The following is a 57,671-nucleotide window of genomic DNA, read 5'->3' as shown; positions in this document are numbered from 1 at the left end:
AGGTTTTGCTTTGCTTTTTGATTGTTCTTTTGACTTACCGCTTACCTCTCCCCATTTAGCTGCTTCATCAGCATGAGTGTCCCCTTGAAACATCACTTTTCCTGATTCATATGCTGTGATTTTACAACCATTAATAGTTGCGACCATAACCGAATAGGGAGGTTTCTTTGATGAACGGTAAGGTGTATAATAATTAACAAGTTTCTTCATTTTTTGTTTATCTAATTTAATAACACTTTGTCCCATATTTGTTTCTCCTTTAACCTTATTATTATCAGTATACATTGTGTTAAAACTATGAATCCACCATAATCTACTTTCCTAATCATGTAAAAACGTGTTACTATATGGATTAGAAATGTATTTGAGGAGGACTCGTGATGTCAGAGTCGGGAAAAAATAGAATCACAGTCGAAATAAGTAATCGAAAATTTACTGTAGTAGGAGAAGAATCCGCTGAACACATAAAAATGGTTGCAAGCTTAGTGGATCAAAAAATGGATGAAATCCGCTATGCTAAACCTTCTTTAGATACATCACAACTAGCTGTACTCACTGCACTTAATACCATGAGCGACTACCTAAAACTAAAAGAAGAATACAACGCAATGGTACAGAAAGAAAGGAAGAATAACAGAAGATAAAATGGTTAGCTTAATATTACTTATACTACTCATATTAGGATTTTTAATAGGATTAAAAAGAGGTTTTATATTACAGTTTTTACACCTTACTGGATTTATTACCGCTTTTATTATTGCGTTACTTTATTTTAAAGAATTAGCTTCAAGATTAGAACTATGGATTCCTTACCCTGACATGACAGACGTTTACTTTTGGGGAGCTGTTTTTAATTCGGATGCATTAGAAGGTGCTTTTTATCACGGGATTGCCTTTTTTGCAATCTTCTTTGTGGTGAAAATCATTATGCAAATAATTGCTAACTTACTAGATTTCGTTGCTCACCTGCCAATATTACATAGTGTCAATAATTTATTAGGTGCAATATTTGGTGTAGTTGAAATGTATGTAATTTTATTTGTATTATTATTCTTTGCTTCATTAATTCCAGTAGACATCGTACAAGAATCACTGAATCAGTCCGTACTTGCTAGTTTTATTATTGAAAAAACACCAATATTTTCTGAGCAATTAAAAGAAAAATGGTTTACAAACTTAGAATAAGTAACAAGGGGTTAACTCAGTTAGAGTTCAACCTCTTTTCTTTGTAATTTAATAAGATTTTAACTCATGGATTAAGTTATAAAAGAGGTGGGTATTTATGGATAAAAACCAAGTAATTAGACATTTAGAGAATATCGCAACTTATTTAGAGTTAAAAGGTGAAAATGCATTTAAAACTTCTGCTTATCGGAAGGCAGCTCAAGCTCTCGAGAGGGACGATCGTTCTCTTAATGAAATAGATGATTTTGGTGCGCTTAATGGGATTGGTAAAGGTACCAAAGCGGTTATTGAAGAATTTATTAATCATGGCGAGACTGAAACATTAAATACTCTAGCAGAAGAAGTGCCTAAGGGGTTAATTCCTCTATTAAAGATACAAGGTCTAGGCGGTAAAAAGTTATCTCGATTATATCAAGAATTAGGGGTAATTGATGAAGCTACTCTTCGAAAAGCATGTGAAAATGGTGAAGTAGAAGCCATGAGTGGATTTGGTAAAAAATCTGTTGAAAAGATTGTAAAGGCTCTGGACGATGCTAATACTAGACCAGAAAGGTTACCAGTATCTTATGTCATCCCAATAAAAGAAGCAATAGAAGCTCAGCTAAAATCACTTGAAGGTGTGTTAGACTTCTCTGTTGCTGGGAGTTTAAGACGCCTTAAGGAAACCGTGAAAGATATAGATTTTATTGTAGCCACAACAACGCCAGAAAAAGTTGCAGACCAGTTAGTTGAGTTACCTTCTGTAAAAGAAGTAGTCTCTAAAGGTTCAACTAAAGTAACAGTTGTTGTAAGCGATGATTGGGATATTTCTGTTGATTTCAGGTTAATTGAGCCTGAGCATTTTGTAACAACATTACACCATTTTACAGGTTCAAAAGACCACAACGTTGAAATGCGTCGTTTAGCAAAAGAAAAAGGTTATAAAATTAGTGAATATGGCATTCAACATAGTGAAACAGAAGAAAATCATACATTTAAAACTGAAGAAGAATTCTTTAATTTCTTAGATTTACCCTATCTGCCTCCTGAAATTCGTGAATCTGGTGAAGAAGTCTCCATAAATGAATTACCAGAGTTAGTTGAACTATCACAAATTCGTGGTGATGTTCACATGCACACGACTTGGAGTGATGGGGCACAATCAATTGATGAAATGATTGAAAAAGCTGTTGAAAAAGGCTATGAATTTATTGCCATTACCGATCACTCTAAATTCTTAAGAGTCGCAAACGGATTAAATGAAAAAAGGTTACGGGAGCAAAAAGAAAAGATACGTGAATGGAATGAGAAGTACTCTGAAATTACAGTTTTATCAGGGATAGAAATGGATATTTTACCAGATGGCAACCTGGATTATGAAGAGGACTTTCTCAAAGAATTAGATTTCGTTATTGCGTCGATTCATTCAAGTTTCAATCAAAGTGAAGAAAAAATTATGAGTCGCCTTAAACGAGCACTTGAATGTCCATATGTAGATATGATTGCTCACCCAACAGGGCGCTTAATTGGAAAACGTAATGGATATCCAGTAAACTATGAGCAATTCATCGATTTAGCAGTAGAAACTAAAACTATTATTGAACTTAATGCTAATCCTAATCGATTGGATTTAGAGTGGGACTGGCTAAGAGTAGCTCAAGATAAAGGTGCTTATATTGCTATTAATACAGATGCTCACAATTATAAAATGTTAGACGATATGAAAATTGGAGTTCAAGCTGCAAAAAAAGGTTTTATAAAAAAGGACTCTGTAATTAACACATGGAGTATTGATAAATTACTTCATTTTTTAAAACAAAAAAAAGGTGATTAACGTGAACGATAAAATACTGAATCAATTAGAATTTATGAAAGTTAAAGAATGGCTAAAAGATCATGCTGCTACTAGTTTAGGTAAAGAAAAAGCTATGAAACTTTTTCCATCTACCAATTTGGATGAAGTCACCCATTGGCAGGATGAAACTGACGAGGCAGTGTCTATTCTTAGATTAAAAGGTAACATTCCTTTAGGCGGTATTTCTGATATTCGCCCAGCCATCAAACGTGCCAGCATCGGTGGGATTTTGTCTGCTACTGAGTTATTAGACATTTCCAATACGTTATATGGTGCTAAACAATTAAGACGTTTTATAGAAGGTTTAGAGGATATTGAGTTGCCTCATTTTTATGATTATATGGAACAACTTATGCCTTTAAATCAACTTGAACAATCCATTAAAAGTTGCATTGATGAATATGGACATGTCATGGATGGTGCTTCAAGTAAATTAAGAACAATTCGTAGCCAAATTCGCTCTTATGAGGGCAGTGTCCGGGATAAATTAGATCAATACACTAAATCAAAAAGTAATATGTTATCAGATGCGATTGTAACGATTCGAAATGAGCGTTATGTTTTACCTGTTAAACACGAATATCGTTCGGCTTTTGGGGGTATTGTGCATGATCAATCTTCATCTGGACAAACACTCTTTATAGAGCCTCAATCAGTAGTGGATATAAATAATAAGCTATTAGAAGCTCGTGTCGAAGAAGAACAAGAAGTAGAAAAGATATTACGTGAATTATCCAGTTTAGTACAAATTGATGCCGAGGTATTAAGACATAATGTCGATGTTTTACAACAGGTTGACTTTATTGTTGCAAAAGGTAAGCTGTCTCATCAGATTAAAGCGGCCAAGCCTAAGATGAACCAGGATGGTTATATCAATATGCGACAAGCACGTCATCCTTTAATTTCAGATGATGAAGTCGTTAGTAATGATGTTGAGATTGGAAAAGAATATACGGCTATAGTAATCACTGGACCAAACACAGGTGGTAAAACTGTTACTTTAAAAATGGTTGGTTTATGCACGCTTATGGCTCAATCAGGCTTACAAGTTCCTGCACAAGATGGTTGTGAACTTGCTGTATTTGATTTTGTGTTTGCGGATATCGGAGATGAACAGTCGATTGAACAAAGCCTGAGTACATTTTCATCTCATATGAGTAATATTGTAAATATCTTAAACGACGTTAATGAAAATTCTTTAGTGCTTTTTGATGAACTAGGAGCAGGGACAGATCCTCAAGAAGGTGCGGGTCTTGCAATGGCTATTTTAGACTATGTTGTTGAAAAGCAATCACGAGTTATTGCAACCACTCACTATCCAGAACTAAAAGCATATGGCTATAACCGTGAGGAAGTCATTAATGCTTCAGTTGAGTTTGATGTTACAACTTTACAGCCAACTTACCGTTTATTATTAGGAGTGCCAGGACGCAGTAATGCTTTTGATATTTCAAAAAGGTTAGGATTAAACCAGGATGTAATTGATCAAGCAAAATCAATGGTTAATGAAGATTCACGTTCCGTTGAAAATATGATTGCTTCACTTGAACAATCAAGAAAAAGTGCAGAAGAACGATTTGAAGAAGCGGATGAATTATTAGAGGAATCCAAGGCTATTTATGATTCTTTAAGTAATGAATATGAAAAATATTTGGCTAATAAAGAAAAACATATGGAAAAAGCTCGAGAAAAAGCTTCTAAGGTTCTGGAAAAGGCGGAATCAGAAGCAGAAGAAATTTTAAAAGAAATTAGAGAACTAAGAGATCATACAAGTGTAAAAGAACACCACTTTATCGATGCTAAAAAGAAGCTGTCAGACCAAAAAGAAACCTTAGGTACTAAAGTAAAAGACAAACAAAAGCCGAATAAAGCCATAAAACAACAAGATTTCTTACCTGGGGATGAAGTGCATGTTTTATCCTTTAATCAAAATGGTCACATCGTTGAAAAAATTAGTGATAAAGAATATGAAGTTCAATTAGGAATATTAAAGATGAAAGTACCTGTCAATCAGTTAGAATTTATTAAACGCCCTGATCAATTAAAGACTAAACCTATGGCAATGGTTAAAGGTAGCCAGCATCACGTAAAACCAGAACTTGACCTACGTGGTGAACGCTATGAAGATGCCATCCAGAAACTTGAGAAATATTTAGATGAAGCTTTATTAGCGAATTATCATCAAGTGTCGATTATTCATGGAAAGGGAACTGGTGCTTTAATGAAAGGTGTTCAAGAGTTTGCAAAAGGACATAGAGCAGTTAAGAATTATAAATTTGGTCATGCCAATGAAGGTGGAACTGGGGTCACTATTTTAGAGTTAAAATAGTCTAATTCATCGTGTAGATGAATAAATATTAGAGAGGGTAATAAAATAATGGAAACCTTAGCAAAAGTATTAATAGTCGTGGCTATAATATTTGTGGTTGTAGGTATATTCTTCTTACTTAATAGTTAATTTGAAGCAGCTCATATAGCATTCATCAGCCCACGGAATGTTATGTTGAGCTGCTTTTTTAACTTTGGCACTATTAAATCATGAAAATGATAAGAAGTGTGTTCTTCTAAGAAAAACGAAAGGCGGCAACTCCTGGTCGACTAAAAAGCGGCCACGTCCTGTGGCCAACGTCGACACTTGACCGTCCAGGTCTTCGCGGGAACAGTACGAGCCGAAAATCACGGTAGGTGTACCTGCGTCTACTAGTAATGCTTCGCAGTAAGCTTCCTCGGTACAAAGGTGCAATGAAGCGAATTCATTGATGTACCTTAGTTGAGGCCGTGCCCGCGGAAAGCGTCCGCCTGTAGCGATTCGCAGAATCAACAACAAATTTTAATATAGCATAAATGTTTTGAAAACCTCGCTTTTTAGGATAAAAGTATGTGAAGAAATAAGGCTTTTTGACAGGTTGTTTTTGTCTGATAATTAAAATAATTATTTTAATTTTGTCAGAATGTTGTTTATAATAAAAAGTAATACAAATTAAAGGAGGCTGTTATTTAATGGGGGTAGAATTATCAAAACCATGGTTTAAGCACTATCCAGAGGAAGTGCCAAAAACGATTGAGTATGACAACAGACCTTTACACGATGTCCTTGAAGACACTGCAACTAATTACCCAGATAAAGTCGCTATTCACTTTTTAGGAAAAGAGCTGACTTATCAAGAGGTTTATGATTCGGCTAAAAAATTTGCAAGTTATCTTCAAGATTTAGGACTAGAAAAAGGTGATCGTGTTGCAATTATGTTGCCAAACACACCACAATCCGTTATTGCGTACTATGGTGCTTTATTAGGTGGAGGAATCGTTGTTCAAACCAATCCACTATACACCGAAAGGGAATTAGAATATCAATTAAAAGACTCAGGTGCCAAATTCTTAGTCTGTTTAGATATTTTATTACCACGCGCTACAAATGTTAAAGACCAGACAGATGTCAAAGACATTATTGTAACCGGTATCAAAGATTATCTCCCGTTTCCCAAGAACTTAATTTATCCATTTATTCAAAAACGTGAATATAACATCGTTGTAAAACCAGAGCATGGTGGAGGCACACATCTATGGACGAAGATGTTAGATGAAGCAAGTGGACAATATGAGAAGCATGATATTGACCCGCTCGAAGACTTAGCATTATTACAATATACTGGAGGTACAACAGGTTATCCAAAAGGGGTTATGTTAACTCACCGTAACTTAGTTGCAAACACTCAGATGTCATCTAAATGGATATTTAGAGCTGAATACGGTAAAGAAACAGTATTAGGCATTTTACCATTCTTCCATGTTTATGGTATGACTGCCGTGATGAACTTATCAGTTATGATGGCTCAAAAAATGATCCTTGTACCAAAGTTTGATGTGGATACTGTATTAAAATTAATCGATAAACAGAAACCGACACTATTTCCAGGGGCACCAACAATTTATATTGGATTATTAAATCACCCTAAAATCTCAAACTATGACCTATCATCAATCGAAGCCTGCTTAAGTGGTTCAGCTCCATTACCAGTAGAAGTTCAGCAACAATTCGAGAAAGTTACTGGTGGTAAGTTAGTTGAAGGTTATGGGTTAACTGAATCTTCTCCGGTTACACACTCTAACTTAATTTATGAAAACCGACGTGCCGGCACAATTGGGTTACCTTGGCCAGATACAGATTCTAAAGTATTTAAACCAGAAACATTAGAAGAAATGCCTGTTGGTGAAGTTGGGGAAATTGCAGTAAAAGGACCTCAAATTATGAAAGGCTATTGGAATCGTCCAGAAGAAACAGCCAATACCATTAAAGACGGCTGGCTGCTAACTGGTGATATGGGATATATGGATGAAGATGGTTATTTCTATGTCGTTGACCGTAAGAAAGACATGATCATTGCAGGTGGCTTTAATATCTATCCTCGTGAAGTAGAAGAAGTACTTTATGAACATGAGGCTATTTCTGAAGCAGTTGTTGCTGGTATTCCAGACCCATACAGAGGAGAGACTGTTAAAGCGTATATTGTATTAAAAGATGGTAAAAGTTTAACAGAAGAAGAGTTAGATCAATATTGTCGTGAGAATTTAGCTGCTTTTAAGGTTCCAAAATTATATGAATTTAGAAAAGAATTACCTAAAACAGCAGTTGGAAAAATTCTTCGTCGTAAGTTAGTTGATGAAGAGAAAGAAAAAATGAAATCTGAAGAGGCTAATCAGTCTTAGTGAGTTGACAGGATAACGTTTAACTTATATTATGATATATGAATGACCATTCATTCAGTCAGGGAGTCAATTGCTATGAAGAACAATAAACCAAAGTATAAAAAAATAATCGACGCAGCAGTAGAAGTTATTGCTGAAAATGGTTATCATTCTTCACAAGTTTCAAAGATTGCTAAACGAGCTGGTGTTGCTGATGGTACGATCTATTTATACTTCAAAAACAAAGAAGACATTTTAGTCTCTGTTTTTCAGGAAAAAATGGGTCAGTTCATTGAACGGATAGAAAATGTTATAATGGAAAATGATTCAGCTGACGAGAAGCTTTATGCTTTAATTAAAATGCATTTTCGTCAACTATCAGAAGATCCTCATTTAGCCATTGTAACCCAGCTCGAATTAAGGCAGTCTAAAAAGCAACTAAGAATGGAAATTAATGAAGTATTAAAGCGATACTTAGCTGTCGTCGATCAAATTTTAAAAGATGGAATGGAAGATGGAACTTTTCATTCACATTTAAATGTTAAGCTGGTTCGACAAGTTATATTCGGAACACTAGATGAAATCGTCACGAACTGGGTTATGAAAGAACAACGTTATGATCTAGTTGATCAAGCTAAAGAAGTACACTTTGTTATTTCTAATGGTCTAAAAAAACACCAAACCTAAGGAGTTGTCTTGATGGAACATCTTTCGTGGAAAAAAGAAGGTAACATCGCCACAATCACTATTGATAGTCCACCAGCTAATGCATTATCATCTGGTATTTTGAAAGATTTATCATCTGTACTAGATGACTTGGATCGTGATTCATCTGTAAAAACCATTGTGCTTAAGGGGCAAGGTAAATTCTTCTCTGCTGGTGCAGACATAAAAGAATTTACTTCATTCCAACTTGAAAGCGATTTCGCAGGATTAGCAAAAAAGGGACAAGATTTATTTAATCGTATTGAAAACTATCATGTCCCAGTCATTGCTTCTATTCATGGAGCCGCATTAGGTGGAGGCTTAGAGCTTGCTATGGCCTGCCATGTTCGTATTGTAACGAAATCAAGTAAACTAGGTTTGCCTGAGCTGAACTTAGGTATTGTTCCTGGTTTTGCTGGTTCTCAGCGCTTACCTCGCTATGTAGGTATGCCAAAAGCCTATGAAATGCTTTTAACAGGTGAACCGATTAGTGGTGAAGAAGCGAAGCAATACGGCTTAGCCAATCATGCTGTTGAAGATGATCAATTAGAAAGTTTCACTATGAATCTAGCAAACAAATTTGCTAGTAAAAGTGGTCCTTCAATTCATGCCATTATGAAGCTTTTACCATATGCACAAACATCTCAATTTGATGCAGGTTCAAAACAGGAAAACATAGCATTTGGTAAAGTATTTGGTAACGATGATGCCAAAGAAGGTATTCAGGCATTTATTGAAAAACGTAAGCCTAATTTTAATGATCAATAGATATTAATAAGGAGGTAATCCTAATGAACATTTATGTTCTAATGAAGAAAACATTTGATACAGAAGAGAAGATTCAAATTAATGGGGGAGTTATTGAGGAAGATGGTGCTGAATTCATCATTAATCCTTATGATGAATATGCCATTGAAGAAGCAATTAAATTACGTGATGAGCACGACGGTGAAGTTACAGTTGTGACTGTTGGTGATGAAGAATCTGAAAAACAGCTTCGTACAGCATTAGCAATGGGGGCTGACAAAGCCGTTCTTATTAATACTGAAGATGATTTAGAAGAAGGAGACCAGTATACTACGGTTCGAATTCTAGAAGCTTATTTTGAAGATAAAGATGTTGACATTATTTTAGCCGGTAACGTTGCAATCGATGAAGCTAGTGGTCAAGTAGGTCCTAGACTTGCAGACAAATTGGATATGCCATATGTGACAACAATTACAGAATTAAACATTGACGGTGACACAGTAAATATTACACGTGATGTTGAGGGTGATGAAGAGAAAATTGAAACTTCTTTACCGCTACTAGTGACTTGTCAGCAAGGTTTAAACGAACCACGTTATCCTTCTTTACCAGGTATCATGAAAGCGAAAAAGAAACCGCTTGAAGAATTAGAAATTGATGATCTTGATTTAGATGAAGATGATGTAGAAGCGAAAACAGAAACAGTTGAAGTTTTCCTTCCACCTGAAAAAGAAGCTGGTAAAGTGTTAGAAGGCGAAACAGATGAACAAGTGAAAGAACTTGTATCGTTATTAAAAACAGAAGCAAAAGTACTTTAATCTGATACTTTATAAGATTATTTAAGACCAAAAAGTTTTTTTACACTTTAAGAAAGTTTAACTTTGTTAAAGGATTAAAGTATGTGAAAAACTAAGGCTTTCGCCATTAGGACTTGGCGATAAGCCAAGTTTTTCTCACAGGTGTAGAAAGGAGAATTTTACAATGACAAAATTATTAGCATTTGCAGAAATAAAAGACGGAGACATTCGTAATGTTTCGTTCGAAACAATAGCAGCTGCGCGCCAGATTGATGAAGGTGCAGAAGTAGTTGCTGTTGTATTTGGAAATAAGAACGTTGAAGAAGCAGCTAACCAAATGATTCAATATGGTGCTGATCGTGCAGTAACAGTTACACATGATAATTTAGAAAATTATACTTCTGATGGATATACTCAAGCAGCAATGGCTGTTATTGAGCAGGAAAATCCTGATGGAATGGTGATGGGTCACACTTCTGCTGGTAAGGATTTATCACCACGTATTGCGAGCAAATTAGACAGTGGTCTTGTGTCAGATATCACAGCAATTGATGGTGAAGACTTCGTAAGACCAATCTATTCAGGTAAAGCTTTTGAGAAGAAATCTATTAAAGATGGTAAGAAATTCATCACTATTCGCCCGAATAACATTGCTCCGCTAGATCAAGACGAGAGCCGTTCTGGCGATGTAGCTTCTCTAGATGTTGAAATTAAAGATATTCGTACAATAATTAAAGAAGTAGTACGCAAAGCATCTGATGGTGTAGATTTATCAGAAGCAAATATAATTGTAGCTGGTGGTCGTGGAGTTAAGAGTGAAGAAGGTTTCGAACCACTTCATGAACTAGCTGATGTATTAGGCGCTGCTGTTGGTGCTTCACGCGGTGCATGTGATGCAGGTTATTGTGACTATTCACTTCAGATTGGTCAAACTGGTAAAGTTGTAACACCTGATTTATATATAGCATGTGGTATTTCTGGTGCTATTCAACACTTAGCTGGTATGTCGAACTCAAAAGTAATTGTTGCGATTAATAAAGACCCAGAAGCGAACATTTTTAATGTTGCTGACTACGGTATTGTTGGTGATTTATTCGATGTGGTACCTAAGCTAACTGAAGAACTTAAGGCTATTCAAGTTAAATAATCAATTAAATGAGTTCTTTATCTAAAATGGGTAAAGAGCTCATTATTTTTTATACAACCCATTCCCATAAGAACAAGAAAATGCAATTAAGAATAATGATAAGCAAAGTATTGGAAAAGATAAGATTTAGCATGATATATTAATGATACACTTGAAATTGAGGAGGATCATAATTTATGGCTATTGTAAATGCAAGTGACCAAACTTTTAATGAAGAAGTATCTGATGGTCTAGTATTAGTAGATTTCTGGGCAGCATGGTGTGGCCCATGTAAGATGATTGCACCTGTATTAGAAGAACTTGATGGTGAAATGAACGATCAGGTTAAAATCGTTAAATTAGATGTTGATGAAAACCAAGAAACAGCACAAAAATATGGTGTTATGAGTATTCCTACGTTAATCTTATTTAAAGATGGGGAGAAAGTTGACCAGGCTATGGGCTTCCAACCAAAAGATGCCCTACAACAATTCGTACAAAAACATGCATAAATAACTGAAGAGCTAACTGTGGGTTAGCTCTTCTTTTTATGTGGTAACAGGATCATGGTAAACTATAGGTATAATGCAACTCGAGGTGTAAATTATGGGAGATCAAATTAGAGAAAAATTAGCAATTTTACCTGATAAACCTGGTTGTTACTTAATGAAGAGTAAAAAGGGCGAGGTCATATATGTAGGTAAATCTAAAAAGCTTAAAAATCGTGTTCGTTCTTACTTTACAGGTGCCAATGATTTGAAGACACAAAGGCTTGTAAACGAAATTGAAGATTTTGAGTATATTGTCACTTCCTCTGAAATGGAAGCATTAATTTTAGAGATGAATCTCATTAAAAAATATGACCCTAAATACAATGTCATGTTAAAAGATGATAAAAGCTATCCTTTTCTTAAAATAACTAATGAGGAACATCCAAGATTAATTGTGACTAGAAAAGTAAAAAAAGATAAAGGTAAATATTTCGGTCCATACACCAATGTATATTCTGCCAGGGAGACGAAAAAATTACTCGATCGCCTATATCCATTACGAAAATGTAATGTCATGCCAAAAAGAGTGTGTTTATACTATCATATTAATCAATGTTTAGGACCATGCGAATATCCAGTAAGTCGTGAAACGAACAATCAACTTGTACAAAAAATTACATCATTTTTAAGTGGTGGGCACCGAGAGATTAAAGAAGAGTTAAATGAAAAAATGCATCAATTTGCTGAGAATTTGGATTTTGAAAAGGCTAAAGAATACCGAGATATGATTGAGCATATTGAGAGTGTAATGGAAAAGCAGAAGATGGACCTTCAGGATTTAACAGATCGTGATGTGTTTGGTTTTGCCTTTGATAAAGGGTGGATGTGTGTTCAGGTATTCTTTATTCGCCAAGGTAAATTAATCGAACGAGATATATCTTTATTTCCCTTTTATAATGATGCCAATGAGTCCTTTATAAGCTTTATAGCACGGTTCTATCAACATTCTAATCATATTAAGCCGAAAGAACTTTATTTACCTGTAGGTACAGATAAGGAATTAATATCTAAAGCCCTGGATTTAAAAGCTAAAACGCCATTGAGAGGTAAGAAGAAAGATTTAGTAGAGTTAGCAATGGAGAATGCACAAATAGCCCTTCAAGAAAAGTTCTCATTAATTGAACAAGATGAAGAGCGGACCATTAAAGCGGTCGAACGATTAGGTGAAATCCTTAATATTGAAACTCCTCACCGCATAGAAGCATTTGATAACTCTAATATACAAGGTACTAATCCAGTTTCAGCAATGGTGACTTTTATAGATGGGAAACCAAAGAAAAATGACTATAGAAAATACAAAATTAAAACAGTTGAATCACCAGATGACTATGAAACGATGCGAGAGGTCGTAAGAAGACGTTATACTCGTTTGTTAAAAGAAGCTCAGCCTTTACCTGATTTAATTATGGTTGATGGTTCTAAGGGGCAAATGTCTGCTGCAAAAGAGGTATTAGAGGATGAACTTGGATTAGATATTCCTATTTGTGGATTAGCTAAAGATGATAAGCATAAAACGAGTGAGCTACTCTATGGAGATCCACCAGAAACAGTTCTTTTGAAAAGAAATGAACAATCGTTTTATTTAATTCAGCGAATACAAGATGAGGTTCACCGATTTGCTATTTCGTTCCATCGACAATTAAGAGGTAAAAGTGCCATTCAATCTAGCCTTGATGAAATTGAAGGTATTGGCCCAAAAAGAAAACGACTTCTTATTCAACATTTTGGTTCGATTGATCAGATCAAACAAGCCAGTACAGAAGATATGGCGAAGTTAGGTATTCCTACACATATAGCGGAAAACATTCAAAACTATTTTTTGAATGAAAATGATGAAGGTGAGGAAACTAATTCCTAGTATCACTTATTGTTGAATATTGTTGAAAAAGGCATGATTATTGGTAAGGTTTTCTTGACGCTTTAATTGGTTAGAAGTACAATATTACATGTCATGTTTACTTTTTTATGATGTTAAATCGAAAGTACACTTTACACAAAACGAGGGGGGTAACACATGGCGGAAAACCGTGAGTTTTTTAATCGTAGGTTACATTCTTTACTAGGTGTCATACCTGTAGGGCTTTTCTTAATGCAGCATTTAGTTGTCAACCACTTTTCTACATATGGTCCAGAGACATTCAACGCTGCTGCACACTTCATGGAAAGTCTTCCGCTGCGTTTGTTTTTAGAGATTTTTGTGATTTATATACCTCTAATATTCCACGCGGTTTATGGCGTATATATTGCGTTTACGGCATCGCCTAACAGCTTTAAGTTCGGATATTTCCGTAACTGGATGTTTGTTTTACAACGTATCACAGGCGTCATTACATTAATTTTCGTTGTATGGCACGTATGGGAAACACGTTTAGCAGCTTTAATTTATGATACTGAAATTACCTTTGATTTAATGGCTACAATTTTATCTAGTCCTTTCATGTTCTGGTTCTATGTTGTAGGTGTTATTTCAACAGTATTCCACTTTGCTAACGGCTTATGGTCATTTGCTGTGACTTGGGGTATTACAGTTACACCAAGATCTCAAGTGATTATGACTTACGTAACAATTGCTATTTTTGCTATTTTCACTTACATGGGAATCGCATCACTAATCGCATTTACATCTTAATATGATGAATTCGGAATGATAAGGGAGTGAAACAACATAATGAGTAGTAACAAAAATGTCGTAATAGTTGGCGGTGGATTAGCTGGTCTTATGGCAGCGATTGAAGTTGCTCAAGCTGGCGTTCACGTCGATTTAATCTCACTTGTTCCGGTTAAACGTTCTCACTCCGTTTGCGCTCAGGGTGGTATTAACGGTGCCGTTAATACAAAAGGTGAAGGGGATTCACCTTGGGAACACTTTGACGATACGGTATATGGAGGAGACTTCTTAGCGAACCAACCTCCAGTCAAAGATATGTGTGAAAAAGCTCCTGGTATTATTCACATGTTAGAACGTATGGGAGTTATGTTTAACCGTACACCTGAGGGTCTATTGGATTTCCGTCGTTTTGGTGGTACACAACACCACCGTACAGCGTTTGCTGGTGCAACGACAGGACAGCAATTACTTTATGCTTTAGACGAACAAGTACGTCGTCAAGAAGCAAACGGTTTAGTTACTAAATATGAAGGTTGGGAGTTTATCTCAGCTATTCTTGATGATGACGGTCGCTCACGCGGTATTATTGCCCAAGATCTAAGTTCTCATGAAATGAGAGCATTTAAAGCTGATGCAGTAATCATTGCTACTGGTGGTCCAGGTATTATCTTTGGTAAATCAACAAACTCTGTTATTAATACAGGGTCTGCTGCATCAAGACTTTATCAACAGGGTGCGGCATATGCGAATGGTGAGTTTATTCAAATTCACCCGACTGCCATCCCTGGTGATGACAAGCTTCGCTTAATGAGTGAATCTGCTCGTGGTGAAGGTGGACGTGTTTGGACTTATAAAGATGGTAAGCCTTGGTACTTCTTAGAAGAGAAATATCCAGCTTACGGTAACTTAGTTCCACGTGACATAGCAACACGAGAAATCTTTGATGTATGTGTAAATCAGAAACTAGGTATTAATGGTGAAAACATGGTGTACCTAGATTTATCACACAAAGATCCTAAAGAGTTAGATGTTAAATTAGGTGGAATTATCGAAATTTATGAGAAATTCGTAGGTGAAGATCCACGTAAAGTACCAATGAAAATTTTCCCTGCTGTTCACTACTCTATGGGTGGACTTTGGGTAGATTATGATCAAATGACTAATATTCCGGGTGTATTTGCAGCCGGTGAAGTGGATTACACCATTCATGGTGGTAACCGCTTAGGGGCCAACTCATTACTATCATGTATTTATGGTGGTATGGTTGCTGGACCGAATGCAGTTAAGTATGCTGACGGATTAGACGAATTAGCAGAAGATCAGTCGGATTCTCTATTTGAAGGTAAACTTAAAGAAGAACAAGAGAAGTTTGAAAATCTTATGAATATGACTTCTGGCAGTGAAAATCCATTTAAACTTCACCGCGAATTAGGTGAATGGATGACTGATAACGTTACAGTTGTACGTGAAAACGAAAAACTTAAGAAAACAGATGAGAAGATTGTTGAGTTAATGGAACGTTGGAAAGACATTAACCTAGCTGATACATCAAGATGGAGTAACCAGAGTGTCATGTTCACTCGTCAGTTACAAGATATGTTACAACTTGCACGTGTAGTGACAATCGGAGCATACAACCGTAATGAGAGTCGTGGAGCTCACTATAAACCTGAGTTTCCAGACCGTAATGATGAAGAGTGGTTGAAAACAACGAAAGCAGTATTCAACCCTGAAAAGAACGGTCCAGATATTACTTATGAGGAAGTCGATACATCATTGATCGAGCCTCGTAAACGTGATTACTCTAAAACAAAGTAAAAGGGGGTAAAACTGATGGCGGAAGGAAACCAAACAATTAAACTTATTGTTCAGCGTCAAGATAGCCCTGATTCTCAACCTTATAATGAGGAGTTTGAAATCCCTCATCGTAAAAATATGAACGTAATTTCAGCTTTAATGGAAATTAGACGTAACCCTGTTAACGCAAAGGGTGAAGAAACAACTCCAGTTCATTGGGAGATGGGTTGTTTAGAAGAAGTTTGTGGCGCTTGTTCAATGAACATTAATGGAAAACCTAGACAGTCTTGTACGGCACTTGTTGATCAATTAGAACAGCCTATTCGTTTAGAACCTATGGATACATTTCCTGTAATCCGTGACTTAGCTGTCGATCGTAGCCGTATGTTTGACTCGTTGAAGAAGGTTAAAGCGTGGACACCAATTGATGGTACACACGATTTAGGTCCTGGGGAAAGAATGCCTGAAAGTAAGCGTCAATGGGCATACGAATTATCTAAATGTATGACATGTGGTGTGTGTTTAGAAGCTTGTCCAAATGTTAATAGTAAATCTAACTTTATTGGGCCTGCAGCACTATCACAAGTACGTTTACACAACTCTACTCCAAACGGCTCAATGCACAAAGCTGAGCGTATGGATGCAGTATCAGGCGACGGTGGACTACAAAATTGTGGTAACTCACAAAACTGTGTTCAAGCTTGTCCGAAAGGGATTCCTCTTACGACTTCAATTGCTGCACTTAACCGTGAAGCTACAGTTCAATCATTTAAGAGCTTTTTCGGTAGTGATTATAACTACTAATTTTAATGACCATACCAAGGGACTGACTGACATGTCGGTCCCTTATTTTAAAAACAAAAATGAATGAATATTCAGTATAAATTGGAGGACTAGCATATGAGATTACCAAATTATATAAAAGATTTAGAACAGTGGAAGTCGGAGTTTTCGTTTTATACACCTATAGAGATTCGATTTTCAGAGACAGATATGTTTGGACATATGAATAACGTATCACCGTTTATTTATTTTGAAGAAGCAAGAATTAAATTCTTAAGTCATTTACAATTGTTCGGTTCGTTAAAAACTGATACAGACAAAGTACCTGTAGTTGGAGACTTACAATGTGACTTTTTCAAACAATTATATTTCGGAGATACAATTAAACTACATGTAAAAGCTGCAGACATCGGTAAAAGTTCTTTAGATATTCACTATATGGGAATAGATCAGAAAGATGATATTTGTATAAGTGGTCGTGGGAAAATTGTTCAAATTAACCCTAAAACAGGTAAGTCAGTGCCTTTTAGTGATGAACAATTAACTAAATTAAATAAGTAATGCAAACTTCTAATAAGTAGACGAATGTTTGAACCAAATTAGGGTTAATTACATAAACTATCATGACTAAGTAATTCCTCATATAGAACAAGTAGCTCACTCTTTAACAGAGGAGGGGTTACCGTTTGGATAGCAAAAAATATCGTCCTACCAATATATTGACAAAAAGAGAAAGAGAAGTTTTTGAATTGCTTGTGCAAGATAAAACAACAAAGGAAATAGCAGAACAGTTATTTATTTCTGAAAAGACTGTGCGTAATCATATCTCAAACACCATTCAAAAATTACAAGTGAAGGGGCGTTCTCAAGCCGTAGTCGAACTCATACGTCTTGGGGAAATTCAATTGTAAGATGAGCCGGCTGTGCAAATAGCCGGTTCTTTTTAAACATTTATCGACTGAATATGTCACAATATACTTGAATTTTTCTGATAAAAGATTGAAAATGGTTACATAGGACTTTTTTGAGGAGGAAATGCTGTGCAATCGACGACTGATGCAAAAACAATTGCCGAACTTGAAAAAAGTATTCGATACATATCACATATTATAAAACAACGTGGACGCGAAATTTTAGATCATTATCCAATTACACCACCCCAATTTGTAGCTTTACAATGGCTAAGAGATTCTGGAGATTTAACAATTGGCGAGCTCTCTAAAAAAATGTATTTAGCATTTAGTACGACAACTGATTTAGTTGATCGAATGGAGAAAAATGAACTAATTGAACGAGTAAGAGACCCAAAAGATCGACGGGTTGTACGAATACATTTATTAGAAAAGGGTAAAGAAATAATACATGAAGTTGTTGAAAAACGACAGCTTTATTTACGTGAAGTTTTAGAGTCATTCTCTTCTGATCAGATTCATTCATTGCATATACTCATGTCTAAGCTATTTGATGAAATGAAGTCCCATGAAGAAATGGCTAAACATCAAACAAAAGAAGGAGAATAAATCTTGGAGCGTCCAATTGGGGTTATTGATTCAGGTGTAGGTGGTTTAACTGTATTACATGAGCTAAAACGACAATTACCTAAAGAACAATTCATTTATTTAGGTGATACACTAAGGTGTCCGTATGGTTCAAAAGGAGAAGAAGAAGTAATTCAATATACTTGGGAAATGGTTAATTACTTAATGAAGTTTGACATTAAAATGTTGGTTATTGCATGTAATACTGCAACAGCATTAGTCCTCGAACAACTCAAACAAAATTTACCAATCCCTGTCATTGGAGTTATTGAACCGGGTGCCAGAGCAGCAATTAAAGCGACTCAATCTAATCATGTAGCTATTATTGGAACGGAAAACACGATTCATAGTCAAGCCTATGAGCATGCACTGATTCGCATCAAACCTAATATTGATACCACAGCAGTTGCGTGCCCAAAGTTTGTCCCGCTAATTGAAAGTGGTAACTTTGTTCTGGAAGAGGCTAAAGAGATTGTTGAAGAAAGCTTGGAGTTCATCAATCATTACCCTACAATTGACACATTAATTCTAGGGTGTACTCATTATCCAATTATTCAATCATTAATTGAAGAGGTAGTTGGTCCGAGAGTAACTGTATTATCTTCAGCGGTTGAAACAGGATTTGAAGTTAGTACGTTATTAACGTTTTATAATCTTTATCATGCTAATACAGAAGAAATCCATGAACCCGCAATATTTACAACGGGTAAATTGCATGTTTTTCAAAGACTAAAAGAAGACATTTTCCAGTTGAAAAATGCTTCTTTAAAACATATTACATTATCTTAAAGCCAATAACTTATACCTGGAACGTTATGAGGTATAAGTTTTTTTATGATATACTTTTGGTTGTGATTAGAATAGGATTAAAAGTATAGACTATTTATGCACTTATATCTTTTATTATTCAGGAGGGCATTTTATGCGTATTGACGGCCGCACAGCCGAACAATTAAGGAACATATCAATTACAACTAATTTCACTAAACATCCGGAAGGTTCTGTTTTAATTACTGTAGGGGATACGAAGGTCATCTGTAATGCAAGTGTGGAAGATCGTGTTCCTCCATTCATGCGTGGGCAAGGCAAAGGCTGGATCACTGCTGAATATGCCATGTTACCACGTGCAACTGAACAAAGAAACATTCGTGAATCCTCAAAAGGTAAAGTAGCAGGCCGTACAATGGAAATTCAACGATTAATTGGTAGAGCTTTAAGAGCTGTTATTGATTTAGACTTAATAGGTGAACGTACAATCTGGGTTGACTGTGACGTTATTCAAGCTGACGGAGGTACGAGAACCGCATCTATTACGGGAGCTTTTGTAGCTGTTAGTTTAGCATGTATTAAATTACTAGATGAAGAAAAGATTAATGAAATGCCAATTAAGCAGTTCCTAGCTGCTACTTCAGTGGGGATTTCTGAAGATGGAGAGGCAATTCTTGACTTATGTTATGAAGAGGATTCCACTGCAGCAGTTGATATGAATATTGTTATGACTGATCAAAATGAATTTGTAGAACTACAAGGTACAGGTGAAGAAGCAACTTTTTCACCTACTCAATTGAATGAACTTATTCAACTAGCGCAAAAAGGGTGTAATGATTTATTTGAGTATCAAAAACAAGCGATTGGTGAAAAAGCTGAGTTAATTGGTCAAGCTAAGGGAGAGTAAATAAATGAAACAAATCTATTTAGCGACAACAAACCAGGGGAAACTGAAAGAGTTTCAGGAAATGTTCCAATCACTTGATATAGAGATGGTTAGTTTAATGGGTGCATTTGATGACGTAGAAGATGTTGAAGAAACGGGAAGTACGTTTGAAGCAAATGCGCGACTAAAAGCAGAAACATATTGCAATCGATATAATGTGCCTGTAATGGCAGATGATTCAGGTCTAGCCGTTAATGTTTTAAATGGCGAACCAGGCATTTATTCTGCGAGATATGCAGGGTTAGACAAAAATGATGATGCAAACATAGAAAAGTTATTAAAAAATTTAGAAGGTGTAACTGAAAGGTCTGCTGCGTTTATTTCTGTAATAGCCTACGCTAAACCAGAAGAGGAAACGATCATAGCTGAAGGTCAATGTAAGGGTGAAATTACACAAGAGCGACGGGGAATTAATGGTTTTGGGTATGATCCAGTATTTATTCCTGAAGGTTATAACCAGACTATGGCTGAACTTGGACCTGATGTTAAAAACCAAATTAGTCATCGTAAGCTAGCATTAGATGCAATGATTAAGAAATTAGATTAATTTTTAGGGAGCTGGCGAAATTTTCCCCAGCTCTCTAAATAAATTGCTAAACATGTGTTGACATGTACGGGGTTACTTTTATATAATAATTCTTGTCCGCAACAGAAGTGAGAACATCATACATATCAGATTAGAATTGCGAATGAAAATATGTTAATATAGAATTTATCGGTTTAAACTGTTCACAACATAAGAAGCGTGTTATCATAAAAATCTATAAAATAATTAACATGCGGGTGTAGTGACGAGCAGAACTTCTACCGAAAAAGCTGCGAGTTGCCCCGAGCATTAACATCACTGAACCTGCTAGAAGATGCAGGGGCATAGTGGAAACAACATAAGAAGCGTGTTATCATTCAAAAATATAAGTAATTTAACATGCGGGTGTAGTTTAGTGGTAAAACCTCAGCCTTCCAAGCTGATGTCGTGGGTTCGATTCCCATCACCCGCTCCATTTTATGTCTTTTTATCATTTTTATATAATGTCCCAGTAGCTCAGCAGGATAGAGCAACAGCCTTCTAAGCTGTGGGTCGCAGGTTCGAATCCTGCCTGGGACGCCATTTTATTAATATTTTCAATTCCTTTAACCATAAGGAGTTGAACTTTTTATTTGAAAAACTAATTAAATAAAAATATGCCTCATTCCTTCAGTTTTAAGGAATGAGGCTTTTTATATGTTCAATTTCTATCCGATCATTAATTTAATTGTGTTTGGATCAATACCTCTTAGTCGAACTTCAGATTCTAATAGTACGATAAATGGCTGGTCTAGATTCAAATCAAGAGCTTTGACGTAAGTATCAATTAATTGGTCATTGCTTAAACGGTGCACTTGAATCAGCTCCTCTTCAATTAATTTGCCCTTACTTGTTTGAATTCCACCTTATTAAGGATATCAATGAGTTTGTGAAAGTAAGGTTTTACAATAAAATCTCGAGCGCCGTAGTTCAGAGCTTCAATAATTATGCTCTGAGCTCCCATTGAAGAACACATGATGACATTCGCGTATGGATCCGAACTTATTATCTCTTTTAACGCGAGTAAACCATCTTTCTTCTCCATGGTGATATCTAACAACACAATGTCGGGTTGATAGTTAACATAGCTTTCTACGGCTTCCTGACCGTTTGATGCTTCAGCCACTACAAGATATCCGTTTTGTTCGACTAGGTTTTTTAACCAGCATCTCATAAAACGTGAATCATCAGCGATAAGTACTTTTCTCATAACTATCAACCTTCTTTGTTGTATAGATTCCCAAAAATTTATTTATATAAACAAAAAAGGTCAGTCTCACCGAATTTTTTGAGACTAACCCACTTGTCTCATCTACTTCGGCGGCCCGGCGATCATAGTTTATACCTTAGACCCGTAGCTTTGCGTCCTTACTTTTCAGTAAGTTTGCCGTTATCGGAGATGAACCGACCTATTTGATTACGCCTATTGTACTATAGAATTCAATTAATGTGAAGTGCTTTAACTTTGTTATAATTATTCATAATTAATTCTGAACAGAAGGATGATTTAATTATGAAAGAACTTATCTCAAAAGCGTTAAGCAATGCTCGAGATTATTCAGAAATAAGAGACTTCCATTCTGTAAGTGGTGGCTCGATCAATCAAAGCTATTTTGTAAAGAGCGAAGAAAATCAATACTTTTTAAAGTATCACCCAAATCCACCACAAAATTTCTTTGAAATAGAAAAGCAAGGGTTAGAGCTTATTAGAAAAACAAAGACTATACGCGTCCCTGAAATTCATGCTTACTCAGACCATCAAGAAGAAGCTTATCTTTTACTTGAGTGGATTGACGGTGAATCTAATTCACAAACAGGGGCATTATTAGGTCAACAGATTGCCAAATTACATGAAAACTTGGGAGAAGGCCATGGGTATAGTTCACAAACCTTTATAGGTACACTACCTCAAAAAAACAAGCTATTTAATAGCTGGAAAAATTATTACTGTGATTATAGATTAAAAAGTCAATTAGAGTTAGGAATTGAAAAAGGAAGGATTCAAGGAAAACGACTAAAGAACTTGAACAAACTTATGAATCGTGTCGATGAATTTATTCCTAATAACATCAAACCATCTTACCTCCATGGTGATTTATGGGGAGGTAATTGGTTAGCGGGACAAAAAGGTTACCCATATGTTATTGATCCATCGTTTTTATTTGGAGACCGTCATTTTGATGTTGCATTTACAGAATTGTTTGGGGGATTTCCATCAACATTTTATGAAGCATATCAAGAAGTTTCTCCATTAGAGCACTATTATGAAGATGTGAAGGAGCTATACCAATTATTCTACCTTTTAGTTCATTTAAATATATTTGGTGAATCTTATGGTGGTTCGGTTGATCGAGTTTTAGATTATTATGTTGGGTGAAAATCACCTTGCAGAATGAGTATAAAATTGGTTAAATAAAATCGTGGATGTCCCAGTAGCTCAGGTGGATAGAGCAACGGCCTCCTAAGCCGTAGGTCGGGAGTTCGAATCTCTCCTGGGACGTATGTAAAAGCCCAGTCTATTATAGACCGGGCTTATTTTTTCTGGGGATATACTTGTATCATGCTAGTCATGATAAATATAAATACAATGAATAGCCCCAAAAAAATATATAAAGAATCAAAATTCAATATTTTAGATGCTAAATAAAAGAAAATCGGAAGCGTTAGAGCGTAAGAAGACATTTTCCATAATTGGTGATATGCCAATTTCCTTTTTAAGAGTTCCTTAATTAAATAAGCAAAACCTGCCAGTAATGTAATGGCTAATGTTGTAATAAAAATAGTCAAAGCCGGATACAAAAATACAACTTGAATAATCACAACATCTGGAATACTGCCTCGAGCACTTTTAACATCTAATACAAACTGAACTGCATCAGGCAAAAATAAAAGTAAAAATAAGATAATGATATAGACAAATGTATCGCGCATATTTATTCGATTTAATTTAAAGAGTGCGTCTTTTTTAGGTAATTGCAAACTGTATTTTAAGATATTTATTAGATTCACGGATCGATCCTCCGATTAGAAAAATAAAGCTAATTCATCTTCAATAGCTTTTTTAATTTTTTCTACAGCTTCTTCAGGTGTCTGACCAAATATACGCTTGCCATTAACAAGAGCATACGGCCTAACTGCGCAGAGTCCACAGAAGGAAAGGCAGCTATTTTCGATGACTGCTACCTCTGGATATTCCTCTTCAAGGATTTCTTCTAAATTGACCCGAGCGATTAAATTTCCATCACAAATCTCAACAACAACAAGTCCCATAGCTGCTTCCCTCCTTATAAATTTCTTTTCAAAATTATAATTTTAAAGCAAAAGGCTGTATATATCAATGATTTTATTGATTCCTCATACTTTTTGACTATGATTTTTTATTAATTGAGTGTGTAAATTAAATAATTTATGATGTATGATAAGGATACATAAGGCAAGTAATTTATACCAAGGGAGAGAGTAAAACAAATTACATATTAATGTTTTTAATTAGTTATAAATGGGTAAATTAAGTTAACGGAACAATTTTTAAACAGACGGGAAGGTTTTATTATGGATTATGAGCAACATGATGTGGTTATGTTCCCGGGATGGAGAAAAGAGTTAGAGGAAAAAAGCTTCGAAGCCGTCAAACATAAGAATTACGATGAAGCATTATTACATATTGAGAAATTAGAATCATTTAAAGAAGCTTCAAATGACATACTTACAGCAAAAGTTATTTGTATGATTGAACTTAGTCGTTATGATGAAGCGATTAGTCTTTGTCGCAAACTAATGCGTGAAGATGATGACAATTACTACAAATACTTACATATTTATTTGACGATTTTATTTCAAACAAGCCAATACACAGAAGTGGTTGACTTGTTGAACGAGATTAATGAAACTTCCTCTATCCCAAGGGATTATAAAGAACCATTTAAACAACTTTACGATATGAGTATTCAATTTCAAGATCAGGCCACTGAACAAGAATCTGAAAACCATATGAACCATTTTATGGATTCTTTAGAAAACGGTAATTTCCAAGAACAATGGAAGTTGTTGTCCTTTCATAGGAACCACCCTATTGGTCCTTATTTGAGTCAGTTGGTTCCATATTTAAGTGATGCTCAATTAAATCCTGTTATAAAGACTGGAATTTTACAATGGTGCATGGATGATCAAATTAGCGAGCCTATTGAAATCGAGAAATTTGGAGATATGGCTTGGTTTAAACCAACGGAGTTACCTGATGTATTGGATACTGAATTTTCTGTTGAGGTATTAAAGGTTCTTGAGGATGTAGAGCAATCAGATCCTACTCTTTATCAATTTACAAAACAAATACTTTATCGATACTTGTACATCAAGTTTCCATTTACCCCGAATCTGGAACTAAAAGAGGATGTTGCTGAGGCTGTACACTCATTAGCAAAAAGTTACATACAATTAGAAAGTGCGGATGAACAAACATACATATCAGATGAGATTATGAAGTGGATGAAGGAAATTGAACATTTAGAGAAGATCTATTTTTCTCAAATTGATGATTGACAATTTCCTAGTATTACATTATTGAATGGCGTCATTTCTATGTTATAATATAGTGGTTGCTTTATGCATGAACAGTGATGAACTGTGTTCGCTATCTATTAATATTGGAATAAAAAGAGTTTTTTGGAGGGAAGATTTATATGTCAGCAAAATGGGAAAAGAAAGAAGGCAATGAAGGTGTCTTAACGTTTGAAGTTGATACAGAAGAATTTGATAAAGCGTTAGACCAGGCTTTCAAAAAAGTAGTAAAGGATGTACAGGTACCTGGGTTCCGTAAAGGTAAAGTGCCTCGTTCTATCTTTGAAAAGCGCTTCGGTGTAGAATCACTATACCAGGATGCGATTGATATTGCATTACCAGATGCTTATATGAAAGCTGTAGAAGAAGCAGGTATAACTCCTGTAGATCGTCCAGATGTAGACATCGAGCAGTTAGAAAAAGGTAAGCCTGTTATTTTCACTGCAAATGTTACAGTTAAGCCTGAAGTTCAATTAGGTGAATATAAAGGTTTAGAAGTAGAAGAAAAAGATACAACAGTTACTGACGAAGATGTTGAAGCAGAATTAAAATCACTTCAAGAAAAACACGCTGAACTTGTTGTTAAAGAAGAAGGCGAAGTTGAAAATGGTGACACTGTTGTAATCGATTTTGAAGGTTTCTTAAATGGAGAAGCTTTTGAAGGTGGAGCTGCAGAAAACCATTCTCTAGAAATTGGTTCAGGTTCATTCATTCCAGGATTTGAAGAACAACTAGTTGGTAAGAAAGCAGGAGAAGACGTTGAAGTTAAAGTAACATTCCCTGAAGATTACCAAGCAGAGGAGCTAGCTGGTCAAGAAGCTACTTTCAAAGTTAAAATTCATGACATCAAAACAAAAGAACTACCTGAATTAGATGATGAATTTGCTAAAGACGTTGATGAAAATGTTGAAAGCTTAGATGAATTAAAGCAAAAAACACGTGAACGTTTAGAAGAAGAAAAGAAAAATGATGCCGACGTTGAAAAGCGTGAATCACTTGTAAATCAAGCAGCAGATAATTCTGAAGTTAATCTTCCACAAGCGATGGTTGATACAGAATTAGACCGCATGATGCAGGAATTCGAACAACGCCTACAAATGCAAGGTATGTCATTAGATATTTATGCTCAGTTTACTGGTCAAGATCAGGATGCTTTAAAAGAGCAAATGAAGGATGACGCTGAAAAACGCGTTCGTACTAACTTAACACTTGAAGCAATTTCTGAAGCGGAAAATCTAGAAGTTACAGAAGAAGATGTTCAGAAAGAGCTTGAAGAAATGGCTTCAATGTACAGCACTGATGTAGATAACTTAACTAAGATGTTAGGTGGTAATACTGATATGCTTAAGGACGACCTTAAGATGAAGAAAGCCATTGATTTCTTAGTTGAAGAAAGCAAAACTGTATAATAGATATTGTTGCAAGGCGCGTTACTGACGTGCCTTGTTTTTACACTATATAACTGCTTAATACTATGTTAAATGGTTAAAGTGAGGTAGAAACTTCGAATGGTTCCGATCAAATTTGCAAGTTTTTCTCACAATATAATTAATATAATCTATACATATTAAGAGTAACTTTTTTATAAGAATTAACATATGATGTTTATAAGTTTTTCTTTTGACTAATTTAATTTTGAAGTACATAATGAGAATTACGGAAGAGATTTCAACAAACAATAATATGACATCTTGATTAGATACAGATTATAAATTTTGACTTTTTATGGGGTGAAAGCATGTTTAAGTTTAACGAAGAAAAAGGGCAACTCAAATGCTCATTTTGTGGTAAAACACAAGATCAAGTTCGTAAATTAGTAGCTGGACCAGGCGTTTATATATGTGACGAATGTATTGACTTATGTACAGAAATTGTCGAAGAAGAATTAGGCTCAACTGAAACAGAAGAATTTAAAGAAGTACCTAAACCTAGAGAGATTTGCGATATCTTAGATGATTATGTAATCGGACAGGAAAAAGCTAAAAAATCTCTATCTGTAGCTGTATACAACCACTATAAGCGTATTAACTCTAATAATGTTAAAAATGATGATGTTGAACTGGCTAAAAGTAACATTCTATTACTGGGCCCAACAGGTAGTGGTAAAACATTATTAGCTCAAACTTTAGCTCGAATTCTTAATGTTCCATTCGCAATTGCAGATGCGACATCATTAACAGAAGCGGGTTATGTAGGTGAAGATGTTGAAAACATTTTGCTAAAATTAATTCAGGCAGCTGACTATGATGTTGAGAAAGCAGAAAAAGGTATTATTTACATTGATGAGATTGATAAAGTGGCACGTAAATCAGAAAACCCTTCGATTACTCGAGATGTTTCTGGCGAAGGTGTACAACAAGCCTTGCTTAAAATTTTAGAAGGTACACAGGCAAGTGTTCCGCCACAAGGTGGCAGAAAGCATCCTCATCAAGAATTCATTCAAATCGATACAACTAATGTGTTATTCATTGTTGGCGGGGCTTTTGATGGAATTGACTCCATTGTTAAGCGTCGTTTGGGTGAAAAAGTAATTGGTTTTGGTGCTGAAGCTAAAAATGCCGAAGTACAGGAACAAGACTTATTAACTAAAGTACTTCCTGAAGATTTACTTCGTTATGGTTTAATTCCTGAATTTATCGGGCGTTTACCGGTTATCGGAAGTCTTGAACAATTAGATGAAGATGCACTAGTTGAAATTCTAACGAAACCAAAGAATGCTTTAGTTAAACAGTATGAAAAGTTATTTGATATTGATGATGTTGAATTAGAATTTGAAGAAGACGCGTTACGTGAAATTTCTAATAAAGCTATTGAACGAAAAACGGGAGCACGTGGTTTACGTTCAATCATTGAAGGAATCATGTTAGATGTAATGTTTGAACTACCTTCACGTGATGATATTGAGAAATGTATTATTACTGCAGAAACCGTCAAGCAAACTAATGGTCGACCAAAGTTAGTGATGAAAGATGGTTCTGTCATTGATGAAAATGAAGAAGAACCTAAAGAGAGTGCTTAAGAACAATTTTAGATAGGCTCTGCAATAAACTCGCCATCTTGGCGAGTTTATTTATTTCAGCTCGATTTATCAGTATAAGTGTGTCTAATCATTTAATTTTTATATACTTAAGCCAAGTTCGTATATAATAAGAGTGGTATTTCAATAAAGTAAGAGCATCAGAACAATTTACAAGCATTAGGATATTCTATATCATATAATTACGGAAAAATTTGGAGGTGTTCATCATTGGGAAATGATAAAAAAGAAATCCCCCTCCTACCATTGCGTGGCGTTGTTGTTTATCCATCAATGGTTATGCATTTAGACGTAGGAAGAGATCAATCAGTTAAAGCGTTAGAACAAGCAATGGTTAATGACCACCATATTTTATTAGCCACTCAACGAGAGACATCTTTAGATACACCTTCTAAAGATGATGTATATAATACTGGAACAGTCGCACACATTAAACAAATGGTTAAATTACCAAACGGTACGAGAAGGATTTTAGTTGAAGGCCTCCATCGTGCTGAGGTTGATTCATTTATAAATGATGAAGCGTTTTTTACTGTGTCTTACAATGAGCTAGAAGAAGAACATGGTGATGACATTGAAGAACAAGCTATGATGCGCATGCTCGTGAACGATTTTTACGAGTTTACAAAAGTATCAAAAAAATTGAATCAAGAAACATTTGATTCAATTAAAGATATTGATGATTCTGGACGCTTAGCAGACATGGTCAGCTCTCATTTATCATTAAAAATCCAGCAAAAACAAAGAATTCTTGAGATTGTTTATGTACCAGAGCGTTTAGATTACATCATGCAGATCATTAACAATGAAAAAGAAGTTCTTTCTATGGAAAAAAAGATTGGACAACGTGTTAAACGTTCTATGGAACGAACTCAACGTGAGTACTATTTAAGAGAGCAACTAAAAGCGATTCAAAAAGAATTAGGCGATAAAGATGGAAAAACTGGAGAAGTCGCCGAATTAAAAAAGAAAATTAAAGATGCCAATATGCCAGAGCGAATCGAGAATGTGGCGTATAAGGAATTAGATCGATATGAAAAAGTACCTCAGACTTCGGCAGAAAGTTCTGTGATACGTAATTATATTGAATGGTTAGTTACAATACCTTGGACAGATGAAACAACAGATAACCTTCAGATTAAACGTGCTGAGAAAATTTTAAATGAAGATCATTATGGTTTAGATAAAGTAAAAGAACGTATTTTAGAATACTTATCAGTTCAAAAATTAACTCAATCATTAAAAGGGCCAATTCTCTGTTTAGTCGGCCCTCCTGGTGTTGGTAAGACATCGTTAGCCAAGTCAATTGCTCGTGCGATTGATCGGAATTTTGTACGGATGTCTCTTGGTGGGGTGCGAGATGAAGCTGAGATTAGAGGGCACCGTCGTACTTATGTAGGAGCAATGCCAGGGCGAATTATTCAAGGTATGAAAAAAGCTGAAACGATCAACCCTGTTTTCCTGTTAGATGAAATTGATAAAATGGCAAGTGATTTTAGAGGTGATCCTTCTTCAGCAATGCTTGAAGTTCTTGACCCTGAACAAAATCACTCATATAGTGATCACTTTATTGAGGAACCATATGACTTATCTAAAGTGATGTTCATAGCTACAGCCAATAACTTATCAACTATTCCAGGACCCTTATTAGATCGTATGGAAGTCATCACCATTGCCGGTTATACGGAAGTAGAAAAGCTTCATATTTCTAAACAACACTTATTACCTAGACAGCTTAAGGAAAATGGACTTGAAAAAGGTCATCTTCAAATTAGAGATGAAGCCATTCTAAAATTAATAAGAATGTATACACGTGAAGCAGGTGTACGTAATCTAGAAAGACAATTCGCTTCGATTTGTCGTAAAGCAGCTAAAATTATCGTTTCCGAAGAGCAAAAGCGTGTAGTAGTGACTGAGATACGTTTAGAAGAATTGTTAGGTAAACCACGTTTCCGATATGGACAAGCAGAAACAAATCACCAAGTAGGAGCTGCAACGGGATTAGCCTATACTCAAGCTGGCGGGGACACTTTATCTATTGAAGTCTCATTAGCTAAAGGCACTGGTAAACTTACTCTTACTGGTAAGTTAGGCGACGTCATGAAAGAGTCGGCCCAGGCTGCATTTAGTTACATTCGCTCTCGAACTGATGAATTAAATATTGAACCTGATTTCTACGAAAAGTTCGATGTCCACATTCACGTCCCAGAAGGTGCGACACCAAAAGATGGCCCTTCAGCAGGTATAACCATGGCAACAGCTCTAATTTCGGCATTAACGGGGCGTCCTGTTAATAAAGAAGTAGGTATGACTGGAGAAATTACACTGCGCGGTCGTGTATTACCTATTGGTGGCTTAAAAGAAAAATCATTAAGTGCCCATCGAGCTGGTTTAACAAAAATTATAATACCTTCAGAGAATGAAAAAGATTTAGAAGATATTCCTGAAAGTATACGAGAAGGTCTAACTTTCATTAAAGTTAATCACCTTGATGAAGTTTTAGAACATGCTTTATTAAAAGAGTGAACTTTTGATTAGACCAAGATTCAGAGGAGAATTATTATGAAAGTAAATCAAGCTGCAATTGTAATCAGCGCGGTTAGTAAGAAACAATATCCAACAGAAGGTTTCCCAGAAATTGCATTAGCCGGTCGGTCTAATGTTGGTAAATCCTCTTTTATTAATCGGATGATTCAGCGAAAAAGCTTAGCAAGGACTTCATCTAAACCAGGAAAAACTCAAACGTTGAACTTCTATAAAATTAATGAATCATTTTATTTTGTAGATGTACCAGGATACGGTTATGCAAAAGTCTCGAAGAAAGAGCGTGAAGCTTGGGGTCGTATGATGGAGGAATATTTCCAGGAAAGAGATACGCTTGAAGCTACGGTTCTTCTAATTGATATGAGGCATCCACCAACTGAGGATGATATTATCATGTACGACTTTTTAAAACATTTTGATATTCCTGTTCTAATAGTTGCAACAAAGATGGATAAAGTAAAAAAAGCTAAGAGAGATAAACATATTAAGATTATTAAAGAAGCATTAGATATAGAGCCAGAAGATGATTTAGTTACTTTTTCTGCAGAAACAGGAGAAGGAAAAGACGAAGCTTGGAGTAAACTAAGTCGTTTTCTATAGAGAAAAAGCTGATCCAAATACATTAATGGATCAGCTTTTTTCTAAATGTATTAGTAATGAACTTTTGGCTATGTTAAAGTTTAGTGTTGATTCTTCGACGTAGATTGAGTTGTTGAATTGTGATAAGCGAAGGTGGCGACTCCTGTGGGAATGGCACGAGCTGAAGATCCACTTTGAAAAGAAAAAGGAGTTTTCTTTTCAAAGTTAGCTGAAGCCGTGCCCACGGAAAGCGTCCACCGAAAGCGAATCACAATCAACAACGGACTTTAACAGAGTCTATTTTTTAAAAATCAAAAACCCACCAATAACGATTAAAATCGCTGGCCAAAAGCGTTCTAAATGGTAAAACACATAATCAAACCAATGAAACCAGCTTGGCATGGCAATAGTAGTAATAGCAATAAAAGAAATGATTAAAAAAATAAGTCCAATAATTAATCCTTGATTCGTTTTTTGTGCTCTTAATAAGAATGCAAAACCAATGATCAGCGTATACATTCCCCAATGATCAAGCCAGTTTGAAGTATGTACTAAAGCATGAAAATGAATACCTAATCCAAATAGTATAACCCCAGGGAAGATATTGTCATGTTGTTTATTTCCATATCCATTGAATAAAAACGCAATTCCTAATATGATTAATATAGTAGGCCAAGTATCGAATCTTGATAAAAAAGGTATGGAATATTGTTGGAGTATAAAATAAATTCCAATACCAATAAGAATAATACCTAAAAATGATTTCTGTTGTTTCATTAACTCCGCTCCTAAAACGATTTTCTTGATGGATGGAATACCTTATGTTAATCTTACAATAGTTATTAATAATTATTCTAATTTAATATTATCATAAATTTTCATATTATGTTCATTATTTTGAGCGTAATATTTATAGTACTATTGGTATACTAACATTATAAAGCTTGTACGTATAGATAGGGGTGAAGGGTATGCATGTCATAGTTGTCAGTTTGAACTATCGGACAGCCCCAGTTGAAATAAGAGAAAAGTTAGCCTTTTCAGGTGAACATGTTGGAGAAGCGATGGTCGCGCTTAATCAAGAGAAAAGCATCTTAGAGAATGTCATTGTCTCTACATGTAATCGAACGGAAATATACGTTGTTGCAGACCAGTTACACACTGGTCGTTATTATGTTAAGCGATTTATGGCTAATTGGTTCTCAGTTGATATCGATGAAGTAACAAACCATGTTGAAATTTCAGAGGACAAAGATGCAATTCAACATCTTTTCCGTGTATCTGCAGGGCTTGATTCTATGGTTCTAGGAGAAACACAAATTCTTGGGCAAGTAAAAGACTCGTTCCAAATTGCTCAGAAAAATGAAGCATCTGGTTTAGTCTTTAATCAGTTGTTTAAACAAGCCATTACAGCTGCTAAACGTTCACATCGTGAAACGGAAATTGGTGAACATGCAGTATCTATTAGTTACGCTGCAGTAGAGTTGTCTAAGACAATCTTTGGACAGTTAAAGAATCAACACGTCGTCATTCTCGGGGCCGGTAAAATGGGTGAACTGGCTGTTCAAAATCTACATGGTAGCGGTGTGAGTAAAATTACAGTTGTTAATCGAACATTATCTAAAGCTGAAGAATTAGCTTCTCGTTTTTCTGGACAAGCTAAATCATTAGATGATTTTGAATCTGTTCTAACAGATGCTGATATTTTGATTACTTCAGCTGGTGCTAAGGATTATGTATTAACTAAAAAAGATATGAATCAATTATTAAAACAACGTAATGGTAAACCATTATTCTTAGTTGATATTGCTGTGCCTCGTAATCTGGATCCAGCAATTGATGAATTAGATGATGTTTTCTTATATGATATTGATGATCTGCAAGGGATTGTCGATCAAAACCTTTCTGAACGTCAGAAAGCAGCAAAAGAAATTGAAACTATGATTATAGATGAAATGAATGAATTTGAAGAATGGTTAACGACGTTGGGTGTTGTTCCAATTATTTCAGCGCTTAGAAAGAAAGCTTTAACGATTCAAGAGGAAACAATGGCGTCAATTGAACGAAAAATGCCGAACCTTAGTAATCGTGAACGTAAAGTATTAAATAAACACACTAAAAGTATAATTAATCAGATGTTAAAAGAACCAATCCTACAAGCCAAGGAAATGGCCGGCGAAGAACATGCTGATGATATGCTTAAGTTATTTATTAGAGTATTTGGCATAGATGATGAGGTTAAAGAAGAACTGGAACTACAATCTCAGAAACATCACAGTCATGAAAAAGTGAGCCATTCATTACCATTAGCAGGACTAATTCAGGCGATTCAACATCGCTAATATAAGGGGAAACTCCTATGAGTGCCTTTGGAGAATTTCGTATCTATGAACTGATTGTCATTTTATATGGACTAAGTTTAATTATGTATTTCTATGACTTTGTTAAACAAGACCGGAAGGCAAACAAAATGGCCTTCTGGTTACTTTTAATGGTTTGGTTTTTACAGACCATTTTTTTATTTGGAGAAATTTATATATCGGGGACATTACCAATTTTAAGTCTATCAGAAGGTCTTTATTTTTATGCTTGGTTAATATTACTGGTATCTATTGTAGTGAATTATTTTTACAAGGTAGATTTTTTAGTGTTTGTTATTAATGTGGTTGGTTTTATCATTATGGTCATATTCTTAGTTTCACATTTGACTAACAGTGATACCACATTTGGCGTTCAATTTATTGGGGAGATGTTATTTTCCCATATAATTTTAGCGTTTATTTCTTATACTCTATTCACTCTATCTTTTGCATTTTCAGTTTTATATCTACTACAATTTAATATGTTGAAGAAGAAAAAATGGGGACGAACAATTAAGCGTCTTGGTCGTTTAGGTCAATTAGAAGAATTGTCGTATCTATTGATGATTATAGCAGCTCCATTACTGTTTATTTCATTAGTATTAGGGGTAATATGGGCATATACTGCAAATGATTTATTCTATTGGTTTGACCCAAAAACGGTAGGATCGTTTATCGTCTTCGTTATATATTCTGTGATTTTGTATCGAAAAGCAACAAAACGCTCTGTAGGTAAAGATTTAGCTTATTCCAACACGTTAGCGTTTTCTATATTATTTTTAAATTATTTTTTCTTTAATTTAATTTCAAATTTTCATTTTAATTAGGAGGATCACGATGAGAAAAATCGTTATTGGATCGAGACGTAGTAATCTGGCATTAACTCAAACAGACTGGGTGATTAATGAACTAAAAAAACATACGAGTGACTACGAATTTGAAGTGAAGAGAATTGTAACTAAAGGTGACCAAATTCTTAATGTTACACTTTCAAAAGTTGGTGGGAAGGGACTCTTCGTAAAAGAAATTGAGCAAGCGATGTTTGATGAAGAAATTGATATGGCTGTACATAGCATGAAAGATATGCCGTCCCAACTACCAGATGGTTTAAAAATCGCATGCGTACCAGAAAGAGAAGATCATCGAGATGCCTTTATTTCAAATGACCATGTGTCGTTAGATGAGTTAAAAGAAGGGGCAATTGTTGGAACGAGTAGTTTACGTCGTGGAGCTCAAATTCTTGCTTATCGACCAGACTTAAAAATTCAATGGATTCGTGGAAATATTGACACACGACTAAGAAAATTAAAGGAAGAAAACTTTGATGCGATTATTTTAGCGGCTGCAGGATTAAAACGCATGGGATGGTCAACTGAACTAGTAACTCAGTTTCTGGAACCAGAAGTATGTTTGCCAGCTGTTGGGCAAGGTGCGTTAGCGATCGAGTGTCGTGAAAGCGATCAAGAATTAATTGATTTACTAGAGAAAATTAATAATGAATACACAGCAACAACGGTCTCTGCTGAAAGAAAGTTCCTTAGTATGTTAGAAGGAAGCTGTTCAGTACCAATAGCTGGATACGCAGTTAGAGAAGGCGATGAGATTGTATTAACAGCATTAGTGTCATCTTCAGATGGTAAAAAGGTATTAAAAACAGTTAAAAGCTCTAAGGATCCAATTAAAGCAGGAGAAGAAGCTGCGAATGAATTAATTAAACAGGGTGCTAAAGAACTGGTTGAGCAAGCGAAGAAAGAAATGGAAGACAACTAATGGCAACCTTAAAGGGGAAGTGTATTTTTATTTCTCGTGAACTGGGGAAAGCACAAGATTTTATTCTTCCGCTTGAAAATAAAGGTGCAACTGTATATCCTTTACCGTTAATTCGGTTTGTAAGATGGGATCGTGATAAGAATCATATAATTTTAGATAATCTTTCACGTTTTGATTGGATCGTTTTTACCAGTGCTAACGGTGTTAAATATTTTTTCGAGACAATAGAAGCTCACCAAACAAGTAATAGTTCGTTATCTTCAACTCGTTTTGCAGTAGTTGGAACTAAAACTGAGGCAATGTTATTTGAGTACGGATATAAAGCTTCTTTTGTTCCAGAAACTTTTGATGCTAATCACTTTAGTAAAGATTTTATTAAAAAAATGCCCCTTACAAATGTTTTAGTGGTCAAAGGAAACCTGTCCCGTGATGTGATTGATCAAGCGTTGGAAGAAGAAAGTATTGATTATACAAATATATTTGTCTATCAGACTTTAACTAATGAAGAAGTTAAAGATCCATTGATAAATTATGTTAATCAACGATTGATAGACGGATATGTGTTTACGTCACCTTCTTCTTTAAACGCTTTTGAAGAGTTATTGGGTGAAATCCCATTAGATGTACTTGAAACGCCATGCTTTTGTATTGGAGAAACAACTCAGGCAAAAGCTATTGAGATAGGCTTTAATCAAACGTATTTTCCTAAAAACTTTACGTTAGAAGGACTATCACAGTTCGTTATCAATTATTATTCTGGAAAGGAGTCATAGTTATGACTAACCTACAGTTTGACCGTCATCGCCGTTTAAGAAATTCAGCAAATATGCGAGCGCTTGTACGTGAAACTCACTTAAATGTTGAAGATTTAATTTATCCTATTTTTGTTTTAGAAGAAAAGGGTCAAAAAAATGAAGTGCCTTCAATGCCAGGGATTTATCAATTCTCAATAGATCGTTTACATGAAGAAATGGATGAAGTGGTAAAGTTAGGGATTCGTTCTGTCTTGTTATTTGGAGTTCCTAATCATAAAGATGAAGTTGGATCAGAAGCCTATAATGATGAAGGTATTATCCAACAAGCTACTCGTTTTATTAAAGAAAATTACCCAGAAATTATTGTTGTTGCTGACACTTGTTTATGTGAGTATACCGACCATGGGCATTGTGGCGTCATACATAATCATTACGTTGATAATGATGAATCGTTACCATTATTAGTTCAAACAGCTGTATCACAAGCAAAAGCTGGTGCTGATATTATTGCGCCTTCAAACATGATGGATGGTTTTGTAACTGCCATTAGAGAAGGTTTAGATCAAGCTGGTTTTGAAAATATCCCTGTCATGTCTTATGCAATTAAATATGCTTCAGCATTTTACGGTCCATTCCGAGATGCAGCAGGAAGTACGCCACAGTTTGGCGACCGAAAAACATATCAAATGGATCCAGCTAACCGTTTAGAAGCTCAACGTGAAGCGGAATCTGATGTAATGGAAGGCGCTGACTTTTTAATCGTTAAGCCGGCAATGACCTATTTAGATATCGTAAGAGAGGTAAGAGATCGTTTTAACGTACCGGTAGTTGCTTATAATGTGAGTGGTGAATATTCAATGGTTAAAGCTGCTGCGCAAAATAGCTGGATAGATGAAAAGCAAATTGTATTAGAGAAATTAACTTCAATGAAACGAGCAGGAGCAGATTTAATCATTACTTACGCAGCTAAAGATGTAGCAAAATGGATACAAGAATAATAGGAGGCCTGATTTGATGAGTAATCATGAAAAGTCAAAAGCTTTATTTAATGAAGCGGTTGATTTATTACCAGGTGGAGTAAACTCACCTGTACGTGCGTTTAATTCAGTTAATATGGATCCTATTTACATGGAAGAAGGTAAAGGGTCTAAAATTTATGATGTTGATGGAAATGAATATATTGATTATGTCTTAAGCTGGGGACCACTTATTTTAGGACATGCTCATGAAAAAGTAGTTTCTACTTTAAAGAAAGTGATGGAAAAAGGAACTAGCTTTGGTGCGAATGTTGAGTATGAGAACAAACTAGCTAAATTAGTGATCGACCGTGTACCATCTATTGAAATGGTAAGAATGGTGAATTCGGGTACAGAAGCAACAATGAGTGCATTACGGTTAGCTAGAGGCTACACAGGACGAGATAAGATCTTGAAATTCGAAGGTAACTATCACGGTCATGGGGATTCGCTGTTAATTAAAGCAGGTTCAGGAGTAGCTACTCTTGGTTTACCTGATAGCCCAGGTGTACCATCATCTATTGCTCAGAATACAATTACAGTGCCTTATAATGATCAAGAAAGTGTTAAATATGCTTTTGAACAATATGGCGATGATATCGCTGCGGTCATTGTAGAACCAGTCTCAGGGAATATGGGGGTTGTGCCTCCAGTAAATGACTTCTTATCTTACTTGAGAGAGATAACTGAACAAAATGGTTCATTACTTATTTTTGATGAAGTCATGACTGGCTTTAGAGTTGGTTATAATTGCGCGCAAGGTTACTTTGGTGTTACGCCTGATTTAACTTGCTTAGGTAAAGTAATTGGTGGAGGTCTACCTGTTGGCGCATATGGTGGTAAGCGTGAGATTATGGAGCGTATAGCTCCAGCTGGCGACATTTATCAAGCAGGAACGTTATCAGGTAATCCTCTAGCGATGGCAGCTGGGTATGAAACATTAAGTCAGTTAACTGAAGAGTCATACGAAGAAATTAATAAAAAAGCTGACCGTTTAATCGAAGGATATAAACAAGCTGCTGAACAATATGGTGTACCATTACAGGTGAATCGTGCAGGTTCAATGATAGGATTCTTTTTCACTGACCAAGAAGTTATTAACTTTGAAACTGCAAAATCATCTGATCTTGATTGGTTTGCCGAATATTACCGTGCTATGGCGGACCAAGGTATCTTCTTACCGCCATCACAGTTTGAAGGTATGTTCTTATCAACTGTTCATACTGATGAGGATATCGAAAAAACGATTAAAGCTGCTGAACAAGTTTTTAGTCAATATAAGAAATAATTTAATTAATCCCACAATACATTTTAAGTATTGTGGGATTGTTTTATGTTAATCCTTGTAAATCCTTTTTATAGTGTTCTTTTTAAATACAAGTTGTCATATATCTAGTGGTAAAGGATATTTGTGAGGAGGATGAGCATTGAGTACACATGGAAATGAACCATTTTTATTTGACATGCATGAACAGATCTCATTTCGCCAGGGGGAAGAAATTGATGATTTGTACGGAATTTCCATTCAACCGGATGTTAATATCATAAAAGAATCTAATTACATCCAGTTGCGTGGCGTTTTAATGGTATCAGGAGATTATCAATCACTACCAGGCGAAGAACCTATGTATTATATGGATGATTCAGATGAAGAAAATTATGTGCAACAAGTTAAAGCACTGGATAATGGCTTTACAACATTCCAGTATCCTATTCCGGTAGACATAACTTTACCTAGTAATCGTGTGAATGAAACAGGCGAACCCGATGTTGAAATTGAGTATTTTGATTATGAATTGCCGGAACCTAAAACATTACATGTATATGCTAAAATACGTTTAGCAAACGTAGAAATGATTGAAGAAGATGCAGTCAGGCATGAGGAAGAAGTAAGTCCAGATTTTCAGCTTCAAGAAGTTCCAAGCTTTGAAGATGATGAGTTTGATGAAACAGAAAACAGTGAACCTCAAAGTGAAGATAATGATGAAAAAGGTCGAGAGTTTTGGCAGAAAAAGCAATCTCAATCATTTAATGAATTCTTCAATAAGAAAGAAGAGGCTAAAGTAAATGAAGAAAGTAAACAACAAGAAAATAAAGAAGCAGTAGAGCAAAAGAAACCAAAAGAAGAAAAGAAAAAAGCAGCTGAGCAGGAAAAACAGGAAGAAAAGAAAAAAGCAGCAGAACAAAAGCCACAAAAAGATGAAAATGAACAAGTAAAAGAAGCGGAAAATAAAAAATCTAAAAAGCAAATGGAAGTAAATGAAAAGGCTCAAAAGAAAAAGAAAAAAGAAAAACCTAAAGCTAAGAGCAAGGAAGAAGAAAATATTGAACCAGCACAAAACCCAAGTAACGATCAAATGGAAGGTGAGGAGTCTGATAATGAAAAACCTAAGAAGAAAGGGATGCTTGGTTTAAACTATCTGTCTAACTTCTTCCGTGATGCTGATGAACCTGAAAAAGTGCAAGTTAGAATGAGATTTGTCCAAGAGAATGAGACTATAGATTCGATTGCTAATGCATACCAGGTATCAGTTGCACATCTAGAACGTCTTAACGGTCTTGATTCAGAGAATCATCTCAAGGCTGGAGATGTTTTATACGTTCCTTATAAGAAGTAGAGTGTTAAATCCATTCTAAGTAAAAGGCTATATATACACCAACTAAAAAGCCAGCTAAAAACACATCAAGTGTAGTAGGCCATAAAAGAGTACGAATTAATTGAAAGATCATGATGGGTAACGTGCATTTTTCGATGACAAATATACAATGCCTTGCCCAAGGTGGTAAGCGATATCGGTAATACCTAGCCATTAGTCTCCTCCTCTCTATTACACAATATGAGGAGGAAGATAAAATGTGTTTAATAATAGCCAAAAAGGTGGGCGTGTGCCTGCCTTTTTATATTTTTAGGATGTCATATACTACCTTCTGATATTTACCTTAGAAATAAAATATTAATCGCATATTTTTATTGAAAATAATTGACTTATTCAGTAAAATACGTATAGAATAATAATCAAAACCTTATACTGTTATAAATGCTTTGAAAGAGAAGAGTACAGGTTAGATTCCGACAGAGAGGGAAACATTTGCTGAAAGTTTCCTCGGTGTGAAAGCTTGGAAGGTCGCTCTGAATACGCAGATTCATTGAACTGATAGTAGATGAATCCGGGAAAACCGTTAATTTATTGAGGTGCGCAAACTATATTAGTTTGTGAACAAAGGTGGTACCGCGAAAGTAAATCTTTTCGTCCTTTTTTAAGGATGAAAAGATTTTTTTATTTTTATAAAGAATTTTAGGAGGGAATTATATGGCAGACCAAAATACTTCAATGGCGCCAAAGTATCATCCACAAGAAGTAGAGAAGGATCGTTACAACTTCTGGGTGGATGGGAAATTTTTCGAAGCAAAAGATGATCATTCGAAGGAACCGTTCACGGTTGTTATTCCACCACCCAATGTTACGGGACGACTTCACTTAGGTCATGCTTGGGATACGACATTACAAGATATTATTACGCGTTATAAACGTATGCGTGGATACGATGTTCTATGGTTACCTGGGATGGACCATGCGGGTATTGCAACTCAGGCTAAAGTTGAAGGTAAGCTTAAAGAAGAAGGCGTAAGCCGTTATGACTTAGGACGTGAGAAGTTCCTGGAGCGTTCATGGGAATGGAAAGAGGAATACGCTTCATTCATCCGTCAGCAGTGGGAAAAGTTAGGTCTTGGCTTAGACTATTCAAGGGAACGTTTTACCTTGGATGAAGGGTTATCAAATGCAGTTAAAGAAGTATTTGTTACGCTTTATGAAAAAGGATTAATTTACCGAGGCGAGTATATCATCAACTGGGACCCTAGTACCCAAACTGCATTATCAGATATTGAAGTTATTTATGATGATGTAAATGGTGCATTTTATCATATGAAGTACCCTTTAACAGATGGATCAGGGCATATTGAAATTGCAACGACTCGACCTGAAACAATGCTAGGCGATACAGCTGTTGCTGTTCATCCTAAAGATGAGCGTTATAAGCATTTAATAGGTAAAAAGGTTACACTACCAATTGTAGGTCGTGAAATTGAAATTGTAGCTGATGATTATGTAGACATGGAGTTTGGATCTGGTGCTGTTAAAATTACACCAGCCCATGACCCAAATGATTTTGAAATTGGTAACCGTCATAACTTAGAGCGTATATTAGTTATGAATGAAGATGGTTCAATGAATGAAAATGCTGATAAATATCAAGGTTTAGATCGTTTTGAATGCCGTAAACAACTAGTTAAAGACTTACAGGATGAAGGCGTCTTATTCAAAATTGAAGAGCATCATCATTCTGTTGGTCATTCTGAACGAAGTGGAGCAGTTGTTGAACCTTATCTATCAACTCAATGGTTCGTAAAAATGGAGCCCCTTGCTGAAGAAGCTGTAAATCTACAAAAATCTGAGGACAAAGTAAATTTTGTTCCTGAACGTTTCGAGAACACTTATTTAAACTGGATGGAAAACATCCGAGATTGGTGTATTTCCCGTCAATTGTGGTGGGGACATCGTATTCCAGCTTGGTATAATAAAGAAACTGGAGAAGTTTACGTTGGAAGGGAAGCGCCTGAAGATTTAGAGAATTGGGAGCAAGATGAAGACGTTTTAGATACATGGTTTTCATCTGCATTATGGCCTTTTTCTACCATGGGTTGGCCAGATGAAGAAAGTGAAGATTTTAAACGTTATTTCCCAACAGATGCACTAGTAACTGGTTACGATATTATCTTCTTCTGGGTAGCACGAATGGTCTTTCAGTCTAAGGAATTTACAAACCGTCGTCCGTTTAAAGATGTTATTATGCATGGTTTAGTACGTGATGCACAAGGACGTAAGATGAGTAAATCACTTGGTAATGGTGTTGACCCGATGGATGTAATCGACCAATACGGAGCGGATTCTCTACGTTACTTCTTGGCGACAGGCTCTTCGCCTGGTCAAGACTTACGTTTCCATTGGGAAAAAGTTGAATCAACTTGGAACTTCGCCAATAAGATTTGGAATGCTTCACGATTTGTAATTATGAATTTAGAGGATTTGAAATATGAAGATATTGATTTGTCAAAAGATAAATCATTAGCTGATGAATGGATTCTAACTCGACTAAATGAAACGATTGAAAATGTTACTCGTAATATTGATCGCTATGACTTTGGTGAAGCTGGAAGACATTTATATAACTTCATTTGGGATGAGTTCTGTGATTGGTATATTGAAATGGCTAAGCTACCATTATACGGTGAAGATGAAGAGGCTAAACAGACAACTCGCTCAGTGCTAGTTGTGACTTTAGATAGCATTTTAAGAATGTTACATCCGTTTATGCCGTTCATTACCGAGGAAATATGGCAGCACATTCCACATGAGGGCGAGTCTATTGTTGAAGCATCTTGGCCAGAGGTTCGTAGTGAATACAATAATGAACAGTCATCAAAAGAAATGCAGCGATTAGTTTCAATCATTCGTGCTGTTAGAAATGTACGATCTGAAGTGGATACACCTATGTCTAAGGAAATTAAAATTATGATTAAACCTAATGATGATTCAGTTGTTAATGAACTTAAAAATAATAGAGTATACTTAGATCGTTTCTGTAATCCTGAGGAACTTATAATTGAAACAGATGTTTCAGTACCAGAGCAGGCAAAAAGTGCAGTAGTTACCGGTGCGGAAATTTTCTTCCCACTTGAAGGTTTAATTGATATCGATGCTGAAATTGATCGATTAAAACAAGAGTTAGATAAATGGAACAAGGAAGTCGATCGGGTTCAAAAGAAACTATCTAATGAAAACTTTGTAAGTAAAGCACCAGAACATGTTGTACAGGAAGAACGAGACAAAGAAAAAGACTATCTGGAAAAACAGCGATTAGTAGAAGAACGAATTAAAGAATTAGAAGGATAAATATCAATTGCCTGCCTTTAGGGCAGGCAATTATTATATGAGGGATTATTATGAATGAACAACAAGCCATTAACTGGATACATGATCAATTAAAATTTGGGATTAAGCCAGGCTTAAAACGAGTAGAGTGGTTATTAGAGAACTTGGATCACCCTGAAAATCAACTAAAACTTCTTCACGTGGCAGGAACTAATGGCAAAGGGTCAACTGTATCTTACATGCGAAATATTCTAGAAATGCATGGTTTTACAGTGGGTACATTTACTTCGCCTTATATTGAGATTTTTAATGAGCGAATTAGTATAAACGGACAGCCCATTTCTGGGAGTCAATTAGTTAAGTATGTAGAACTACTTCAACCACTAAGTGATCGATTAGGCAATACAGAGTTAGGAAGACCGACTGAGTTCGAATTAATCACGGTTATAGCTTTGAAATTTTTTTATGACTCAGCTGTAGATTATGCTATTTTTGAAGTCGGACTAGGAGGCAGATTAGATTCTACCAATGTGATCAATCCAATACTGTCACTTATTACAATGATTGGTTATGATCATACGGATATACTTGGTGATACGCTTGAAGAAATTTCATATGAAAAAGCAGGTATTATTAAATCTGAAGCTCCAGTCATTACAAATGTATTAGAAAATGAAGCTTTTCAAGTTATTAAAGAACAGGCAGCCTCCAAAAGAAGTCCATTATATCGTTTACATGAAGACTATCATTATAGTTGGGTAGCAAGTCGTAAGCAAGGAGAAATATTTACATTTGTAACTTCGGATTTACAAATAGATAATATTAAATTAAGTATGAGCGGCAAACATCAAATAGAAAATGCAACAATAGCCATATACAGTATAAAAAAAATATCCGAAATAGAGGGATTTTCTTTGTCGATAGAGAAAATTATAGAAGGTATAGAGAAAACAAAGTGGATTGGACGATTCGAAATTATTCACACCAATCCAACAATAATACTAGATGGAGCCCATAATTTAGAGGCGATATGTACCTTGGTCAATACGATTGAACAACGGTACTCAAATGAAGACGTTCATATTTTATTGTCAATTTTAAAGAATAAACCGATTATACCTATGTTGCAGACACTGCAAGAGAATTTTGAGAACATAACGATAGCAACATTTAACTTTTTCAGAAGTTATAGGTATAAAGAACTATTACCTTATGCTGACAATTACGGTATAATAGTTTCAGAAAATTGGAAACAAACTATTCAAAACTTTATTGATAGCGGAAAAACAGATCGTGTTTTAATAATTACAGGTTCTTTATATTTTATATCAGAGGTCAGAGATTTCTTAACCCGAACTAATAGTGAGACGAATTAAGAGATGAAGGGGTATTTCTATGGCAAGATCTAAAGTAATAACAGTATGGTTAATATGGTTACTTGTTTTTCCGGCAACCATGGTATACCTATATTTAGAATTCAGTCCAGACTTAACGGAACATTGGGTTGATTTATTGGCCTTTGCGATTGTCATTAGTGCGGTAGCAATTTTCCCTGTTAAAGTTGGCACTATTACTGTTTTATTCGTGAATGGAATTAGCTTAGCCGCATTCCTATATTTTGGGCTGTTTGTTGAAGTCGTACTATCCCAAATAATGTTTATACCGATGTTTGTCGTGACTAAGTTAAAAAAGGATGAAGCATACAGAATTGCAACTAATTCAACGATGTTTATAATTGTCTCACTTGCATCTGCAGGTGTATATTATGCTTTGGGTGGGACGCATGGGGAGTTAATGTTCAATTCTTTTGAGCAAATTGTACCTATTGTTGGATATATATTAACATCCATTTTAGTTAATCAATTTTGCTTATCAGTTTTTCAAACCTATTTGAATGGACAAAAGTTCTTTGCCTTTCCCAAAAGTTTACTTATCGATACAGGCTTAAACTTACTTGTCTTCCCACTGGGTATAGTGTTATATCTAATGTACGTTCAAATTGAAGCTGTAGCGGTATTTCTCGTGGGTATTCCATTTATTTTACTTTCGATTGTATTTTCTTATTATCATAAGACACAACGAATTAATAAATTTTTACATACAACAAGTGAAATCGGACACGAATTATCAAAGAGTTTAAATGTAAAAAGTGTTTTAGATACATTCTTATCAGAAATTGAGAAGTTAATTCCTACATCACATATATATGTATTTGATATCACAACAGAATCGAACTCAATGAGTTTGATTCGTTACATGGATCATCAAGGCACTCAAATTAAAAAAGATTATAAATTATATCGTGGAGAAGGCTTTGCAGGAAAAGTTTACGATGAAGAGAAGAGTATCATGTTAACTCGAAAAAAAGATATTAATGACCTGTACAATCATGAGTTAGCTGCAGGTGTTAACTGTGTAATAGGTGTTCCAATTTTAAGAAATAATAAAATTGTAGGTGTTCTGTCTGTTGCATCACATGAAATTAATGCTTATGAAAAATATCATTTAATGTTGTTAGAAATTCTAGCTAACTTCTTATCTGTAGCTATAGAAAATGCCCGACACTATGAGGCAGCTAAAACCCGTATGCAACGTGATCAGTTAACCAACCTATATAATTATCGTTACTTTATAGAGTATTTAGATGGATATGCATCAGATTTAGAAGCTAAAGGCTTATCAGAAATTCTATCTGTTATTATTTTGGATTTAGATTCTTTTAAAGCAATTAATGATAATTATGGTCATGAATCTGGTAACGAAGTTCTCACTGAATTATCTAAACGCTTAGTTGATTATTTCGGGCAATATGGTATTATTGCGCGTTATGGTGGTGAGGAGTTTACCATACTTGTAAAAAACATGCCTCATGAAGAAGTCGTCCAATTAGCTGAAGATATTAGAGAAGCCATTGCAAAGGAACCTTTCGTTCTCTACAAACACATTAATGGAAATGTGGAAGTTCAGGAAATTAATGTAACAGCAAGTATTGGTGTAGCGACATACCCGAACCAGTGTGAATCTCCACAAGAATTAATTCGTAATGCGGATCGCTCAATGTATGTTGGAGCAAAACGCAATGGTAAAAATAAAGTAGCTTCATTATCAGTTTAATATTAAGTAGAGAAAATGCCTTTAACTTACTTTTAAGATTATTTGTAAGTTAAGGCATTTTATTATTAGTTTAAATTTGTCGAATGACTATGACAATTTTTGGCTAATTTTGCACCGACTCTATGATAAACTCTAACCATCTTAAGGTAAGGTGGTTAGAAAATGGACGAGCATAATAAAGTTCGGGTAACTATGAATCAACAATCCAATTATAATAAAAAACATGATTTAGAAAACTTTCTGACTCCAAAAAACAAGCAACATTCCTATTCATTAACTTTTCGTGGTCGTTCGATGTTCGGAAAAATGGTTAAACCTATACTATTGGCAGTTTTATTGGGGGGGATTTTTGGTGCAGGATTAATATATTTCTTCTCTGACCTGACACCAGATGCTGTTCCTGTAACAAGTGTTGATGATGACGAAGAAGTGCAAGATCAAACCAATGATGAAGTTCGCACAGGAGAGTTAAAGTTACCGGGTAATACGTTTGAAGTCATACAATTTGGTTTGTTTTCTACTGAAGAAAATGCCAATGATTTAAATGAGACCCTTTTAATTCCGAATTCTATACCAGCTGTTGTTCAAGAACAAAGTGGACAGTTTTTTGTTATTAGTCATGTAATTACTTCTGAAATTGAAAAGGAATCAATTACGAATTTTCTGGAATCTAAAGGTTTAGTATATATGACAGATTTCTTTTATAAAAAATGGAATTATAGCACTTCTACAGTTGCCGTTAGTGATGAAGAGAAAAATTGGTTAAATGAAGGACTAACAATTCTAAATGAGTATTCAAACTCTGCTAATAATAGGAATTGGATGAACCAGACTCAAGAGTGGTTGAATGATACGAAGGAGTCTTATCAGAATAATGACCACATCAATAATATGCGAGAAAACTTAACTAATTTCCAGAATACAACCAATGAAAATATACAGCAATTTCATGAAAGAAATACTTTATTAAATTTATATCTATTTTTCGCAAATCTAAACTAATTTACTTATCAGCATTTTTTTGTATATAAAAGCCATTAATCAATATAGAAAACACGGTTTCAGTAGGGGGGAACCGTGTTTTTCTATGTTTTGTGTTAAACAATTCTAATGAGTAAAATAAATGTGTTTTAATTAAGTTTAGCTGAAAGGAGTTAATCCATGAACACAGATAGTATTTTTATTAAAGATGTACCAAAAGATGACCGACCAAGGGAAAGGTTAATTCAAGCAGGTCCTCAGGCACTATCAAATCAAGAGTTGATAGCTATTTTAATGGGAAGCGGCACAAAAGGAACTTCGGCATTATCATTAGCAACTCGTGTCCTAGTGCATTTTGAGGGATTGTCCCTATTAAAAGGTGCTACCATTAATGAATTAACTATGATTAAAGGGATAGGTGAAGCTAAGGCAGTTTCAATAATGGCAGCAATTGAATTAGGGAAGCGGCTTCATTCTTTTAAAGTAGGAGATCGATTCACCATTAGAAGTCCTGAGGATGGTGCTAATTTTTTAATGGAAGAAATGAGGGATTTAAAACAAGAGCATTTTGTTGCACTTTACTTAGATACTAAAAACCAAGTCATTCATCGTCAGACTATTTTTATTGGAAGTCTCAATTCTTCAATTGTACACCCTCGTGAAGTATTTAAAGAAGCTATTAAGCGTTCAGCTGCCTCAGTTATTTGCGCACATAACCACCCCTCTGGAGACCCAGCGCCTTCTAATGAAGATATTCATGTAACAAAAAGGTTATCAGAATCCGGTAAAGTAATAGGTATCGAATTGTTAGATCACTTAGTTATTGGAGATCAAAAGTTTATATCTTTAAAAGAAAAAGGTTACTTGTAAACAAATTAAAATAGTTACAATATCCCACATTTTTGCTATTGATAACTCTATCTATTTTTTAGTTTTTTTCGTATAATAAAATATAGAATTATAGAATGCGCCATCAGCCAAAAGTTTTTGTAAAGTTGTGGCGCTTATTCATGTTTTTTAATACCATTACATAATTTTAAGTATAAATGAATGACATCGGAGAGGAAGATTGTAATGGGTTCATCTTTGTTAAACAAAGATTTTGGAATTGATTTAGGAACTGCTAATACGTTAATATTTGTTAAAGGAAAAGGTATTGTCTTAAGAGAGCCCTCAGTAGTCGCTATAAATAATCAGACAGGTGAAATTACTGCGATTGGTGATGAGGCAAAAAAGATGATTGGAAAGACACCGGAGTCTTTATCTATAATTAGACCGATGAAAGATGGTGTCATTGCAGATTACGATACAACATCTTCTATGATGAAATATTATATTGGAAAACTTAATGTTCAATCATGGTTTGGAAAGCCTGATGTTATGGTTTGTGTACCATCTGGTATAACCATGGTTGAAGAACGTGCAGTGATCGATGCTACTAAACAAGCAGGTGTTAAGAATGTATATCCTATATCTGAGCCATTTGCGGCAGCAATTGGGGCTGGTTTACCTGTTTGGGAAGCGACAGGAAATATGGTCGTAGACATTGGTGGTGGAACAACTGAAGTAGCAATTGTCTCTTTAGGTGGAATTGTAACGAGTCAATCCATCCGAGTAGCTGGTGATGAAATTGATGAGCAAATCAGATATTACATAAAAAAGGAAAAAGAGTTGGTCATCGGTGAATCAACAGCTGAAAAGATAAAAATTGTGCTGGGCTCAGCTAAGCCAACATCGGAAAATGACAGAATGGAAGTACGAGGAAGAGACACAGTCTTTGGACTCCCCAAAACTGTTGAAGTTACTAATTCAGAAATCGTTGAAGCGATATCTGATACAATCCAATCTATTATTAGTGTCGTCCTCAACACTTTAGAGAATGCCCCACCAGAACTTTCTGCTGATATAATGGACCGTGGAATAGTATTAACTGGCGGCGGCGCATTATTACGACATTTGGACGATGTTATAAAAGAACAGACAAAAATACCCGTTTTTATAGCTGATAACCCATTAGATTGTGTAGCAATCGGTACAGGTAAAGCTCTAGATGATATTGAACATTTTAAGAACTCGCCTAATATTGCACGAAGAAACATACTTAATTAAGAGTAGGTGCTACATTTATGCCTTCGTTTTTTAGAAGAAGAAAATTAATTGTTTTATTTACAAGTATTATATTAATAGTTGTCCTTATTGGTTATTCAATGAGAGCAGATGAACAATCAAATATTGGTGCACAATTCGTTTCAGATACGGTCGGTTTCTTTCAAAATATAGTATATCAACCGGTCAATTTAGTAATTGGTTTTTTTGATAATGTTAAAGATATTAGAGATGTATATAACCAAAACGAAGTATTGAAAGAAGAATTACAGGATTACAAAACTCTAGCGTTTCAAGTAAATGAGCTAAAAAAAGAAAATGAAGAATTACGCTCAATTGTGAATTTTGATGAGATGATTAGTGATTATACACCCATTAAAGCAACAGTAATATCTAGAAGTCCTGAACAATGGTTTGATCAGGTTAAGATTAATAAAGGCCGAAAGCATGGTGTAGAACCAAATATGGCCATTTCAACAGCCGATGGAATGGTCGGTAAAGTAATTGGTGCGTCTCAATTAACCTCTACAGTACAACTGTTAAGTGGATTTGACGTAGACAATAGAATCTCAGTTGTTGTAGATAACAATGAGGATATTTTTGGTTTAATTGAAGGCTATGATTCAGAGTCTAAGACATTGCTATTCAGGGAAATGACTGACAGTGGTGAATTAGAAGTTGGACAAACTGTAATTAGTTCTGGCATGGGAGGCGTATTCCCACGGGGCCTGTTAATAGGTGAGGTGACCTCTGTAGAGTTGGACCAATATGGTTTGACTAGAACTGCAAGAATTAAACCTGCAGCAGATCTATTAAATATCAATCACGTGATGGTAATTGATCGTGATATTTATTCACCTGTACTCGATCAACAGTCAGAACAAAATCAAGCACAACTTGAAGAGGAGGAGGAGTAATTTGAAATCTCTTTATCTTCCTCTCATTTTATTTATACTTTTAGTATTTGAAAGTACAGCAGTTAGGTTTTTACCTGAATCTATAATGTCTAATAATTTATTTTATATCCCTCATTGGATATTAATCTTTTCATTATTAATTTTACTATTTTATGACCAGGCTCATACTTACCATGGACTAATTAATGGAATCGTATTCGGGTTGTTGGTTGATTTAGTTTATACAGACTTATTAGGAATATATTTTTTAGCTTACGGAGTTTCTTTATACCTCGTTCATTTATTTAAAAAGGTACTACAGCAAAACTTCTTTGTAACATTATTGTTGGGATTAGTCGTTATTGTATCGGTCGAGTTTATCCTATTTACGTTATATACGATAGTTGGGCAGATCGATATGGCTATGAATGAATTTATTCAAGATAGATTAATTCCTACAACGTTAATTAATTTATTATTTTTATTAATCATTTATCCATTTTTCTCAAAACTATTATTAAAATGGCAGGAACAAGACCTACAAATCAAGTAATTAATAATTGGTGAAATAAAATTGGGGTGTACCTATATGTCAGAATCAAGTCACTTTATTACGATGAAAGGTACTAATAACGGAATTGTTGTTTACTTAGATGACCAATGTTCCTTTAATTCGTTATTAAAAGAACTAGAAGAAAAGCTGCAAATTAATCAAGCTTCCGGAAAGACAGAAATCACATTACATAGTCAAAATCGATACTTAAATGAAGATCAGCGTCATGCTATTGAAAATACTATAGACCAGTATAGTGAATTGACAGTAAAATCAATCGATTCTTATGTAATTACTCGAGATGAAGCTTATGATATATATGAAAACACAACTGTAAAAACGGTTATGAAAACTATACGTTCTGGTCAAATACATGAGGTGAAAGGCGATGCGCTAGTAATTGGAGATGTTAATCCAGGAGGTACAGTTATTGCTACAGGGAATATATTTGTTTTAGGCAAATTAAGAGGAATAGCACATGCTGGTTTCGATGGTGATGAAGGGTGTGTTGTTGCTGCTTCATATATGCACCCTAATCAAATTAGGATTGCAAGTAAAATTAGCAGAGCTCCTGATTATGATGTGGAAGGTTCTCCAAGAGAGTTTGCATTTGTTAATCAATCAACTGAACAAATTGAATTGGAACAATTACAACACATACAAAAAATTCGTCCAAAATTACTGGATGTATTTGAAAGGGGATTGTAAATTATGGGTGAATCAATCGTAATTACATCTGGAAAAGGTGGAGTAGGTAAAACAACTACTACTGCAAATATTGGTACTGCACTTGCATTGTTAGGCCAAAAGGTATGTCTAATCGATACTGACATTGGTTTAAGAAACTTGGATGTTGTTTTAGGTCTGGAAAATCGAATTATTTTTAATTTGATTGATGTCATTGAAGGTCGTTGCAAATTACAATCTGCACTTGTTAAAGATAAACGTTTTGATTGCCTACACTTGCTTCCTGCAGCTCAAACGAGTGATAAAAATGAGGTTACACCTAAAGCAATTAGTAAATTAGTTGATGAATTGAAACCAGATTATGATTACATTTTAATAGATTGTCCAGCTGGAATTGAGCAAGGTTATAAGAATGCTGTAGCAGGTGCTGATAAAGCAATTGTTATATCAACTCCTGAAAAATCCAGCGTGCGTGATGCTGATCGTATAATTGGGTTATTAGAACAGGAAGGCTTAGAATTCGCTCCTTACTTAGTTATTAACCGAATTCGAAAGCACATGATGGATAGTGGAGATATGTTAACAGTTGATGAAATTGTATCGACTCTTTCTATTGAATTGCTCGGAATTATACTAGATGATGAAGATGTGATTCGTGCATCTCATCATGGGGAACCTGTTGCTTTTCAGCCAAATACAAAAGCATCAATAAGCTACCGTAATATAGCAAGACGAATTTTAGGTGAATCAGTTCCTCTAATGTCATTTGACAATGATGAAGGAATTATGACAAAGGTTAAAAAACTATTAGGCATGAAATAAAAGAGACCGTATCACATTGTGATGCGGTTTTTTATAGAGGCTGGGACAAAAGATAAGTGAGTGTTCAGAAGATGAACAAAAACTTGCAGATATAATATGAGCGTAGTCAAAATAAGTAGACTCCTGCAGGAACAGCACGAGCTGAAAATCACGCCAAACGAACGTAAGTGAGTTTGGGGAAGTTGAAGCCGTGCCTGCGGAAAGCGAAGCATTTTGACGAAGCGTATATTTAAACTGTACTATGATTAATATTTTTAAATTATAATACGGTTTTTTTATAATAAATATAAACTTTTGTCTCAACCTCTTTTTTATATCACTATAAAAATTCAATTTTAATAGATATCATATCTTTCATTATTCCTGAATATGCTAGTACAAAATAGACAAGGGAATGGTGAAAGATGAATCGTAAATTAGATGAAATAAGAAGTAATATTGCCAAACGTAAAATGAATAGACCTGTCACCAAAAAGAAACCGACACATTCATATAATTCATTACTAGATGATGAGGAAAAGCACGGTTATACATCTTTTCCAAGAGTAGATCATGGTCAAATCAGCAGCCCTAATACTACTAAATATTTAAGCAAATTTTTATTGTCAGCCATCATTATATTTTTTACCTTATTTACTTATCAAACTCAATTTCCACTTTTGAATACCATAAAACCGTTTGTTCATAGTACATTGACAGAGGATTTACCTTTTGCAACTGTACAAGCATGGTATGATGAACACTTTGCAACTCCATTTTTAAATTTTGGTAGAGATGGTGGAAGGGTTGTGAGTAATCAATCTGTTTCTGTTCCTGTAAGTGGTGTTCAAATGGACAAGGTTAGAGATTATGAAGATGGTATTTACATTGAAGTGACAGAAGATAAGAATGTATATCCTTTAGATCGAGGTACGGTGTTGTTTGCTGGGAAAAAGGATGCTACGGGCAATACAATCATTATTCAGCATGAAGATGGAACAAAATCAGTTTATGGTCATTTAGAAACAATTGATGTTTTTCATTATCAGTTCGTTTCGCCGAATCAGGTTATTGCCAAGGTTCAACCAGATGAAGTGATTGGATTTACAAATATGTATTTTGCTGTTCAAGAAGGTAGTCAGTATGTTGACCCCGTCCAATATATTCTAGGGGATACAGATGCGGAATAGAGTAATTCAATTTCATCCCTTATTACTGTTATTGTTGATTGGGAGTTATTTTTTGGGGATGTTTATAGAATTAATTAGTTTTTTTGTCATAATTACTATTCATGAATTAGGACACTTCATAGCTGCCAGATATTATAAATGGAATATTACTCGGTTAATGATATGGCCTTTTGGTGGCGTAATGGAAACAGATGATTTTTATAACCGTCCAAGTAAAGAGGAGTTTGTTGTAACAATTGCTGGACCGCTACAGCATATTTGGATATTTATTGTATTAGGCATCATGTATTTTATACAGGTCCAACACGTTTTACTCGACCAACTGTTAATCATAAATACGATTATACTGTTTTTTAATTTAATACCCGTTCTTCCCCTGGATGGTGGACGAATGGTCTTTATTTTGTTAACTAAAGTAACAGCTTTTCATCGAGCGGTGGTCTGGATGTCTATATCATCAATCACCATAATTGGAGTTATTAATGTTATACTATGGTTAATGCAATGGACAAGCATTCACTTAACGTTTTTATCAATATTTTTATTGCTTGATAATTGGTTACTTTGGCGTAATAAACATATAATTTTACTTAAACATTTATTGGCTAGATATTTTATTTCAGATATTGAACAAACTAACATCGCAGTATTAAGGGCAGCTTCTAATACACCGTTAAGTGAGTTAGTTAAACACTTTAAAAAAGAATACTACCATTATATTTATTTAGATCATAGTTCAAAGCCATTACCTGAAGATGCATGTTTACATGCCATGTTTACGCGAAATGAACCATTTTTAACTGTTGCAAGTATCCAGGCGAGGGAAGCTTAGATGAAACAAATTTATGTACAAAGTCGAACTAAAAAACAATTAGCGGTATATATGAATAATAACAATCTTGAGGATATCTTTATTCAAGACCGAGATGAATTTAATATTGGCGACGTTTTTCTAGGAATCGTAAAAGATGTTGATTTTAGATTAAACGTCGCTTTTGTGCGTTTAAATAATCGTGATATAGGTTTTCTAAAACTTGAAGAACCTAATCAAGTTCATCAAGGAGAACGAGTTTTAGTTCAAATAGAAAAATTAGCAACTAAAAGCAAATATGTAACAGTTAATTTGAGCATTCAACTGCAAAGTCCTTATATTGTTATCTTGCCTTATGAAAAAGGTATTCACACTTCTAAAAAACTGAAGGAAGAAGAAAGAGAAAGACTTATTAGTTTGGTGAACCATCAACCTGTTGGGTTAATTATTCGAACACAATCCAACGAACTAAGTGATAATATATTTTTAAGTCATCTAAAGGAACAATTGACTATTTGGGAGAACATTCAGTGGGCTTTAAACCATGTTAAATCACCTCAAAAAGTATACCAATCAATGTCAGATTGGACTGCATTTTTTAATAAACACCTTGGTGAAATTAATGAAATGATTTGTGATGATATAAAATTCAAAGAACAATTAGTCAAAACTTGTGGTTCAAATACAGTCAACATTTCATATGATCTGCAATTTATAAAGAATCGTCCATATAATTTAAATCAATTAGTGTCTCTTTTAACGAAACGAGAAGTGCCACTATCAAGTGGTGGCCATATTATTATTGATCGAACTGAAGCAATGACTGTGATTGATGTTGATACAAGTAACACAAGAATGAACAATAACAAGGATCAAATCCTCGAACAAACTAACCTGAAAGCAGCTGTTGAGTGTGAACGACAAATTCGGTTGAGACAATTATCTGGCATGATTTTAATTGATTTTATTAATATGAATTCTAAAATTTCCAAGAAAAAAATAATTGATCAGTTAAGAGAATCATTTAAGAACGATTCTAGTATCACGATTTATGGTTTTACTAAACTGGGTATAGTTGAAATGACGAGAAAACGCTTGTTTCCTGATGTTTATGATCAATTTTCAATTTATTATGCACAGTCGGCTAATCAATGTGAGTTGATTATGAATCAAATCGAGGAAAAATTATTAGAATATCAATCAGCACAGACTGATCAGCTGCACTTAAAAGTTGCGACAAAATATAATATCAATTGGAAAGCGTATTTACTTGAATTAAAAGAAAGACATGAGCTAAATTTTTCATTGAAATTAAGCGAAGATCCCTCTTTACAAGAACCGTTTTCCCTGTATAAAATAGAGGACGGCAATCGGGTAAACAAACAGTTAAGACAACAAGGAATTAAGGTTGACAACCTTTTTTAAATCGTGGTATTATTTATTTTGTTATGCTTAATGGTAGCACCCGTTGCTACAACCGCTCAGAAGAGGTTTTTAAACTTACTTGTTAAGTACCTCGATGGCGAGTCTTAGTCTTAGAGGAGGTGCAGTAGAATGTACGCAATTATCGAAACTGGTGGTAAACAAATTAAAGTAGAAGAAGGTCAATCAGTATTCATCGAAAAGCTAGACGCTGAAGCAGGTGAAGAAATCACGTTTGACAAAGTACTATTTGTTGGTGGCGATTCTGTAAAAGTTGGTTCTCCATTAGTGGACGGCGCAACTGTTACAGGTAAAGTTGAAAAGCAGGGTAAAGGTCGTAAGATCACTGTTTTCAAATACAAGCCAAAGAAAAACTACAAGCGTAAACAAGGTCATCGTCAACCTTATACAAAAGTAACGATCGAAAAAATTAACGCGTAAGGATACTTTATTATGATTGAATTGAAAGTATTTAGAAATAGCGATCAAACCATTTCAGGATTTGAATTGTCTGGGCATGCTAATAGCGGACCACATGGTCATGATTTAGTATGTGCTGCAGTATCAGCTGTTTCATTTGGATCTGTTAATTCAATTATTCAACTTTGTCAGATCGAACCTGAGATTGAGCAGGGAACTGAAGGTGGCTTTCTTAAAATGCTCTTACCTGAAGGAATGTCTGATGAGGCTTATAATAAAGCTCAAACGCTACTTTCTGGGATGCTGGTTACATTCCAAACAATTGAAAGAGATTATAATCAATATATAACCATCTTTGAAAAATAAGGAGGTGCATTTCGATGCTACGTCTAGATTTACAGTTTTTCTCACAGAAAAAAGGTCAAGGTAGTTCAAAGAACGGACGTGACTCAGAGTCTAAACGTCTTGGAGCTAAACGTGCTGACGGTCAAGTCGTAACTGGTGGATCAATCCTTTACCGTCAACGCGGTACAAAAATCTACCCAGGTGAAAACGTAGGCCGTGGTGGCGATGATACTCTATTCGCTAAAGTAGACGGTGTTGTACGTTTCGAGCGTTTTGGTCGTGACCGTAAAAAAGTTAGCGTATACCCTGCAGTTCAGGAAGCGTAAACTTTTAAAAAAAGCTGACTCCTAATCGAGTCAGCTTTTATTTTGTCTATAATAATTGTTAAAAATTGGCTTGTCGATAATCATGACAAGCTTTTCTTAATTCTACCCTATATTAATTGTGGTATGATAAACAAAAAGGGTAGGGTGAGAGCATTGTCAGTAAATGTTGAAGATGTTTTAGATTTATTAAGATTATACAGACATGATTTGATGAATGACCTGCAATTAGTTCAAGGTTATGGCAGCATGAAAAAGCATGATGTATCGATGGAAAAATTAAATCAATTAATAACTAAATTAGGTGAGGATCGTCTATTACAAACGCTCGATGCACCACAACTTGTTTATTGGTTATTCCATTTAAAGCTTAATAGTAGAGAAACTAAATTAGAATTCGACATTGAACATAATGATCAATCGTTACAACCATATGATGAAATCATTCTTAATGATGGTAAGCATTTGATTCAGACGTTTGAAAAAGAATTAGGTTCACTTTCTGACTTACATATTCGTATTGAAATAAAATATGAAGATGATTGGTATATTAAGTATCGTATAAAGGGTAACGAACAAATAAAAGATATAGTTTTAAACACTGATTCAAAATTAATGATAGAAAATAATGAGGAAGAAACTTCTTTTGTATTTTCTTATAAGTAGGTGAGATAAATGTTTGTCGATCAGGTACAAGTCTTTGTCAAAGCAGGAGATGGTGGTAACGGCCTCGTTGCCTTTCGTCGTGAAAAATATGAACCGATGGGTGGACCTGCAGGCGGTGATGGAGGAAATGGCGGTGATGTCATTTTCGAAGTTGATGAAGGTTTAAATA

The 57,671-nt window shown here is 35.0% G+C and carries 58 protein-coding genes, 3 tRNA genes, 1 riboswitch and 2 other annotated features (2 of these 64 running past the window's edge); of the genes, 54 read left to right on the top strand and 7 right to left on the bottom strand.

What is annotated here, in order from left to right:
- A protein-coding gene (gene rnhC / locus E3U55_RS00900; RefSeq protein ID WP_134338440.1) for a ribonuclease HIII crosses the window boundary here: on the bottom strand, positions 1-246 show its 5' end (the start). It extends 660 nt beyond the left edge of the window; the window shows 246 of its 906 coding nt (coding positions 1-246); the start codon lies at positions 244-246; the stop codon falls past the left edge of the window.
- 134 nt (positions 247-380) lie between these two features.
- Between rnhC and zapA the strand changes: the two genes are divergently transcribed.
- From zapA to E3U55_RS00790, 22 genes are all read left to right on the top strand, one after another.
- Positions 381-644 (top strand): cell division protein ZapA, encoded by a 264-nt coding sequence (zapA, locus tag E3U55_RS00895; protein WP_134338439.1) that lies wholly within the window; start codon positions 381-383, stop codon positions 642-644.
- Position 645: 1 nt separating this feature from the next.
- The gene (locus E3U55_RS00890; RefSeq protein ID WP_134338438.1) at positions 646-1,185 is read left to right on the top strand and encodes a CvpA family protein; all 540 of its coding nucleotides are present in this window, start codon (positions 646-648) and stop codon (positions 1,183-1,185) included.
- Positions 1,186-1,282: 97 nt separating this feature from the next.
- Positions 1,283-2,998, top strand: coding sequence for a DNA polymerase/3'-5' exonuclease PolX (gene polX, locus E3U55_RS00885; RefSeq protein ID WP_134338437.1), 1,716 nt, complete (start codon positions 1,283-1,285; stop codon positions 2,996-2,998).
- A 1-nt stretch (position 2,999) separates the two neighbouring features.
- On the top strand, positions 3,000-5,348 hold the full coding sequence (locus E3U55_RS00880) for an endonuclease MutS2 (RefSeq protein WP_134338436.1): 2,349 nt from the start codon (positions 3,000-3,002) through the stop codon (positions 5,346-5,348).
- A 671-nt stretch (positions 5,349-6,019) separates the two neighbouring features.
- On the top strand, positions 6,020-7,726 hold the full coding sequence (locus tag E3U55_RS00875) for a long-chain-fatty-acid--CoA ligase (RefSeq protein WP_134338435.1): 1,707 nt from the start codon (positions 6,020-6,022) through the stop codon (positions 7,724-7,726).
- Positions 7,727-7,801: 75 nt separating this feature from the next.
- On the top strand, positions 7,802-8,392 hold the full coding sequence (locus tag E3U55_RS00870) for a TetR/AcrR family transcriptional regulator (protein ID WP_134338434.1): 591 nt from the start codon (positions 7,802-7,804) through the stop codon (positions 8,390-8,392).
- A gap of 12 nt (positions 8,393-8,404) precedes the next feature.
- A complete protein-coding gene (locus E3U55_RS00865) occupies positions 8,405-9,178 on the top strand; it encodes an enoyl-CoA hydratase (RefSeq protein ID WP_134338433.1) in 774 nt (257 codons plus the stop codon).
- A gap of 23 nt (positions 9,179-9,201) precedes the next feature.
- A complete protein-coding gene (locus tag E3U55_RS00860; RefSeq protein WP_134338432.1) occupies positions 9,202-9,975 on the top strand; it encodes an electron transfer flavoprotein subunit beta/FixA family protein in 774 nt (257 codons plus the stop codon).
- Between the two features lie 163 nt (positions 9,976-10,138).
- Complete coding sequence (locus tag E3U55_RS00855) at positions 10,139-11,101, top strand: electron transfer flavoprotein subunit alpha/FixB family protein (protein ID WP_134338431.1); 963 nt, start codon at positions 10,139-10,141, stop codon at positions 11,099-11,101.
- A 176-nt stretch (positions 11,102-11,277) separates the two neighbouring features.
- On the top strand, positions 11,278-11,592 hold the full coding sequence (trxA, locus tag E3U55_RS00850) for a thioredoxin (RefSeq protein ID WP_134338430.1): 315 nt from the start codon (positions 11,278-11,280) through the stop codon (positions 11,590-11,592).
- Between the two features lie 94 nt (positions 11,593-11,686).
- Positions 11,687-13,489 carry an excinuclease ABC subunit UvrC gene (uvrC, locus tag E3U55_RS00845; protein ID WP_134338429.1) on the top strand — a complete coding sequence of 601 codons (1,803 nt, stop codon included), beginning with the start codon at positions 11,687-11,689 and terminating at the stop codon, positions 13,487-13,489.
- Between the two features lie 156 nt (positions 13,490-13,645).
- The gene (locus E3U55_RS00840) at positions 13,646-14,260 is read left to right on the top strand and encodes a succinate dehydrogenase cytochrome b558 subunit (RefSeq protein WP_134338428.1); all 615 of its coding nucleotides are present in this window, start codon (positions 13,646-13,648) and stop codon (positions 14,258-14,260) included.
- A 39-nt stretch (positions 14,261-14,299) separates the two neighbouring features.
- The gene (gene sdhA, locus E3U55_RS00835; protein ID WP_134338427.1) at positions 14,300-16,057 is read left to right on the top strand and encodes a succinate dehydrogenase flavoprotein subunit; all 1,758 of its coding nucleotides are present in this window, start codon (positions 14,300-14,302) and stop codon (positions 16,055-16,057) included.
- A gap of 15 nt (positions 16,058-16,072) precedes the next feature.
- Positions 16,073-16,840, top strand: a complete 768-nt coding sequence (gene sdhB / locus E3U55_RS00830) for a succinate dehydrogenase iron-sulfur subunit (protein WP_134338426.1) — start codon at positions 16,073-16,075, stop codon at positions 16,838-16,840.
- 96 nt (positions 16,841-16,936) lie between these two features.
- Positions 16,937-17,380: an acyl-CoA thioesterase gene (locus E3U55_RS00825; protein ID WP_134338425.1), complete on the top strand. Its 444-nt coding sequence runs from the start codon at positions 16,937-16,939 to the stop codon at positions 17,378-17,380.
- Between the two features lie 125 nt (positions 17,381-17,505).
- Positions 17,506-17,730: a helix-turn-helix domain-containing protein gene (locus tag E3U55_RS00820; protein WP_091774439.1), complete on the top strand. Its 225-nt coding sequence runs from the start codon at positions 17,506-17,508 to the stop codon at positions 17,728-17,730.
- Between the two features lie 129 nt (positions 17,731-17,859).
- Complete coding sequence (locus E3U55_RS00815) at positions 17,860-18,339, top strand: MarR family winged helix-turn-helix transcriptional regulator (protein WP_134338424.1); 480 nt, start codon at positions 17,860-17,862, stop codon at positions 18,337-18,339.
- A gap of 3 nt (positions 18,340-18,342) precedes the next feature.
- The gene (racE, locus tag E3U55_RS00810) at positions 18,343-19,146 is read left to right on the top strand and encodes a glutamate racemase (RefSeq protein WP_134338423.1); all 804 of its coding nucleotides are present in this window, start codon (positions 18,343-18,345) and stop codon (positions 19,144-19,146) included.
- 133 nt (positions 19,147-19,279) lie between these two features.
- The gene (rph, locus tag E3U55_RS00805) at positions 19,280-20,032 is read left to right on the top strand and encodes a ribonuclease PH (protein ID WP_134338422.1); all 753 of its coding nucleotides are present in this window, start codon (positions 19,280-19,282) and stop codon (positions 20,030-20,032) included.
- Between the two features lie 4 nt (positions 20,033-20,036).
- Positions 20,037-20,618 carry an XTP/dITP diphosphatase gene (locus E3U55_RS00800; protein WP_134338421.1) on the top strand — a complete coding sequence of 194 codons (582 nt, stop codon included), beginning with the start codon at positions 20,037-20,039 and terminating at the stop codon, positions 20,616-20,618.
- Positions 20,619-20,998: 380 nt separating this feature from the next.
- Positions 20,999-21,072, top strand: a tRNA-Gly gene (locus E3U55_RS00795).
- A gap of 30 nt (positions 21,073-21,102) precedes the next feature.
- Positions 21,103-21,179: transfer RNA gene (locus tag E3U55_RS00790), tRNA-Arg, on the top strand.
- Between the two features lie 125 nt (positions 21,180-21,304).
- On the opposite strand, the gene sda is transcribed toward E3U55_RS00790, so the two are convergent.
- Complete coding sequence (sda, locus tag E3U55_RS00785) at positions 21,305-21,451, bottom strand: sporulation histidine kinase inhibitor Sda (protein ID WP_134338420.1); 147 nt, start codon at positions 21,449-21,451, stop codon at positions 21,305-21,307.
- 20 nt (positions 21,452-21,471) lie between these two features.
- Positions 21,472-21,846, bottom strand: coding sequence for a response regulator (locus tag E3U55_RS00780; protein WP_134338419.1), 375 nt, complete (start codon positions 21,844-21,846; stop codon positions 21,472-21,474).
- 106 nt (positions 21,847-21,952) lie between these two features.
- Positions 21,953-22,035, bottom strand: a riboswitch (cyclic di-GMP riboswitch).
- Between the two features lie 114 nt (positions 22,036-22,149).
- Between E3U55_RS00780 and E3U55_RS00775 the strand changes: the two genes are divergently transcribed.
- Positions 22,150-23,013, top strand: a complete 864-nt coding sequence (locus E3U55_RS00775) for a fructosamine kinase family protein (protein WP_134338418.1) — start codon at positions 22,150-22,152, stop codon at positions 23,011-23,013.
- A 49-nt stretch (positions 23,014-23,062) separates the two neighbouring features.
- Positions 23,063-23,136, top strand: a tRNA-Arg gene (locus E3U55_RS00770).
- A gap of 32 nt (positions 23,137-23,168) precedes the next feature.
- Here the strand turns inward: E3U55_RS00770 and E3U55_RS00765 are convergent.
- Both E3U55_RS00765 and E3U55_RS00760 read right to left on the bottom strand, forming a co-directional pair.
- Positions 23,169-23,645 (bottom strand): DUF1189 family protein, encoded by a 477-nt coding sequence (locus tag E3U55_RS00765; RefSeq protein ID WP_134338417.1) that lies wholly within the window; start codon positions 23,643-23,645, stop codon positions 23,169-23,171.
- 15 nt (positions 23,646-23,660) lie between these two features.
- Positions 23,661-23,906 (bottom strand): DUF1450 domain-containing protein, encoded by a 246-nt coding sequence (locus E3U55_RS00760; RefSeq protein WP_134338416.1) that lies wholly within the window; start codon positions 23,904-23,906, stop codon positions 23,661-23,663.
- Positions 23,907-24,188: 282 nt separating this feature from the next.
- On the opposite strand from E3U55_RS00760, the gene E3U55_RS00755 reads away from it, so the two are divergent.
- The 5 genes from E3U55_RS00755 to yihA all read left to right on the top strand — a co-directional run bounded on the left by E3U55_RS00755 (position 24,189) and on the right by yihA (position 31,374).
- The gene (locus E3U55_RS00755) at positions 24,189-25,175 is read left to right on the top strand and encodes a tetratricopeptide repeat protein (RefSeq protein ID WP_134338415.1); all 987 of its coding nucleotides are present in this window, start codon (positions 24,189-24,191) and stop codon (positions 25,173-25,175) included.
- A 140-nt stretch (positions 25,176-25,315) separates the two neighbouring features.
- On the top strand, positions 25,316-26,602 hold the full coding sequence (gene tig, locus E3U55_RS00750) for a trigger factor (protein WP_134338414.1): 1,287 nt from the start codon (positions 25,316-25,318) through the stop codon (positions 26,600-26,602).
- A gap of 329 nt (positions 26,603-26,931) precedes the next feature.
- Positions 26,932-28,212: an ATP-dependent protease ATP-binding subunit ClpX gene (clpX, locus tag E3U55_RS00745; RefSeq protein WP_134338413.1), complete on the top strand. Its 1,281-nt coding sequence runs from the start codon at positions 26,932-26,934 to the stop codon at positions 28,210-28,212.
- A gap of 291 nt (positions 28,213-28,503) precedes the next feature.
- The gene (lon, locus tag E3U55_RS00740; RefSeq protein WP_407644088.1) at positions 28,504-30,756 is read left to right on the top strand and encodes an endopeptidase La; all 2,253 of its coding nucleotides are present in this window, start codon (positions 28,504-28,506) and stop codon (positions 30,754-30,756) included.
- 36 nt (positions 30,757-30,792) lie between these two features.
- Positions 30,793-31,374, top strand: coding sequence for a ribosome biogenesis GTP-binding protein YihA/YsxC (gene yihA, locus E3U55_RS00735; protein ID WP_134338411.1), 582 nt, complete (start codon positions 30,793-30,795; stop codon positions 31,372-31,374).
- A gap of 276 nt (positions 31,375-31,650) precedes the next feature.
- On the opposite strand, the gene E3U55_RS00730 is transcribed toward yihA, so the two are convergent.
- Positions 31,651-32,130: a LiaI-LiaF-like domain-containing protein gene (locus tag E3U55_RS00730; RefSeq protein ID WP_134338410.1), complete on the bottom strand. Its 480-nt coding sequence runs from the start codon at positions 32,128-32,130 to the stop codon at positions 31,651-31,653.
- Between the two features lie 194 nt (positions 32,131-32,324).
- Between E3U55_RS00730 and hemA the strand changes: the two genes are divergently transcribed.
- From hemA to E3U55_RS00695, 7 genes are all read left to right on the top strand, one after another.
- On the top strand, positions 32,325-33,695 hold the full coding sequence (gene hemA / locus E3U55_RS00725; RefSeq protein ID WP_134338409.1) for a glutamyl-tRNA reductase: 1,371 nt from the start codon (positions 32,325-32,327) through the stop codon (positions 33,693-33,695).
- A 17-nt stretch (positions 33,696-33,712) separates the two neighbouring features.
- Positions 33,713-34,540, top strand: coding sequence for a cytochrome c biogenesis protein (locus tag E3U55_RS00720; RefSeq protein WP_134338408.1), 828 nt, complete (start codon positions 33,713-33,715; stop codon positions 34,538-34,540).
- A 10-nt stretch (positions 34,541-34,550) separates the two neighbouring features.
- On the top strand, positions 34,551-35,483 hold the full coding sequence (gene hemC / locus E3U55_RS00715) for a hydroxymethylbilane synthase (protein WP_134338407.1): 933 nt from the start codon (positions 34,551-34,553) through the stop codon (positions 35,481-35,483).
- Positions 35,483-36,256, top strand: coding sequence for a uroporphyrinogen-III synthase (locus E3U55_RS00710; RefSeq protein ID WP_134338406.1), 774 nt, complete (start codon positions 35,483-35,485; stop codon positions 36,254-36,256). Before hemC ends, E3U55_RS00710 begins: the two co-directional genes overlap by 1 nt.
- Positions 36,257-36,258: 2 nt before the next feature.
- Positions 36,259-37,236, top strand: coding sequence for a porphobilinogen synthase (gene hemB, locus E3U55_RS00705; RefSeq protein ID WP_134338405.1), 978 nt, complete (start codon positions 36,259-36,261; stop codon positions 37,234-37,236).
- Positions 37,237-37,252: 16 nt separating this feature from the next.
- Positions 37,253-38,542, top strand: coding sequence for a glutamate-1-semialdehyde 2,1-aminomutase (gene hemL, locus E3U55_RS00700; RefSeq protein WP_134338404.1), 1,290 nt, complete (start codon positions 37,253-37,255; stop codon positions 38,540-38,542).
- Between the two features lie 139 nt (positions 38,543-38,681).
- A complete protein-coding gene (locus E3U55_RS00695; RefSeq protein ID WP_134338403.1) occupies positions 38,682-39,872 on the top strand; it encodes a LysM peptidoglycan-binding domain-containing protein in 1,191 nt (396 codons plus the stop codon).
- Positions 39,873-39,876: 4 nt separating this feature from the next.
- On the opposite strand, the gene E3U55_RS00690 is transcribed toward E3U55_RS00695, so the two are convergent.
- Positions 39,877-40,065 carry a hypothetical protein gene (locus tag E3U55_RS00690; protein WP_134338402.1) on the bottom strand — a complete coding sequence of 63 codons (189 nt, stop codon included), beginning with the start codon at positions 40,063-40,065 and terminating at the stop codon, positions 39,877-39,879.
- Between the two features lie 223 nt (positions 40,066-40,288).
- Positions 40,289-40,513, top strand: a binding site (T-box leader).
- A 52-nt stretch (positions 40,514-40,565) separates the two neighbouring features.
- Between E3U55_RS00690 and E3U55_RS00685 the strand changes: the two genes are divergently transcribed.
- The 18 genes from E3U55_RS00685 to obgE all read left to right on the top strand — a co-directional run.
- On the top strand, positions 40,566-43,208 hold the full coding sequence (locus E3U55_RS00685; RefSeq protein WP_134338401.1) for a valine--tRNA ligase: 2,643 nt from the start codon (positions 40,566-40,568) through the stop codon (positions 43,206-43,208).
- A gap of 50 nt (positions 43,209-43,258) precedes the next feature.
- Positions 43,259-44,563 (top strand): bifunctional folylpolyglutamate synthase/dihydrofolate synthase, encoded by a 1,305-nt coding sequence (locus E3U55_RS00680; RefSeq protein ID WP_134338400.1) that lies wholly within the window; start codon positions 43,259-43,261, stop codon positions 44,561-44,563.
- Between the two features lie 19 nt (positions 44,564-44,582).
- The gene (locus E3U55_RS00675; RefSeq protein ID WP_134338399.1) at positions 44,583-46,301 is read left to right on the top strand and encodes a sensor domain-containing diguanylate cyclase; all 1,719 of its coding nucleotides are present in this window, start codon (positions 44,583-44,585) and stop codon (positions 46,299-46,301) included.
- A gap of 162 nt (positions 46,302-46,463) precedes the next feature.
- Entirely contained in the window at positions 46,464-47,303 is an 840-nt protein-coding gene (locus tag E3U55_RS00670) for a hypothetical protein (RefSeq protein ID WP_134338398.1), read from the top strand.
- Between the two features lie 159 nt (positions 47,304-47,462).
- Entirely contained in the window at positions 47,463-48,152 is a 690-nt protein-coding gene (radC, locus tag E3U55_RS00665; protein ID WP_134338397.1) for a RadC family protein, read from the top strand.
- Positions 48,153-48,356: 204 nt separating this feature from the next.
- Complete coding sequence (gene mreB / locus E3U55_RS00660) at positions 48,357-49,391, top strand: rod shape-determining protein (protein WP_134338396.1); 1,035 nt, start codon at positions 48,357-48,359, stop codon at positions 49,389-49,391.
- Between the two features lie 17 nt (positions 49,392-49,408).
- On the top strand, positions 49,409-50,305 hold the full coding sequence (gene mreC, locus E3U55_RS00655; protein ID WP_134338395.1) for a rod shape-determining protein MreC: 897 nt from the start codon (positions 49,409-49,411) through the stop codon (positions 50,303-50,305).
- Position 50,306: 1 nt separating this feature from the next.
- Positions 50,307-50,837, top strand: coding sequence for a rod shape-determining protein MreD (gene mreD, locus E3U55_RS00650; RefSeq protein WP_194840780.1), 531 nt, complete (start codon positions 50,307-50,309; stop codon positions 50,835-50,837).
- Between the two features lie 36 nt (positions 50,838-50,873).
- Complete coding sequence (minC, locus tag E3U55_RS00645; protein WP_134338393.1) at positions 50,874-51,545, top strand: septum site-determining protein MinC; 672 nt, start codon at positions 50,874-50,876, stop codon at positions 51,543-51,545.
- A 3-nt stretch (positions 51,546-51,548) separates the two neighbouring features.
- Complete coding sequence (gene minD / locus E3U55_RS00640; RefSeq protein WP_134338392.1) at positions 51,549-52,346, top strand: septum site-determining protein MinD; 798 nt, start codon at positions 51,549-51,551, stop codon at positions 52,344-52,346.
- 404 nt (positions 52,347-52,750) lie between these two features.
- Positions 52,751-53,515, top strand: coding sequence for a M23 family metallopeptidase (locus tag E3U55_RS00635; RefSeq protein ID WP_134338391.1), 765 nt, complete (start codon positions 52,751-52,753; stop codon positions 53,513-53,515).
- 58 nt (positions 53,516-53,573) lie between these two features.
- Positions 53,574-54,347 carry a site-2 protease family protein gene (locus E3U55_RS00630; RefSeq protein WP_228547440.1) on the top strand — a complete coding sequence of 258 codons (774 nt, stop codon included), beginning with the start codon at positions 53,574-53,576 and terminating at the stop codon, positions 54,345-54,347.
- Entirely contained in the window at positions 54,348-55,751 is a 1,404-nt protein-coding gene (locus E3U55_RS00625) for a ribonuclease E/G (protein WP_134338389.1), read from the top strand.
- Positions 55,752-55,791: 40 nt separating this feature from the next.
- Positions 55,792-55,866 (top strand) — a sequence feature (ribosomal protein L21 leader region).
- Between the two features lie 14 nt (positions 55,867-55,880).
- Entirely contained in the window at positions 55,881-56,189 is a 309-nt protein-coding gene (rplU, locus tag E3U55_RS00620; protein WP_134338388.1) for a 50S ribosomal protein L21, read from the top strand.
- A 12-nt stretch (positions 56,190-56,201) separates the two neighbouring features.
- Positions 56,202-56,534: a ribosomal-processing cysteine protease Prp gene (locus E3U55_RS00615; RefSeq protein ID WP_134338387.1), complete on the top strand. Its 333-nt coding sequence runs from the start codon at positions 56,202-56,204 to the stop codon at positions 56,532-56,534.
- 14 nt (positions 56,535-56,548) lie between these two features.
- On the top strand, positions 56,549-56,839 hold the full coding sequence (gene rpmA, locus E3U55_RS00610) for a 50S ribosomal protein L27 (protein WP_134338386.1): 291 nt from the start codon (positions 56,549-56,551) through the stop codon (positions 56,837-56,839).
- 153 nt (positions 56,840-56,992) lie between these two features.
- Positions 56,993-57,502: a Spo0B domain-containing protein gene (locus tag E3U55_RS00605; protein WP_194840778.1), complete on the top strand. Its 510-nt coding sequence runs from the start codon at positions 56,993-56,995 to the stop codon at positions 57,500-57,502.
- A 9-nt stretch (positions 57,503-57,511) separates the two neighbouring features.
- Positions 57,512-57,671, top strand: the 5' end (the start) of a protein-coding gene (gene obgE / locus E3U55_RS00600; RefSeq protein ID WP_134338384.1) for a GTPase ObgE. 1,133 nt of this gene lie beyond the right edge of the window; only the first 160 of its 1,293 coding nucleotides appear in the window; the start codon lies at positions 57,512-57,514; its stop codon lies beyond the right edge, outside the window.

The sequence above is a fragment of the Filobacillus milosensis genome, assembly GCF_004402015.1.
GTDB classification, from domain to species: Bacteria; Bacillota; Bacilli; order Bacillales; family Alkalibacillaceae; genus Filobacillus; species Filobacillus milosensis.
This window is presented reverse-complemented; position numbering and strand designations above follow the sequence as displayed.

Coding starts and splice junctions, on each gene's coding strand:
- zapA (WP_134338439.1), top strand. CDS start 381: ATGTCAGAGTCGGGAAAAAATAGAATCACAGTCGAAATAAGTAATCGA.
- E3U55_RS00890 (WP_134338438.1), top strand. CDS start 646: ATGGTTAGCTTAATATTACTTATACTACTCATATTAGGATTTTTAATA.
- polX (WP_134338437.1), top strand. CDS start 1,283: ATGGATAAAAACCAAGTAATTAGACATTTAGAGAATATCGCAACTTAT.
- E3U55_RS00875 (WP_134338435.1), top strand. CDS start 6,020: ATGGGGGTAGAATTATCAAAACCATGGTTTAAGCACTATCCAGAGGAA.
- E3U55_RS00870 (WP_134338434.1), top strand. CDS start 7,802: ATGAAGAACAATAAACCAAAGTATAAAAAAATAATCGACGCAGCAGTA.
- E3U55_RS00865 (WP_134338433.1), top strand. CDS start 8,405: ATGGAACATCTTTCGTGGAAAAAAGAAGGTAACATCGCCACAATCACT.
- E3U55_RS00860 (WP_134338432.1), top strand. CDS start 9,202: ATGAACATTTATGTTCTAATGAAGAAAACATTTGATACAGAAGAGAAG.
- E3U55_RS00855 (WP_134338431.1), top strand. CDS start 10,139: ATGACAAAATTATTAGCATTTGCAGAAATAAAAGACGGAGACATTCGT.
- trxA (WP_134338430.1), top strand. CDS start 11,278: ATGGCTATTGTAAATGCAAGTGACCAAACTTTTAATGAAGAAGTATCT.
- uvrC (WP_134338429.1), top strand. CDS start 11,687: ATGGGAGATCAAATTAGAGAAAAATTAGCAATTTTACCTGATAAACCT.
- E3U55_RS00840 (WP_134338428.1), top strand. CDS start 13,646: ATGGCGGAAAACCGTGAGTTTTTTAATCGTAGGTTACATTCTTTACTA.
- sdhA (WP_134338427.1), top strand. CDS start 14,300: ATGAGTAGTAACAAAAATGTCGTAATAGTTGGCGGTGGATTAGCTGGT.
- sdhB (WP_134338426.1), top strand. CDS start 16,073: ATGGCGGAAGGAAACCAAACAATTAAACTTATTGTTCAGCGTCAAGAT.
- E3U55_RS00825 (WP_134338425.1), top strand. CDS start 16,937: ATGAGATTACCAAATTATATAAAAGATTTAGAACAGTGGAAGTCGGAG.
- rph (WP_134338422.1), top strand. CDS start 19,280: ATGCGTATTGACGGCCGCACAGCCGAACAATTAAGGAACATATCAATT.
- E3U55_RS00800 (WP_134338421.1), top strand. CDS start 20,037: ATGAAACAAATCTATTTAGCGACAACAAACCAGGGGAAACTGAAAGAG.
- E3U55_RS00780 (WP_134338419.1), bottom strand. CDS start 21,846: ATGAGAAAAGTACTTATCGCTGATGATTCACGTTTTATGAGATGCTGG.
- E3U55_RS00775 (WP_134338418.1), top strand. CDS start 22,150: ATGAAAGAACTTATCTCAAAAGCGTTAAGCAATGCTCGAGATTATTCA.
- E3U55_RS00760 (WP_134338416.1), bottom strand. CDS start 23,906: ATGGGACTTGTTGTTGTTGAGATTTGTGATGGAAATTTAATCGCTCGG.
- E3U55_RS00755 (WP_134338415.1), top strand. CDS start 24,189: ATGGATTATGAGCAACATGATGTGGTTATGTTCCCGGGATGGAGAAAA.
- tig (WP_134338414.1), top strand. CDS start 25,316: ATGTCAGCAAAATGGGAAAAGAAAGAAGGCAATGAAGGTGTCTTAACG.
- clpX (WP_134338413.1), top strand. CDS start 26,932: ATGTTTAAGTTTAACGAAGAAAAAGGGCAACTCAAATGCTCATTTTGT.
- lon (WP_407644088.1), top strand. CDS start 28,504: ATGGTTATGCATTTAGACGTAGGAAGAGATCAATCAGTTAAAGCGTTA.
- yihA (WP_134338411.1), top strand. CDS start 30,793: ATGAAAGTAAATCAAGCTGCAATTGTAATCAGCGCGGTTAGTAAGAAA.
- E3U55_RS00730 (WP_134338410.1), bottom strand. CDS start 32,130: ATGAAACAACAGAAATCATTTTTAGGTATTATTCTTATTGGTATTGGA.
- hemA (WP_134338409.1), top strand. CDS start 32,325: ATGCATGTCATAGTTGTCAGTTTGAACTATCGGACAGCCCCAGTTGAA.
- E3U55_RS00720 (WP_134338408.1), top strand. CDS start 33,713: ATGAGTGCCTTTGGAGAATTTCGTATCTATGAACTGATTGTCATTTTA.
- hemC (WP_134338407.1), top strand. CDS start 34,551: ATGAGAAAAATCGTTATTGGATCGAGACGTAGTAATCTGGCATTAACT.
- E3U55_RS00710 (WP_134338406.1), top strand. CDS start 35,483: ATGGCAACCTTAAAGGGGAAGTGTATTTTTATTTCTCGTGAACTGGGG.
- hemB (WP_134338405.1), top strand. CDS start 36,259: ATGACTAACCTACAGTTTGACCGTCATCGCCGTTTAAGAAATTCAGCA.
- hemL (WP_134338404.1), top strand. CDS start 37,253: ATGAGTAATCATGAAAAGTCAAAAGCTTTATTTAATGAAGCGGTTGAT.
- E3U55_RS00690 (WP_134338402.1), bottom strand. CDS start 40,065: ATGGCTAGGTATTACCGATATCGCTTACCACCTTGGGCAAGGCATTGT.
- E3U55_RS00685 (WP_134338401.1), top strand. CDS start 40,566: ATGGCAGACCAAAATACTTCAATGGCGCCAAAGTATCATCCACAAGAA.
- E3U55_RS00680 (WP_134338400.1), top strand. CDS start 43,259: ATGAATGAACAACAAGCCATTAACTGGATACATGATCAATTAAAATTT.
- E3U55_RS00675 (WP_134338399.1), top strand. CDS start 44,583: ATGGCAAGATCTAAAGTAATAACAGTATGGTTAATATGGTTACTTGTT.
- E3U55_RS00670 (WP_134338398.1), top strand. CDS start 46,464: ATGGACGAGCATAATAAAGTTCGGGTAACTATGAATCAACAATCCAAT.
- radC (WP_134338397.1), top strand. CDS start 47,463: ATGAACACAGATAGTATTTTTATTAAAGATGTACCAAAAGATGACCGA.
- mreB (WP_134338396.1), top strand. CDS start 48,357: ATGGGTTCATCTTTGTTAAACAAAGATTTTGGAATTGATTTAGGAACT.
- mreC (WP_134338395.1), top strand. CDS start 49,409: ATGCCTTCGTTTTTTAGAAGAAGAAAATTAATTGTTTTATTTACAAGT.
- minC (WP_134338393.1), top strand. CDS start 50,874: ATGTCAGAATCAAGTCACTTTATTACGATGAAAGGTACTAATAACGGA.
- minD (WP_134338392.1), top strand. CDS start 51,549: ATGGGTGAATCAATCGTAATTACATCTGGAAAAGGTGGAGTAGGTAAA.
- E3U55_RS00635 (WP_134338391.1), top strand. CDS start 52,751: ATGAATCGTAAATTAGATGAAATAAGAAGTAATATTGCCAAACGTAAA.
- E3U55_RS00630 (WP_228547440.1), top strand. CDS start 53,574: ATGTTTATAGAATTAATTAGTTTTTTTGTCATAATTACTATTCATGAA.
- E3U55_RS00625 (WP_134338389.1), top strand. CDS start 54,348: ATGAAACAAATTTATGTACAAAGTCGAACTAAAAAACAATTAGCGGTA.
- rplU (WP_134338388.1), top strand. CDS start 55,881: ATGTACGCAATTATCGAAACTGGTGGTAAACAAATTAAAGTAGAAGAA.
- E3U55_RS00615 (WP_134338387.1), top strand. CDS start 56,202: ATGATTGAATTGAAAGTATTTAGAAATAGCGATCAAACCATTTCAGGA.
- rpmA (WP_134338386.1), top strand. CDS start 56,549: ATGCTACGTCTAGATTTACAGTTTTTCTCACAGAAAAAAGGTCAAGGT.